The sequence below is a fragment of the Streptomyces sp. NPDC048277 genome, from assembly GCF_040652235.1.
Taxonomy (GTDB): domain Bacteria; phylum Actinomycetota; class Actinomycetes; order Streptomycetales; family Streptomycetaceae; genus Streptomyces.
In genome coordinates this window covers 584,433-629,675 of record NZ_JBEZLQ010000001.1, presented here as the reverse complement: position 1 = coordinate 629,675, position 45,243 = coordinate 584,433, and the positions used below count along the sequence as shown (strand labels likewise).

Sequence of the window (45,243 nt, the reverse complement as noted above, 5' to 3'; positions counted from 1 at the left end):
CCCCTGTGCCCCCTGCGCGCCTTGAGCACCCTGAGCACCTTGAGCACCCTGCGCTCCCTGCGCGCCTTGGGCACCTTGCGCTCCCTGAGCACCTTGGGCACCCTGTGCCCCCTGCGCGCCTTGAGCACCCTGAGCACCTTGAGCACCCTGCGCTCCCTGCGCGCCTTGGGCACCTTGCGCTCCCTGAGCACCTTGCGCCCCTTGGGCGCCCTGAGCGCCCTGAGCGCCCTGAGCGCCCTGAGCACCTTGGGCTCCCTGCGCTCCCTGCGCACCTTGCGCTCCCTGCGCACCTTGCGCGCCCTGAGCTCCCTGCGCACCCTGTGGACCCTGTGGGCCCCTGTCGCCCTGGGGACCCCTGTCGCCCTGCGGGCCCCTGTCGCCCTGGGGGCCCTTTTCACCGACGTGACGCACCGGCGCCATGCCACGGGCCCCGGCCCTTCGGATCGCGTCGGCGATGGCCGCCTCGGGCACGTGCTGCCGGCCCAACTGCTGTACGGAGATGCGCTCGCCGGGCTTGGACATCATGTCGGCGGCGGCCACGGCGCTCGGGGCAACACTGAGTGCCACCGCAGCGGCGCCCGCCGACACCAGGGTGGCGGACTTCAGGCGCGTGACTCGGCTCGTTCTACGGCTCAAGAGAATCTTCCTCACACTGGGAGGGGCCCAGACAGCAGGCACGCGACACGGTGCGCTCGGCCCACTGCCGGATGACCCCTTCGAGCACAGACGAGGAATTCATCACTCCCGAAAAAGTAGTATTAACACACTGCACTCGGAAATCACTCAGCCGGTCGTCGCCGATTCCCCCTCGTGGCGCCTCAACAGGCGAGGGCCCGCCGTCACCTGCTCCCGTCGGGGCGGACGGGAGCTGCGACGGCGGGCCCACAAGCCCCGCACCCCATTGTGCGCGGCCTCGCCGGTTCACACCGCGGCCGGTCGTGACGATCGCTGGTCAGGGCACTCCCCCACTGCCTTAAGGGCGTGGGAGGTACCCCCAGGACCGGCCGCGGAGTCTTTCCGAAGGGGCTCAGCCCAGGCGCTCCACCAGCGCCTGGTACTCGTCCCACAGCTCCTTCGGCGTGTGCTCGCCGAAGGTGTTGAGGTGACCGGGGATCAGCGAGGCCTCCTCGCGCCAGATCTCCTTGTCGACCGTCAGCAGGAAGTCGAGGTCGCTGTCGGCCAGGTCGAGCCCGTTGGTGTCGAGGGCCTCGCGCGTCGGGAGGACACCGATCGGCGTCTCCACGCCCGCCGCCCTGCCGTCCAGCCGGTCCACGATCCACTTCAGGACCCGGGAGTTCTCGCCGAAGCCCGGCCAGACGAACTTGCCCTCGTCGTTCTTGCGGAACCAGTTGACGTAGTAGATCTTCGGCAGCTTGGCCTGGTCCTTGTCCTTGGCCACGTCGATCCAGTGGGCCATGTAGTCGCCCATGTTGTAGCCGCAGAACGGCAGCATCGCGAACGGGTCGCGGCGCAGCTCGCCGACCTTGCCCTCGGCGGCGGCCGTCTTCTCGGAGGCCACGTTGGCGCCCAGGAAGACACCGTGGTTCCAGTCGAAGGACTCGGTCACCAGCGGTACGGCGGTGGCCCGGCGGCCGCCGAAGAGGATCGCCGAGATCGGCACGCCCTTCGGGTCCTCCCACTCCGGCGCGATGATCGGGCACTGCGCGGCGGGGACGGTGAAGCGGGCGTTGGGGTGGGCGGCCGGAGTCTCGGACGCCGGCGTCCAGTCGTTGCCCTTCCAGTCGGTGAGGTGGGCGGGAGTCTCCTCCGTCATGCCCTCCCACCAGATGTCGTCGTCGTCCGTGAGCGCGACGTTGGTGAAGACGGCGTTGCCCCACAGCGTCTTCATCGCGTTGGCGTTGGTGTGCTCACCGGTGCCGGGCGCGACGCCGAAGAAGCCGGCCTCGGGGTTGATCGCGTAGAGGCGGCCGTCCTCGCCGAACCGCATCCAGGCGATGTCGTCGCCGATCGTCTCGACGGTCCAGCCGGAGACGGTGGGCTCCAGCATGGCGAGGTTGGTCTTGCCGCAGGCGCTCGGGAAGGCCGCGGCGACGTACTTGGACTCGCCCTGCGGAGGCGTGAGTTTGAGGATCAGCATGTGCTCGGCGAGCCAGCCCTCGTCGCGCGCCATGACGGACGCTATGCGCAGCGCGTAGCACTTCTTGCCGAGCAGGGCGTTGCCGCCGTAGCCGGAGCCGTAGGACCAGATCTCACGCGACTCGGGGAAGTGCGAGATGTACTTGGTCCGGTTGCACGGCCAGGGGACGTCCGCCTCGCCCTCGGAGAGCGGGGCACCGAGGGTGTGCACCGCCTTCACGAAGAAGCCGTCGGAGCCGAGTTCGTCGAGGACGGCCTGGCCCATGCGCGTCATCGTGCGCATGGAGACGGCGACGTACGCGGAGTCGGTGATCTCCACGCCGAGCGCGGAGAGCGGCGAGCCCAGCGGGCCCATGCAGAACGGGACGACGTACATCGTCCGGCCCTTCATCGAGCCGCGGAACAGGCCCTTCTCGCCGGAGAAGATCTCCCGCATCTCGGCGGGGGCCTTCCAGTGGTTGGTCGGGCCGGCGTCCTTCTCCTGCTCGGAGCAGATGAAGGTGCGGTCCTCGACCCGGGCGACGTCGGTCGGGTCGGAGGCCGCGTAGTAGGAGTGGGGGCGCTTGATCGGGTCGAGCTTCTTGAAGGTGCCCTTCGCCACGAGCTCCCCGCACAGTCGCTCGTACTCGGCCTCGGATCCGTCACACCAGACCACGCTGTCCGGTTGCGTCAGTTCGGCGATCTCGTTGACCCACGAGATCAGTTCCTGATGGTGGGTGGGGATGACGGTGGGAGCCGCGATGTCGCGCGCCACGATTGCTCCTAAATGAGGGATTTTTGATCTTTTTGGCCCGCTGAGGACCTTGTCGCCCCGTGGGGGCTGCGACCCGGATGCTTCGTAGCCGCTCATCCGGTGCCGACCGCACTCATTTGATCCTCCGACTCGATCTCCCATCTGTCCAGAGGGAGTCACAGATGAGCGACGTGAGGAAGGCCACGGTTTCCGTGTTTTCCTGCGTTTCTTTGCGTCCATGTTGAGTTCAACTGGAGATCTTTTTGCATACCGGCGGACATGCATCGCACACCGCCGCCCATACCTCGGGCAGGCGTGAGACGATGGCCACTGTCGCGCGGTCATCGCGTGGTACTGACGCGTAACCTACGGTTGCGTAGGTACCATGCGGTGCATGACTGCGTCCGCCCCCGACGCGCCCACGGACCCGCCGGCCGCCGGCCGTGGCTCCGCGGCGCTCTCCTCCCTGTCGCACCAGGTCAAGCCCAAGTTGCGCGGCTGGCTGCATCTGGGCATGTTTCCGGCCGTACTCATAGCGGGCCTCGTCCTCACCGCGCTCGCCGACTCACCGCGCGGCCGCATCGCCTGCGGGATCTACGTCCTGACGGCATGTCTGCTGTTCGGCGTGAGCGCGCTGTACCACCGGGGCAACTGGAGCCCGCGCATGGACGGCATCCTGCGCAGACTCGACCACGCCAACATCTTCCTGATCATCGCGGGCACGTACACGCCGCTGACCCTGCTGCTCCTGCCCGGCGGGAAGGGGCAGTGGCTGCTGTGGGGCATCTGGGGCGCCGCCGCCGCTGGCATCGTCTTCCGGGTGTTCTGGGTCGGCGCCCCGCGCTGGCTGTACACGCCCTGCTACATAGCGATGGGCTGGGCGGCGGTCTTCTTCCTGCCCGACTTCATGCGCACCGGCGGTATCGCGGTGCTGGTCCTGGTGATCGTCGGCGGCCTGCTCTACAGCGCGGGCGGTGTGGTCTACGGCTTCAAGCGCCCGAACCCGTCGCCGCGCTACTTCGGCTTCCACGAGGTCTTCCACTCGTTCACGCTGGCCGCGTTCGTCGTCCACTACGTCGGCATCTCCCTGGTGGCGTACCAGCACGCGTAGTCCCACCGCCCCTCCCCCGAGTGGCCACGGCTCCCGAGCCGTGGCCACTTTTTCATGCTCTGACATCAGCTCTCTATTGACACTCCCTAGATTTTGAGAGCTACTCTCATTTCATGGCTACTGTCACTCAGCTTGAAGAGACACCTCCGAACCCCCGCCGCTGGTGGGCGCTGGGCGCCCTGGTCGCGAGCATGCTGGTGCTCGGCTTCGACATGACGATCCTCAACGTGGCGCTGCCGACCATGGCCGAGCAGCTCGGCGCCACCACCGGCCAGCAGCAGTGGATGGCGGACGCGTACGTCGTCGTCTTCGCGTCCCTGATGCTCCCCGCGGGCCTTCTCGGCGACCGCTTCGGCCGCCGCCGGATGCTCATCACCGGCCTCGCGATCTTCCTGGCCGGATCCGTGATCGGCGCCCTCGCCGGGGACGTGAACTGGGTGATCGCAGCCCGTGCCGTGATGGGCGTGGGCGCCGCGCTGGTGATGCCGCTGGCGCTGTCCGTGCTGCCCTCGCTGTTCGGACCGGCCGAGCGCACCCGTGCCGTCGGCATCATCTCCGCCGCCTCGGCGCTCGGCCTGCCGCTCGGCCCGATCATCGGCGGCTGGCTGCTCAACCACTTCTGGTGGGGCTCGGTCTTCCTGATCAACGTCCCGATGGTCGCGATCGGCGTCACCGCCTGCGTCTTCCTGCTCCCCGAGACCAGCGACCCCGCCTCCCCGAAGGTCGACATCCTCTCCACCGCGCTCACCGCGACCGGCCTCGGCGCCCTGATCTACGCGATCATCGAGGCCCCCGACCGCGGCTGGGGCGACCCGCTGGTCCTGGCCCTGTTCGCCGTGGCCGTGGTGCTGGTCGCGGGCCTGGTGCTGCGCGAACGCCAGGTCGACCGCCCCATGCTCGACATGGAACTCCTCACCCACCGCGGCTTCCTGCTCAACACCCTCGCGGCCACGCTCGTGATGTTCGTGCTGTCGGGCCTGATGTTCGTGCTGCCCCCCTACCTCCAGGCGGTCCTCGGCAACGACGCCTTCGGCACCGGCCTGCGCCTGCTGCCCATGATGGGCGGCCTGATGATCGCCGCACGGACCGCCCAGCCGATCGTGGCACGCTTCGGCTCACGGGCCGTGGTCGCCGCGGGCCTGGTCGTCCTCGCCTTCGCCGCGCTCCTCGGCAGCCGTACGACCGTCCACGACGGCTACGGCTTCACCGCCCTGTGGCTGTCCGTCGCCGGCCTCGGCTTCGGCTTCTCGGTGGTTCCCGCCATGGACGGCGCCCTCGCCGCGCTGCCCGCCGACCGGGCCGGCAGCGGCTCCGGGCTGCTGATGACCCTGCGCCAGGTCGGCGGCGCGATCGGCATCGCCCTGCTCGGCAGCCTGCTGGCGAGCACCTTCCGCGACCGCCTCGACGTGACCGGCCTGCCCGCCCCGCTCGGCCACACCGCCGGTGAGTCCGTCGTCGCCGCCCACCTGGTGGCCGCGAAGACCGGCTCCACCCACCTGATCGCCTCCGCGAACGCCTCGTACGTCCACGGCATGGGCCTGGTCCTGATGGTGTGCGGGATCGCCGCGCTCGTCACCGCGCTGCTGGCCGCCGCGTTCCTGCCCAACACGCCGACCGTCCGCCGTACCGAAGGAGACGACTCCCCGGCCGTGGCCCCCGCCACCGCCGATGCCGGACAATGACCAGCATGACGGCACCGCACACCTCCCCCCAGCCCGGCCTCCGCGAACGGAAGAAGATCAAGACCCGCGAGGCGATCCGCGAGGCCACGTACGCGCTGGTCGAGGAGCAGGGCTGGGACGCCACGACGATCGAGCAGATCGCCGAGCGGGCCGAGGTGTCGCCGTCGACCGTCTTCCGGTACTTCCCGACCAAGGAGGACATCGTCCTCACGGACGAGTACGACCCGATCATCATGGAGGAGCTCCGGGCACGGCCCGCCGACGAGCCGTGGACGGAGTCCCTCCGCTATGTGATGCACCGGGCGGTCACGCTGGGCATCAAGGACGCGCACTCCGTCTCCCGGCTGCGTACCCGGCTGATGGTCGAGGTCCCCTCGGTCCGCTCGCGGATGATGGAGAGCATGTCGGCCACCGGCCGCATGCTGTGCGAGGCCATCAGCGAGCGCACCGGCCTCGACCCGGACAGCCTGGAGGTCCGCGTCTACGCGATGTCCATCTGCGGCGGGCTGCTGGAGACCTCGATGTACTGGGCGGAGAACGGCCACGAGGGCGACTTCGAAGCCCTCGTCGACCGCGCCCTCAACGTCATCGAGCACGGCCTGCCCCCGCAAAACCACTGAGGCCACGGCCGTCTCCCGTGCCATCCTGACCAGGTGAACACTCCCGAGATCCACGTCGAAGTCGCCCCCGAGCTGGCCCTGTTCGTCCCGCACGCCCGCCGTGCGGGCGTGCATCCGCTCGCGGTCGACGGCGTCTCGACGCTCGGCCATGTGATCGAGTCCCTGGGCGTCCCCCTCACCGAGGTCGGCGCCCTGGTGGTGGACGGCCGCGAGGTCCCCGTCGCCCACATCCCGGCGGACGGCGAGCGGGTGGCCGTCCGCCCGGTCACCCGCCCCCAGCGGATCCCCGGCGCCCCGCTCCGCTTCCTCCTAGACGTCCACCTCGGCACCCTGGCCCGCCGCCTCCGCCTCCTCGGCGTGGACACGGCGTACGAGTCGACGGACATCGGCGACCCGGCCCTCGCGACCCGCTCGGCGACGGAGAAGCGCGTGATGCTGAGCCGCGACCGGGGCCTGCTCCGCCGCCGCGAACTCTGGGCCGGCGCCTACGTCTACAGCACCCGCCCCGACGACCAGCTCCACGACATCCTCGACCGCTTCGCCCCCGACCTCCGCCCCTGGACCCGCTGCACGGCCTGCAACGGCCTGCTGAAGGAGGCGACGAAGGACGAGGTGGCGGCCCAGCTGAAGGGCGGCACGGAACGCTCGTACGACGTCTTCGCCCAGTGCGAGACCTGCGGCCGCGCCTACTGGAAGGGCGCACACCACGACCAGCTGGAACAGATCGTGAAACGCGCCCCGACCATGCAGCGCCCCTGACCATTCAACGCCCCTGACAGGAGCGCCCCGTCAGGGGCGCGGGGAACTGCGCGACCAGCCCCCACACACCCGCACCCGACTAACGACGCACATCCCCCTTCCCACAGGCAACCCCGTCCCGATTCCGATCAAGCCCCAGCGGATCATCGCGACCGTTGACCTTCAACCGCCCGTACTGATTGGTCTTCAACCACGCACACCGAGCAGCCGCGGTCTTCTTCACCCCCGGCGGAAACACCGTCGGCACACACACGTTGACCGACCCGTAGTGCCGGTCGCACCCGGAGATGGTCGTACTGACCGGCTGCGAGGCCCGCTTCTTCCCCGCCCCCGTCGTCTTCCCGGTGAGGGAGTCCGCGAAGGCGTGCACATGCGGGTCGGCCTCGGCGCTCAGCGCGTCCGGCCCCTGCAGATGCACCCACTTGGCCACCGACGGCACCCCGTTCGCGTCGACCGCGAAGAGCATGTACCAGCCGGGCGGGGCCACGTTCGGGTTGCTCGTCACGTTCAGGTCGACGTTGTCGCCGTCGACGGAGAGCGGCAGGTCGACGAAGCGCTGGTTCGGGTCGGAGGAGTGCGTGACCGCGGCCGGGCGGATCAACTCGGCCTTGACGATGGCGTGGTCGACGGTGATCCGCTGGGTGTCGCCGTAGTGCCACTCCGTGTTGATCATCGAAGTGATCGTCGGACGCTCGCCCTTGAGGAGATAGGGCGGGGTGTAGATCGACACGTTGTGGTTCCAGGTGCCGTTGCCCGGGTTGTCACCGGTGGCCATCACCCGGCCGTCGGGCAGCAGGAACGCGGACGAATGGTAGCCACGGGCCTGGGGATCGGCGGCCACCGGGTCGAACGTGTTGCTGCCGGGGTCGTAGATCGAGGCCTCGTAGACCGGGTTGGCCCGGTTGTGCAGTCCGCCGCCGGTCTCCAGCACCGTGCCGTCGGGCAGCAGTACGGCGGAGACGTACATCTTGCCCTGCGCGCCGGTCTCCGGGACCTGGCCGTTGCCCAGGTCGACCGTCCCCTGCGGGAGCTGCGGCCCGGCGACGTACGACGGGTTGGCCTGCTTGAGGTCGATGATGTCGGTGAGGCGGTTGGCGTCCGGGTTGGTGTCGATGTTGCCGCCGCCGATGGTGAGGACCTTCTGGTCCTGCGCCGGAGGCAGCAGCACGCTCGCCGACTGGTCGCGCTGGTCCTTGTTCTGCAGGCCCGGGACCTGGGTGATGGTGTTGGCGCCGTAGTCGTAGATCGCCGAGCCGGTCCCCGGGATGTTGTTGCCGAAGACATGGCTGCCGGAGTAGAAGAGGCGGCCGTCCTGCATCAGGATCATCGACGGGTACAGGCCCCAGTACGACCAGGTCTGGTTGACCTGCCACAGTGCCAGCCACTTCTGCTCGGCGTCCGACCAGTACTCGGCGGTCACCGAGCCGGTCGAGTCCTCGCGCAGGCCGCCGAAGGAGATGACGTCACCGTTGCCGAGCTCGGTCGCCGACGGGTACCAGTGGCCGTCGTTCAGGTCGTTCGTCTTGCTGTAGGTCTCGGTGACCGGGTCGAAGATGTACGAGTCCTTGTAGCCCTCGTAGCCGTGCGAGCCGTCCGCCGCCGGGAACGCCTTGTTGCCGCTCAGCACCAGGACCCGCCCGTCCTGCAGCTGGATGTGGCCCGAGCAGAACATGTCCTTCGGCGTCGGGATGACCTTGTACGTCCCGTCGGCCGGGTTGTAGACGGCCGAGGTGAACGTGCCCGCGGCGAAGTTCTCCTCGCTGTTGCCGGAGCCCGCGATCAGCAGCACCTTGCCGTTGTTGAGGACGACCGAGTGCATCGAGCGGACCGGGTTCTGCGTGGGCAGCACGTCCCAGCGGCCGTTGACGCACTCGTCCGCCGTCCCCGTGCAGGTGGCGGGCGGGACCGGGTCGGTCACCTGCTCCATGGTGTAGTCGTCGGTGGTCGCCGAGCCGGTGCCGTAGACGGAGACGCCCCAGGTGATGCGGTCGGTGCCGTCGGGGACCTGGGGCGTGCGGACCGTGGCCTGGGTCCAGTCCCCCGCCATCTCCAGGGTCTTGAGGTCGGTCCAGTACTGCCAGCCGGCGGTGGCGTCGTGCCGGAACAGGGTGATGTTCGCGTCCGGCGTGGTCGTCTTGTACCAGAGCCCGAGGTCGTACTGCTTGCCCACGGTCACGGTCGGCGCGCAGTCGGAGTTCTCCAGGATCATGGCCTTGCGGTCGCCGTCGACCCGCCGGGTCAGCGTGACCTTCATGGCCGCGGACCCGGAGTGCGCGTCCGACGTGGTCTCGAAGGTGAAGTCGTTGTCGCCCCAGCCGGACTTCTCCCAGCAGTACGGCATGTCGCCCGTGCCGGCGGTCTCGAAGCCCGGGTTGGTGATGAGGTTGGCGGCCTGGGCCGGCTGCGGTACGGCCAGCAGCAGTCCGGCGGTCAGGGTGCCCACCCCGAAAAGGGCCGTGCGTCTTCTATGCGGTCTCACGCGGCTCTCCTTGCTGTGCGTGCTTGCTGCCCCCGCGGCCGCGGTCGCGCCGCGGGAGATACACCAGCGCCTCGGTCCCGGCGAAGCGCAGGACGAACGTCGTCACCAGGGCGAGCGCGGTCGCGGACAGCGCCCCCATCCCGAACCGGTCGACGAACAGGGCGATCAGCGGGATGCGCAGCACCAGGTCGGCGTTGGCGAGCAACGCGAACCGGCCGCCCCGGTCCCACCAGCGGCGATGGGCCCGCCGGTCGCGGAACAGCAGATGTTCGATGAGGACGAAGTTCCAGGCGACGCCGAGCTGGTTGGCGAGGATCTCGGCGAGGACGATGGGGGTCCCCCCGTGCGAGCTCATTCGAGCATGGGGGAGCAGGCCGAGGCCGGTCAGCGCCCACAGCCCGACCAGGTTCGGCACGAAGCCGCTCAGTCCGATCAGCCCGAAGCCGACCATGCGGGCGACCGGCGAGGCGGTGCGCAGCCCGGCCAGGTGACGCAGGAAGCGAACGCCCTCCTGCGCGGTCGACTTGGACTCACCGGCGAACCGGTCCTGGAAGACGAAGGGGACCTCGGCGACCTGCCGGGGCCTGCTCCGCACCGCCAGTTCGAGGAGGATCTTGTAGCCCAGCGGCTTGAGCACGTCCGCCGTGACCGCGCTGCGCCGGATCGCGAAGAAGCCGCTCATCGGGTCGCTGATGCCGTGCAGTCGGCGCGGGAACAGGGACTTGGTCAGCCAGGTCGCCCCGCGCGAGACGGCGACCCGGTAACTGCCGGCGAGCCCCGCCCGGCTGCCACCCTTGATGTACCGGGAGGCGACCACGAGTCCGGCGTGGCTGCGCTCCCCGGTGGCCACCAACTCCGGGACGAGGGACGGCGGATGCTGGCAGTCCCCGTCCATGACGACGATCCAGTCCGAGGTGGCCGCCCGCAGCCCCTCGACCACGGCCCCGCCCAGCCCGCCCACCGGTTCCTCGCGGTGCAGCACGCTCACCGGGAACGGGCAGTCCCGCGCGGCCTGCTGGATGACCTCGGGGGTGTCGTCGGTGGAGTCGTCGACGAAGAGGACCTCGCAGGGCAGCCGCGCGGGCACCGACTCGGTGATCTGGCGCAGCAACTGCCGTACGTTTCCCGACTCGTTGAAGGTCGGTACGACGATGGTGACGGCGCCCGGCTCGGGGACCTCGACGGCCTTCAGCCCCGGTGCCGGGACGGTGTACTCGTGGCTGCTCAACGGGTACCCCCTGCGATCTGCCGGATCTCGATGCGGTCGGCTCCGGTGCCGAAGGTGGCGACCGGGGTGGAGTGCTGGAGCGCGGCCTTGACGTTGGGCAGGTCGTGGGCGTCGCGCCGTACCGTCGGGGAGGCGACCACGTAGTCGAGGTCCCGCCAGCCGTGCGGCAGGGTCTTGGTGACGGCCGGGTCGAGGTCGGCCTTGTAGAACCAGATGACGCCGAGGCCGGGCCGGTAGCCGTCGTGCACGAGGTCCAGCCAGAGCGCGTCGTCGACGAGGACGCGGGTCCGGGCCGGGTCGGCGACCTGGGTGCCGAGCCAGTGCGAGGCCTTCCGGTAGGGCGCGTTGGCGTCGGCCGTGACGGCGGTGCGGTCACCGTCGTACCACTTCGGCACGGTGTAGGCCCCGGCGGCGAGGGCGAGTACGGCGGCCAGCGCGTACCGGCCGCCGGTCACCGCGCGCCGCTCGCCCTCGGCGCGCCACCTGCGCAGGACCGCGTGCGTGACGGAGGCGGCGGCCCCGGCCAGCACCAGGGCGAGGAACGGGAGCGCGCCGATGATGTACATCGCGGGCAGATAGCCGCCCGGGCGCAGGGCGACGGCGGCCAGGATCGCCACGGCCAGCGCGGGTCCGGCGAGGGCGCGGGCGGTGACCGACCAGCGGTGGACCACGAGCAGGAGCAGGGCCCCGGCGAGGCCGCCGACGGGGAGCACGCGGTCGTAGTAGAGCCAGGAGTGCAGGACACCGTAGGAGCCGGCGGAGGGATCCAGGATGAAGCCCGAACCCGGCCTGGACATCTGGTACTTGATGCCGTCCCAGAGGGAGACGTGACCGGCGCCCGGCAGCAGCTCGCCCTTGAGGAGGGCGAAGAGGGGGTACGACAGTCCGGCGAGCGTGCAGGCGGTGATGGCGCCGGTGAGGGCGAACTTGCGGGTGTCCGCGTGGCCGTGGCGCCACATGGTGACGAGCAGGGCGGGCAGGACGACGAGCATCGTCTCCTTGGTGAGCACCCCCGCGGCGGCGGCGAGGCCGGCGCCGAAGTGGTGCCAGAGGTGGCGGCTGGGCGAGGCGGCGAGGCAGAAGGCCAGCAGCAGCCACATCACGGCGATGTTGTCGAGGAAGATCTCGCGCTGCAGGACGACGGAGAGCGGCGAGAGCCCGAAGAGGGCCATGCCGAGGCCGGCCGCCCAGCGGGGCAGCGAGAGCCGGCGGCCGAGGACGTAGACGAGGACCGCGCTGGCCGCGCTCACCACCAGCATCGCCACGCGCATCGAGCCGACGGTCATCAGGGAGGGGTCGAGGGCGGAGGGGATCCAGGTGAGCAGGGCTATCTGGATCCAGCCGAGCGGCGGGTGGTCGTACCAGTAGGTGTAGTGGGCGAGGCCCCGGCCCTCCTGGACGGCCCAGGCCTGGGCGAGATAGGTGCCCTCGTCGTCGCTGAGGGTGGGGTAGTCGGCGATGTTCCAGGCCTGGACGGCGAGGATCACGAGCAGCAGGACACCGCAGAGGAGCAGGTCGGGACGGGAGGAGCGGAGCCGGAGCGGCCGCGGTGTCCGGCCGGCCGGACCTGTCGCGGGCACAGGCCGGCGCTGCGCGGGGACCCTCGGAGTGGTCACCGCGGGGAGAGTGGAGGTCACGCGGGAACGTCCTCTCGGATCGGCTCGGCCGCGGTGAGGTGCGCGCCGACGTGGGTGGTCAACTCCCAGTCCTTCTGGCCGCGTTGCTCGCGCCACACGGCGCGGATCGCGGCCCCGGCGAGGAGGACCTGGTAGAAGGGGCCGCCGACGACGAGCTTCACGTAGTGGACGAGGCGGACGCGCAGCCCGTACTGCTTGCCGAAGTCGTGCAGGCCGACCACCTCGAAGACGAAGGTGACGGCGGCGGTGACGAGCGGCAGGAAGGTGAGGAAGGCGATGCCGACGGGGACGTCGAGAAAGAGGGCGACCGCCGCGTTGAGCGGGATGATCAGGCCGGAGAAGGCCTGCAGGAACGGCGTCATCAGGGTGTAGCGGGCGAGCAACCGCTGTCCGAAGCCCGGGAGTTGCTGCCAGTCCTTCTTCCGGTACACCTGGAGAAAGCCCTGGTTCCAGCGGGTGCGCTGCTTGAGCAGGGACATCAGGGAGTCCGGGGTCTCCTCCCGGGTCACCATGTCGGAGTCGTAGGCGACGACGACCTTCTTGCCGACGCTGGACAGGCGTACGCCCAGGTCGCAGTCCTCGGCGAGGCAGTTGGGGTCCCAGCCGTCGGCCGCGCGGAGCACCTTCGTGCGTACGAAGACGGTGTTGCCGCCGAGCGGGATGAACCCTTTCTGCGCGTGCAGATGCAGCCGGGACCGGAACCAGAAGAAGTACTCCAGGCAGTTGCGCAGGCTGTACCAGCTGGAGTGGAAGTTGATGAGCTGGACGCCCCCCTGGACGACATCGGCCTCGGTGGTGCGGAAGGCGTGGTCGACGTGCGCGAGCAGCTCCGGGTGGACCTGGTCCTCGGCGTCGAAGACCCCGACGACGTCGCCGCGGCAGTGCGGCAGCGCCGTGTTCATGGCCTTCGGCTTGTTCTTCTTCTCGTGGGTGTCGACGACGACCCGGACGCGCCGGTCACGCCCGGCGGCCTGTTCGGCGACCGCCGTGGTCTCGGGGTCGTCGTGGCCCACGATGACGATGATCTCGAAGTCGGTGTGTGTGGACTCCAGCAGCCGCTGGATGGTGTGGTCGAGCACGGCCTGTTCGTGCCGCGCGGGCAACAGCAGCGAGAACGACAGGTGTTCACCGCCGTCGGGGCTGCCGAACCGGGTGGAGGCGAGCACTTCGGGCGTACGCCACGCGTGCATCTGCCACCACAAGGTGAAGGCCGCCATCCAGAACAGGGCGAGCGAAACGGCCGCGATGAGGACAGACGTGAGCAAGGAAGATCCCCCCAGATCCCAAAACCCCCTGTACGCAACGGCGAAGCACAGCCGTCGCGCCTTGTGGAGAACCTAGGGGGGATCTGTGAAGCGCAACCCCCGTTCCGATAAACAGCATGTTTCGGAACGGTGGGGTTGTAAGCGGTATCTATCCGAACAGGCGCGCAATTCCGGCCAGTTGTACTTACCGGCGAGCGGACCCTGCGGCAGCTTCGGCCAACTTCAGCCCCCGAGTGCGGACTTCAGCCGTTCGGGGTCGGTGGTCGGTGCGTCGCAGGTGAAGTTGCGGCAGACGTACGCGGCCGCCTCCCCGCCGACGAGCGGCCGCCCGGCGAGCAGCGGGAACTCGTCGCTCTCCACCATCCCCAGGGCCACCACCGCACCGGGGGCGGTACCGAGAAGTGCCGTGCGGTGCAGGGCCGTTGTCCGCTCGTCGGCCGGTTCCGGCCCTACGATCGCCACCTCGCGCGGCCCGTCGAGCAGCGCCTCGGCGACGGCGAGCCCCCACCCGACGAAGCGCGGCACTCGCGGCCCGAGCGTCCTGACGATCCCCAACGCCCCTTCCGCGGCCGTGCGGTGGGGTTCGGAGCCGGTGTGGGCCGCATAGCCCAGCAGGGCGCCCGCGGCGGCGGTCCACCCGGAGGGCGTGGCGTTGTCGGTGGGGTCCTGGGGCCGGCGGATGAGCTGTTCGGCGTCGGAGGCGGTGTCGTAGAGGGCACCGGTCTCCGGGTCGCCGAAGCGGGCCAGGACATGGTCGAGGAGGAGTCCGGCGAACTCCAGCCAGACGCCCTCGCCGGTCACGGACGCGAGCGCGAGGAAGCCCTCGGCGACATCGCCGTAGTCCTCCAGCACGCCCGCGTTGGCGCCGACCCGGCCGTCCCTGCTGGTGCGGGCGAGCCGGGCGTGGTCGTCGAGATGCAGCCGTACGAGGAGATCGGCGGCGCCGACGGCGGCCTCGACCAGGTCGGGGCGGTCGAAGTAGGCGCCGGTCTCGGCGAGCGCGGCGACGGCGAGGCCGTTCCAGGCGGCGACGACCTTGTCGTCCCGGCCGGGGGCGGGGCGGGCCTCGCGGGCGGCGAGCAACCGCCGCCTGACGGACTCGATCCGCTCGGCGTCGAACACGCCCTCCTGCTGCGGAAGTTGGAGGACGGACTGACCGTGCTCGAAGGTGCCCTCCTCGGTGACCCCGAAGTACTGGGCAGCGAGGTCCGCGTCCTCGCCCAGGACTTCGCCGAGCTGCGCGGGCGTCCAGACGTAGTACGCGCCCTCGACATGCTTCCCGGTCCCGGTCCCGTCGTCGCTGTCGGCGTCCAGAGCGGAGGCGAACCCGCCCTCGGCGGTGCGCAGTTCACGGACCATGAAGTCGGCGGTCTCCAGCGCGACCCGGCGCGCGAGCTCGGACCCGGTGGCCCGCCACAGGTGGGCGTACACCCGGCAGAGCAGGGCGTTGTCGTAGAGCATCTTCTCGAAGTGGGGTACCACCCAGTCGCGGTCGACGGAGTAGCGGGCGAAGCCGCCGCCGAGCTGGTCGTAGAGGCCGCCGCGGGCCATGCGCTCACAGGTGTCCGTGGCCATCTGCAGCGCGCCCTCGGAACCGGTCCGGGCGTGGTGGCGCAGCAGGAACTCGACGACCATGGACGGCGGGAACTTGGGGGCGCCGCCGAATCCGCCGCGCTGCGGGTCGTACTCACGGGTGAGCCCGAGCAGCGCCTGGGCCACCTCCTGCTCGCCGGGCGGCCGGCCGCCCTGGTGGCTGATCTCCCGCTCGGCGAGGTCACGGACGATCTTCCCCGCGACCTCGGCGACCTCGTCCCGCCGGTCGCTCCAGGCGGCCCGCACGCCCTCCAGGACCTGCCGGAAGGAGGGCATGCCGTGGCGGGGAGCGGGCGGGAAGTAGGTACCGAAGTAGAAGGGTTCGGCGTCGGGCGTCAGGAACACCGTCATCGGCCAGCCGCCCTGCCCGGTGGCGGCCTGCACGGCCTCCATATAGACGGCGTCGACGTCCGGCCGCTCCTCGCGGTCGACCTTGATGTTGACGAAGTGGGCGTTCATGTAGGCGGCAACTGCTTCGTCCTCGAAGCTTTCCGCAGCTAGGACATGGCACCAATGGCAGCTGGAATAGCCGACGCTCAGGTGTACGGGAACATCTCGCTGTCGTGCTTCCGCGAATGCCGCTTCCGACCAGGGCCACCAGTCGACGGGGTTGTCGGCGTGCTGGAGGAGGTACGGGGACGTCTCATGGGCCAGTCGGTTCGGCATGTACCCATCCTGCCCGAGAGCCCGGCCGGACTGGGGGACGGAGCGGCCCTCAACGCCAGACGGGCTCCACCCGCGAGTAGTCCCAGGAAGGGTTGCCCTTCACGCCCGGCCGGACCACGCAGCGTGTGACGACGGACGTGATGATCTTCCGCTTCTCCTCAAGTTGCAACTCACCGGCACGCCAGCGATCGTGCACGCTCTCCGGCAGCCGCACCTGCCCGGGCGCTTCCGAGAACACGAGCCTCTCAAGGACTTCGTCAGCCAGCGGGCCGCTGATGCTGCACCGCCCGCAGTCCCGGCAGGTGTAGACGTACGGGCTCCTCCGGCTCCTGGCCTTCTGGCCGCACAACGGGCCGTTGCACACCGTGCCGTCGCGGCGCCTCGCACCGCACCGCAGGAACCCACTGGCAAGGTAGCGGGGAGCCGCCCGCTGCCCGTTGAGCCTCGGCGCCCCGCTACCTCTGTGCATGTACAGGCTGCCTGCGGAGAAGGTCGCACACACCGCCTGCCACCGGTGCGGGGGCACGATGGCTTCCCAGCGACCGAGCGCTGGCAGCCCTGTTTCCGGGGCCAGCAGCAGTTCACCCCTGTTGGCCCGGTAACCACATACTCGGGGCGCCGTCATGATCTGTGTGACCGTCGCGGCGTTGGGGCGGCCACCCCGGGTTCCGGTCACGCCAAGGTCACACCACTCATGCGCGATGGCCCGGACCGTTTTCCCGCCCACACGGTCGACAATGGCCTTCTCGACCAGTGGTGCTTCGACAGGGTGCAGGGTGATCCTGTCCTCCTGCCATCCGAAGGGACGCGGTCCGCTGTGCGGCACGCCTTCGACGGCACGCCCTGCGGGTCGGCATAGATGCGTCCTGGCCGGCTGGTCAGTGCGGCCAAGAAGCGCGTCAGATCCTCAGCTCGCCGATACAGCCGGTCGTCCGCAACACACACGACGCCTCGAATCTCCTGGCCGTCGGCTGTGCACCCGCGTGCCAGATCCCCGATCAGGCGGTCGAATCCAGGTCTCGTCACTCCGTGTCGGGTGGCACTGCACCCGTTGTCGGCGTAAGTGGCGACGACTCGGCATCCATGCTGCTGTGCGGTCCGCTCATTGATCCGCAACTGGTGGCGCACCCCGTGCCCGTCCCGCTGACGGAAGTCCTCGGACGTACGGGCATACGACGCAACCGGGATCAGCCCGGTCTGCTGAAACACGACAAGGTCGTTCACTGGCCCCCCATTCGACATCCAGCTCGACAGTCATAAAAACGATCGAGCGGCCTCCAGGTCACCGTGAGCCCCACACATCACCGGCCGACCGGTCCGCCGTTCTGCTCGTCCACGGCGTCCGGCGCCGCGTAGAAGCGCAGGTTGACCCGGCGTGCCCCCTCTGGAACGTCGTCGTCGGGGTGGCCGTAGCGGTCGAGGAGTTCCTGGTAGGCGCGGACGAAGTCGTGGAGGTCGCTCTTCGTCATCCAGGCGCCGGTGCGCTGGACCTGGGCCCAGCCCTGCGGGCCGCGGTACTCCTGGTGGGCGCGGCGGAAGAGTCTGGTGTCGACCTCGATCTTCAGGAGGGCGAGGTGCTCGGCGGCCGCGTACTCCTCCTGCGTCATCGTCGCCGGGTCGGGCGTGGTGTGGCTGAAGGGCAGGCTCCGCCACCAGCGCTCGCGCCCTCCCGACTTCTCCGGGATCTCCTCGATGAGCTTCTGCTCGGCGAGTTTGCGCAGGTGGTAGCTGGTGGTGCCGGAGCTCTCGCCGAGTTCGCGGGCGAGCACGGTGGAGTTGGCCTCGCCGTGCCGGCCCAGGTAGTCGAGGATCCGGCGGCGCAGCGGGTTGCCGAGGGACTTGTAGAGGGCGGTGCGTTCGAGGCTGGTCATCTCGGACATGCCGTCGGTCATGCGGTCACCGTAACCCTGAGAACCCTGAGAAGTCCCTGATGTCTGCCGAATTTTCTTTGCAGAATTTTCTCTGCGGTCTAGCGTGGGGGCATGACGGAAGACCGGAAAGATCCGCGGAGCAGGAACAACACGAGGGGGCTCAGGTGTTGGAGGAGTTAACGACGGAGAAGGCGCGGCGGATGAAGCGGACGAAGCAGCTGAAGAGGTGGGCACTGATCCTTCTGGGATCGTCCGCCGTGCTGCTCGTACCGTGGATGGTGGTGCTGGCGGTGACGCTGCCCGCCAAGACCGAGGTGCACAACTGGTCGCTGGCCTGGATAGGGCTGGACGTCCTGATGGCGGCGGGCTGCGCGGCGACGGCGGTGCTGGGGCTGCGGGGCGATGTCCGGGCCCGGCTCACGGCTTCGGCGACGGCATCGGTGGCGGTGCTGGACGCGTGGTTCGACATAACGACGTCACCGATGGGCACGGCGCTGCTGGAAGCGCTGGGCAGCGCGGTGGCGGAGGCGGGACTGGCAGCGGCGTGCGTGTATCTGGCGCTGTCCAAGGGACGTCAGAGCGAGCCCGCGGTGCGCTAGACCGCACCCGCGGACGCTCGTCGGGTGATCCGCCCTCTCGCAACTTCGGCTCCTCCGAAGGACACTCGTACGCAAAGGAGTTGCCGCTGGAGGGGGACGGGACATGCGGGACGCCCATCGGGCGGAAGCCGATCGGCTGCTGGTGCGGGCCGTGGAGGAGGAGGTCCGCCGTTCGGGCGGCCGCGTCGACGGACAGCTGCTGCTGTCACGCGCACGCTCCGGCATGGACGCCATGGCACAGTCGGCCACCGAGGAGTACGAGTCGTACACCCACGCTCTCGACGAGACGGAGGCGGTCCGGCCGAGCTTCGGCCGGCGGTACGCCAGAGAGGGCGCCGGAACTCCCCTGCTGGTCGCGGCCGTCGCGGCGGTCGCCGCCACCGTCGCCGACCTCTCCCTGGGCACCGGCGCCGCCACGGCACTCGGCGCGGGCGTGGCCGCAGGTGTCGTCGGCGCGGCCGCCACGGTGGTGAAGGTCGCCGGTTCGCACCTCCCCGCCGCCCACCACCACGCGGGCGCGGCGGGTCAGCCCGGCGGTCCCGAGCAGCTGCGTCTGCAGTGGCTGACCGCGCTGGAGGTGCGGGGCATCCGTCCGTTCCTCGATCAGCAGCGGGTGCTCAGTGCCTCCACGGGGCCGAAGAAGCAGGGTCCGGGCCTGCGCGGCGCGGACAAGAGCGCGGCGGCCCGCAGGCGTACGGTGCTGCAGCAGTCGTTCGGTCACCTGCCCACCCCGGACGGTCCGTTCGCCGGCCGGCAGCAGGAGTTGGCGCGGATCCGGCAGTGGGCGCAGGCGGCCCGGGCGACCACGGAGACCCGTCCGACGGTGGTCGTCCTGCACGGGGAGCCAGGCTCCGGCCGTACGGCCCTCGCGGTCCGTGCCACGCACGAGCTGAAGGACCTCTTCCGGGGTGCGGTCGTGGTGGATCTGCGCGGCGGCAGCCGGGGCGATCCGCCGCTGCCCACCCGGGACGCCCTGCTGCATCTGCTGAACCGGCTGGGCGCGCCGCGCGAGCAGTTGCTGTTCCGTGAGCGTTCCTCGCCCGACCAGCAGGTCAAGCGTTTGAGCGAGCTGTACCACCAGCACCTCAACGGGCTCGCCGTGACGATCGTCCTTGACGACGCCTCGGATGCGGAGCAGGTGCGCACCCTGGTGCCGGAGCGTTCGGACAGTCTGGTCCTGGTCACGGCCCGGGACCAGCTCGACCTGCCCGAGGATCTGCCGGCCTGGGTGCACCGGCTCCCGGTCACGGCGTTGGACGCGGCGGGCGCGGAGGAGTTGCTGGACGCGGCGGCGCAGGACGCGACGGGGCCGTACGACGCCCAGTCGGCCGACCGGATCAGGGAGTTGTGCGGCGGGCTGCCGCTGGCACTGCGGGTCGCGGGATCGTCGCTGGGGTCGCGTTCCCCGCTGCAGCTGGCCACCGATCTGGGCGCGTACGGCCCGGTCGAACCGGTGGAGCGGGTGCTGTGGCTGCGCTACACCGATCAATCGGAGACCGGGCGCCGGTTGTTGAGGAGGCTGGCGCTGGCGGGCCGGGCCTCGCTGGGTGCGGCGGCCGCGGCGGCCCTGCTGGGTGCGGACGAGGCGGAGGCGACCCGCCATCTGGTCGCGCTCGCGCGGGCCGGCCTCATCGACCATGTCCGCGGCAGCCGTTACCGCCTGCACGACCTGGTCCGCTCGTTCGCCCAGGCCCGGCTCCTGGACGAGGAGGAGCCTGCCGACCGTACGGCGGCGCAGGAACGGCTGATCGTGAACTACGCGGAGCTCGCCGACTCCGTGCTGCGCCTGGTCGACGGCAACATGTCGACCCGCTCGGACCGGTTCAGCCCGCATGGCTTCACCTCGCTCGACGAGGCGCTGCGCTGGCTGGACGACGAGTCGAGCTTCATCACGGCGGCGCTCCGGCACTCGGAGGGCGTCGACCAGACGGCGGTGCAGAATCTGCTGGGCGCCCTGTGCGACTACTGCCTGCTGCGCGGCGACCTCTACCGGCTCGGTGAGATCAGCGAGTTGGCCCAGGCTGTCGACCAGGGGCTCCTTGTCCGCTCGGTGCAGTGGCGTACGGGTATCGCGGCCCGTCAGCTGGGCGAGCTGGACAAGGCGCGCACCACGCTCGCCTCGGTCGTCGACCTCTACATGGAGGCGCATCACGACGCCGGCGCGGCCCGTGCCCTGTGTTCCCTCGGGATCACCCTGCACCACCAGGGCAACCTCACCGAGGCGGCGGCCAGGCTCCAGGAGGCCCTCGACCTCCAGGCGGCCCCCGAGCTGGCCACCGACCGGGCGTGGACGATGCACGCGCTGGCGGCGGTGCAGCGGGACCGGGCCCGGCTGTCCGAGGCGCTGGACCTGCTGACCCGCTCGCTCGTCCTGCACCGCGAGGGCGGTTCGGTGCACGGCGAGGCCTGGGCGCACTTCCAGCTGGGGCAGCTGGCGCTGCGCATGGGTGACGTACCGCGTGCGGAGCGGGAGCTGGGGGCCGCGCTGGAACGTTACGGCCGTACCCGCGACGCCCGTGGCGAGGCCTGGGCGCTGACCCAGCTGGCGCGGGCCCGGCTGGTGGACGGCGACGCGTCCCCGGCGGTCGACGGTCTGCGCCGGGCGGCGGCCCGGCACCGCGACAACGAGGACGCGCGCGGCGAGGCCTGGACGGTCTACTACCTGGGCCAGGCCCTGGAGGAGACCGGCGACCTGGACCGGGCGGTCCGCGAGCTGGAGCGTTCGCGGACGATGTTCTCCCGGATGCGGGACGTCTACGGTCTGGCCTGCGCCCGCCACCATTCGGCCCGGACCACCCGCGACCAGCGGGCGGCCCAGACCGGCTCACTGCGCAACTCGGGCTTCGCCCGTCAGCTCCTCGTCGACGCCCGCGCCGACTTCCAGCGCATCGGCGTCGTCCACGGCGAGGCCTGGACCTGTCTGGAGCTGGCCGTCGTGGACGCCGGCAACACCCGCACCCAGCAGGCCCTGGCGCTGTGCGACGAGGCGATCACCCTGTTCACGTCGTACGGCGACCGCCGCGGCGAGGACTGGGCCCGGTTCCTGCGCTGCACCCTGCTCCCCTACGCCGCACCCGGCGGCGTGGAGGTGGGCACCGCGGTCGCCCAGGAGGACCTGGCCCAGCTCTCCCGCACGGCCCATCCGCTGCGGGACGAGAAGCTGACCGAGTATGTCACGGCGTACGGCCTGCTTCTGGACCGCGGTGTGAACCTGGAGTCCGGCTGGCAGGCCTGGCGCCTGGGGATGGTGCCCAGCCGGCACGCCCGTGAGGTGATGGGGGTGCCGGTGCAGGGCGGGGCGTGACGCCGGTCAGCCCTTGGGGCCGGCCGTGGGAGTCCCCGAGTCCGCCTTGGCGTCCGGGGACTCCTTGAAGTCGACCTTCTGCATGTGCTTCGTCATGGACTTCATCAGGCCCCAGACCGCCAGGGCCATCACCGCGAAGACGATGAAGCCGAGGACGCCGGGGGTGACCTTGTTCTCGTCGACCTCCTTGGCGAGGGGGACGAGGTTCGTCAGTGCCAGGCTTGCGCTTGCGCTCATGTCAGGCATTGTCGCGGATGCCCGCAAAGAGGTCGTCCTCGGGGAGGGAGGTATCGACGAGAGACTTCGCGAGCTCGTACTCCTCGGTCGGCCAGACCTCCTTCTGGAGGTCCATCGGGACCCTGAACCAGCCGCCGTCGGGGTCGATCTGCGTGGCGTGCGCGATCAGCGCCTTGTCGCGGATCTCGAAGAAGTCCGCGCACGGGATGTGCGTGGTCAGGGTGCGCTCGGCGCGCTCGAACTCGCTCCACCGCTTCAGCCAGTCCCCGTACGGCGACTCCAGGCCGCGCTCCAGCATCGCGTTGTGCAGCGCCTCGGTGCGCGGGCGGTTGAAGCCCTGGTTGTAGTAGAGCTTCTGCGGCTGGTAGACGGGGCCGTACTCGCCCTCGGGGTACTTCTCGCCGTCGGCCGCGCCCTCGAAGGCCACCATCGAGATCTTGTGGGTCATGATGTGGTCGGGGTGCGGGTAGCCGCCGTTCTCGTCGTAGGTGGTGATCACCTGCGGGCGGAACGCGCGGATCTTGCGGACGAGCTCGCCCGCGGCCTTGTCCACGTCCTCCAGGGCGAAGCAGCCCTCGGGCAGCGGCGGCAGCGGGTCGCCCTCGGGCAGTCCGGAGTCGACGAAGCCGAGCCACTCCTGCTTGACGCCGAGGATCTCCCGGGCCTCGTCCATCTCCTTCTTGCGTACCTCGTGGATGTGCTCCTCGATGTACTTGTCGCCCTGCAGCTTGGGGTTGAGGATGGAGCCGCGCTCCCCGCCCGTGCAGGTCACGACCAGCACGTCCACCCCCTCGGACACGTACTTCGCCATGGTCGCCGCGCCCTTGCTCGACTCGTCGTCGGGGTGGGCGTGGACGGCCATCAGTCGCAGCTGGTCAGTCAAGACTCAATCCTCAGTAAGTCGGCGCCCCGGTGTCATGGGGTGCGATCGGCGGCTTCTATAGTGACCGAATCGAGGGGCGAATAATTCCGGGGTCCGGTTCCTGACGGGTCCGGGGGTGGTTCCTGCCGGGAGGACGATCATGAGTACCGCGAGCACGCGGCTGCCCGAGGGCCGCTACGGCCAGTCCTCGGACGAGCGCGCCGACCGCAAGCTCAAGACCGCCGGCGTGACCCTGGGTGCCCTGCTGCTCGTCCTGGTCGGTTACCTGGCCTACCACTACGTGGTGCAGAACAAGATCAGCGCCCAGGTCGTCGCCTTCGACGCCTCCGCCGACGCTGTCAAGGTACATCTCGAGGTCCACAAGGACTCCGGTGCCTCCGGCTACTGCACCCTGCGCTCCCAGGCGGCGGACGGCTCCGAGGTGGGCCGGGCGGACTTCCGCTTCACCGGTTCCGCGACCGAGATCGACCGGGTGGTCACGCTCCGTACGACGGCCCGGGGCACCACGGCGGAGCTGCTCGGCTGCCACGCCGACTGACGTCAGCCGCAATACGTAGGCGCTGACCTGCGTTGACGTAATTCTGATGGCTTATGTCCTCCCCCTTCCGCCGTTGAATTGTTAGGCTCGTGGTTTCGCCCTTCCGTGAAGGAACATGCTTCTGGGTAGGGCGATGCTTTGTATTCCCAGTACCGACGAGGAGCACCTGTGACCCAGACCAGCGAGAACGTCACCTGGCTGACCCAGGAGGCGTACAACCAGCTCAGGGCCGAGCTGGAGTACCTGTCTGGTCCTGCGCGCACGGATATCGCCGCCAAGATCGCGGCTGCGCGCGAGGAGGGCGACCTGCGCGAGAACGGCGGGTACCACGCGGCCAAGGAGGAGCAGGGCAAGCAGGAGCTCCGTGTGCGCCAGCTGACCCAGCTTCTCGAGAACGCGAAGGTCGGCGAGGCGCCGGCTTCGGCGGACGGCGCCGTCGCGCCCGGCATGGTGGTGACCATCGCCTTCGACGGTGACGAGGACGACACCATGACGTTCCTCCTCGCCTCGCGCGAATACGCCAGCGCCGACGTGGAGACCTACTCCCCGCAGTCCCCCCTGGGTACCGGTGTCATCGGTCACAAGGTGGGCGAGGACGCGGAGTACGAGCTGCCGAACGGCAAGAAGGCCTCGGTGAAGATCCTCAAGGCCGAGCCGTACTCGGGCTGACACGAGCCGGGTCCGGCCAGGGCCGACATCAGGGACACGAGCCCCCGGCGTCCATGCGACGCCGGGGGCCTTGCCGTGCCCTGCGTCACGCGGTGGCGGAGCGGTACTTGCGGACCGCCAGAGTCCGGAATATGGCGATGATCAGGACCGAGTAGATCAGCGAGGCCCACACCGAGTGCTGCATCGGCCAGGCGCCGGAGTGGGACTGGCCGGGGTTGCCGAAGAGCACCCGGCAGGCCTGCACGGTGGCGCTGAAGGGGTTCCACTCGGCGATATGGCGCAGCCACGGGGTCATGTGGCCGGTGTCCACGAACGCGTTCGAGATGAAGGTGACCGGGAACAGCCAGATCAGTCCGCTGGAGGTGGCCGCCTCGGGGGTCCGGACGGACATACCGATCAGGGCGCCGATCCAGGTGAACGCGTAGCCGAGCAGGAGCAGCAGGCCGAAGGCGGCGAGCACCTTGCCGAGGTTGGTGTCCCCGTCGGATCCGACGCGCCAGCCGACGATCAGGGCGACCACGGCGAGGACCACCAGGGTCAGGGCGGTCTGCACCGAATCCGCGAGGGTGCGTCCGGTCAGCACCGCGCCGCGTGCCATCGGCAGGGAGCGGAAGCGGTCGATGAGGCCCTTGTGCATGTCGTCGGCGATGCCGGCACCTGAGCTGGCCGTCGCGAACGTGACGGTCTGCGCGAAGATGCCTGCCATCAGGAAGTTCTTGTAGTCGACGGCGCTGGTGCTGCCGCCGATCTGCATCGAGCCGCCGAAGACGTAGGTGAACAGCACCACGAACATGATGGGCTGGATAAGCCCATAGATAATCATTTCGGGAATCCGGGACATCCGGATCAGGTTCCTCTTCGCGACGACCATGGAGTCGCGGAAGGACTGGGTGATGGCGTTGGCGGGGGGTGCGACCCGCACGGCGTCGCTGACGGCGCTCACTTCACGGCCTCCTTGCGGCTGTCCTTGCGGGTGTTCTTCCGGTCGCCCTGCCCGCCGTTGTCCTCGGGCTTCTCCTCGGCCACGTGTCCGGTCAGGGACAGGAAGACGTCGTCGAGGGTGGGGCGGCGCAGGGCGATGTCGTCGATCTCGATACCCCGGGTGTCCAGCTCGCGGATGATCTCGGCGAGCAGCTTGGCGCCGCCGGTGACGGGCACGGTGAGCTTGCGGGTGTGCTCCTCGACGGTGGTGTCGCCCTTGCCGAAGCCGCGCAGCACCTCCGCCGCGGTCCCGATGTGCTCGCGCTCGTGCACCACGACCTCGACACGCTCGCCGCCGGTGCGGGCCTTGAGCTGGTCGGAGGTGCCCTTGGCTATGACCCGGCCCTGGTCGACGACCGCGATGTCGTGGGCGAGGTGGTCGGCCTCCTCCAGGTACTGGGTGGTGAGCAGCAGGGTCGTACCGCCGGAGACGAGCTGCTTGATGACCTCCCACAGCTGCTGGCGGTTGCGGGGGTCGAGGCCGGTCGTCGGTTCGTCCATGAACATCACGGGCGGCGAGACGACCAGGGCGGCCGCGAGGTCGAGGCGGCGGCGCATGCCTCCGGAGTAGGTCTTGGTGGGGCGGTCGGCGGCGTCGGTGAGGTGGAACTGCTCCAGCAGCTCGACCGCGCGGGCCTTGGCCTGCTTCGCCCTCATCTGGTAGAGCTGGCCGACCATCTGCAGGTTCTCGCGGCCGGTCAGGTACTCGTCGACCGCGGCGAACTGTCCGGACAGGCCGATGGAGCGGCGCACCGCGTCCGGCTGCCTGAGCACGTCTATGCCCGCGACGACCGCCTTGCCGCTGTCGGGGCGGAGCAGGGTCGTCAGACAGCGGACGGTCGTCGTCTTGCCCGCGCCGTTCGGTCCGAGCAGTCCGAGGACCGTGCCTTCGGGGACATCGAGGTCGACGCCGTCCAGTGCCCTTACGTCGCCGAAGGTCTTTACCAGGCCTTCGGCATAGATGGCGCCCGGCATATGAGTCTCCACGTCGTCGGGGATTCTTCGGAAAGAGGCTAGGTATGCGCCCTTCGGGGCGCCTATGGTTTCTCGCCGGCGCAAGGGCGGGCGGGCGCGGCCATGGCCACGAGACACACCATAACGCGATGTATCGCGTTCGTCGACAGGTTTTCCCGAACGAGTGAGTGAACGGATTCCGACCTGGTCGTTTCCCGCCGAGAGCGGCGGCCGGGCTCAGTCGATGACCGTGTAGCCGGCCTCGCGCAGGGCCTGGCCGACCTCGGTGCAGTGCACGGGTCCCTTGGTCTCGAGGTGCAGCTCGACCTCCGCCTCCGCGAGCCCGAGCCGGGGGTCGGTCCGTACGTGGCTCACGTCGAGGACGTTGGCGTCGACCACCGACAACACCCCGAGGAGCGTGGCGAGGGCGCCCGGCCGGTCGGTCAGCCGCAGCCGTACCGCCAGGTAGCGGCCCTGCGCGGCCATGCCGTGCCGCAGCACCCGCTGCATCAGCACCGGATCGACGTTGCCGCCGGACAGCACGGCGACGACGGGTCCGGCGAAGGCGCCGGGCTCGGCCAGCAGCGCCGCGACCGGGCTGGCGCCGGCCGGTTCCACGACCAGCTTGGCCCGCTCCAGGCACAGCAGCAGCGCGGCGGAGAGCTGGTCCTCACCGACCGTGCGGACCTCGTCGACCAGTTCCTCGACGATCGCGAACGGCACGTCGCCCGGCCGTCCGACCCTGATGCCGTCGGCCATCGTCACCGGGTTCTGCACCGTGACCGGGTGCCCGGCCGCCAGCGAGGGCGGATACGCGGCCGCACCCGCCGCCTGGACACCGACGATCCGCACGTCCGGCCTGAGCGACTTCACCGCGACCGCGATCCCGGCCGCGAGCCCACCGCCGCCGATACCGACGACGATCGTGCCGACCTCCGGGCACTGGTCCAGGATCTCCAGGCCGACCGTGCCCTGACCTGCGATGACGTCGGGGTGGTCGAAGGGGTGGATGAACACCGCCCCGGTCTCGGCCGCGTACTCCTCGGCGGCGGCCAGCGTCTCGTCGACCACCTGGCCGTGCAGCCGCACCTCCGCGCCGTACTCACGGGTGGCGCTGATCTTGGGCAGCGGGGCGCCCTTGGGCATGAACACCGTCGCGTGGACGCCGAGCAGCGACGAGGCGAGCGCCACGCCCTGCGCGTGGTTGCCCGCGCTGGCGGCCACGACCCCGGCGGCGCGCTCCTCGGGCAGCAGCCCGGCGATCCGGACGTAGGCGCCGCGCAGCTTGAAGGAACCGGTCCGCTGGAGGTTCTCGCACTTGAGGTGCACCGGCGCCCCGACCTGCGCGGACAGATGCCTGCTGCCCTCCATCGCGGTCACCCGCGCCACGCCCGTGAGCATCTTCTGGGCACCGCGGACATCGTCGAGGGTGACGCGGCGCAAGGAGTCAGCCGTGCTGTAGCTCATGACTCAAGTCTCGCAGTTCACAGGCCGAAGGCGCGGGTGTGACCAAGCTCCGAGACCGGTTTGCGCAGCGCCGGTACGGCTCGCCCCCTGTCCGCGTACTCTGTCCCCCACCACAGCACTCTTCATGAAGTGAGCCCCCGGCCATGCCCACAACACCTGAAATGTCGATGGACATGACGACCGTCGGTGACAGCGGTCTCCTCGACACGCTTCAGCACGAGGTGGCGGTGTTCGCGCGCCGTGCCGAACAGACCCGGCTCGGCGGCGTCGGGCAGGTGCGCAACTCCATGGACCGCGCCGCGTATCTGCTGCTCAACCGCCTCGACAAGGAAGGCCCCATGGGGGTCAAGGCGCTCGCCGCGAGCATGGGGATCGACTCCTCGACGGTCACCCGGCAGGTGGCTCCGCTGGTCGACACCGGGCTCGTCAAGCGCACCTCGCACCCCGAGGACGGGCGGGCCGTGGTGCTTCAGCTGTCCCCGCGCGGGCTGTCGCGGCTGGAGGAAGTGCGTTCGTCGCGGCGTCAGTTGATGGCGGAGTTGACGCAGGACTGGGAGCCGGAGGAACGCGACACGTTCTGCGCCCTGCTCACGCGCTTCAACAGCGCCCTCTCCGCGCGCATGGCCGTACCCCCGGGCACGGACACCGCACCGGCCTCCTGACCATCCGCCGGCCTCCGGATCCTCCGCCGGGCACGGCAGACCTGACGGCTTGCTGATCATCCGCCGGGCACGGACATCCGTCGGGCAGGGGCATCCGTCGGGCGCGGACATCAGTCGGCTGCCCACGCACTCGCCGGGCACATGGGCTCGTCGGCCTCCCGAAACGTCGGCCGGGGCACGGACATCCGTCGGCCTCCCGGCACATCCGGTACGCGCGCGTTCCGTCCGGCTCTTGACCGTGGGGCCGTCCCGGGCCTCATATGAGACCGGGCCTCCGTCGTACGCGTGTCCGGGTACGGGACGCGGCGGAGCCCCGTAGAGGGGGAGGCACAGTGCGCGATCGGCAGGCGTCCCAAGGCGCCCGCCGGGCCCGGGAGTTCGAGGCGTTCGTCGCGGGCGCGGCCGGACGGCTGCTGCATGCCGCCACCCTGCTCACCGCCGAGGCCCCGGACGCCAACCCACGCGCGCGACGCCTCCTGACACTCGCACTCGCGCACACGTACGCGTGCTGGGACCAGCTGCGCGGCGAGGACCCGTACGACCGGGCCCGCCAGCACCTCGCCCTCCGCTTCGCGAACTCCGCCTGGCACCAGTACGGCGGCCCGCTCAGCCGCACCCGCCCGCACCCGAAGAGCACCCTCGCCGCCCTGACGCCCCAGGAGCGCCTGATCCTGGTGCTACGGCTGTACGAGGGGGTCGCCGAGGAGCAGACCGCGGCACTGCTCGGGCTGCCCACGGACCGGGTGCACGCCATCTGCGACCGGGCGACGGCCACCCTGTTGCACCCGCCCCGGAAGGCGGCGCCCCGGGTGATGGGAGCGAAGGTGGCACCGTCGTGAACCGCGCCGAACGCGAGGCCGCCGCCCGGCGGATCATGGAACAGGCGCCGTCCCCGGTGCCGCCCGACCTCTACGGCGAGGTGGTGCGCCGGGGCGGCCGCATGCTGCGGCGCAGACGCAGGGTCCGCCGGCTGCTGTGGCTGCTGCTGTGCGCGGCCGTGGTGGCGTTCACGGTCTGGGCGATGCTGGTCCGCCCGTGGGTGGAGCCGCCGTCCACGACGACTCCGCCCATCGTCGGCTGGTGAACCGGCCGGTGAACCGGGCCGTCTAGCCGAGCGCCTGCTGCAGGTCTTCCAGCAGGTCGTCGACGTTCTCGATGCCCACGGACAGGCGCACCAGGTCGGCGGGCACCTCCAGGGCGGAACCGGCCGCGGAGGCGTGCGTCATCCGGCCGGGGTGCTCGATCAGGGACTCCACCCCGCCCAGGGACTCGCCGAGGGTGAAGACCTTGGCACGGTTGCAGACCTCGACGGCCGCCTCCTCGCCGCCGGTGACCTGGAAGGACACCATGCCGCCGAAGGCCTTCATCTGCTTGGCGGCGGTCTCGTGCCCCGGGTGCTCGGGCAGGCCCGGGTAGAGGACACGCGTCACGCGCGCGTGCCGGCTCAGCATGTCGGCGATCTTCGTGGCGTTCTCGCTGTGCCGGTCCATGCGCACCGCGAGCGTCTTCGTGCCGCGCAGCACCAGCCACGAGTCGAAGGGACCGGCGACCGCGCCCATCGCGTTCTGGTGGTACGCAAGCTCCTCGCCGAGCGTCTGGTCCGACACGATCAGCGCGCCGCCGACCACGTCCGAGTGACCGCCCATGTACTTCGTCAGCGAGTGCACGACGACGTCCGCGCCGAGCGAGAGCGGCTGCTGGAGGTACGGCGTGGCGAAGGTGTTGTCGACGACGAGCCTGGCGCCCGCGTCGTGGGCGACCTGGGCGACGGCGGCGATGTCGGTGATGCCGAGCAGCGGGTTGGAGGGGGTCTCCACCCAGACCGCCTTGGTCTTCGGGGTGATCGCGGCGCGCACGGCGGCCGGGTCGCTGGTGTCGGCGACGGACCACTCCACGCCCCACCGTGAGACGACCTTCGCGAACAGCCGGAACGTGCCGCCGTAGGCGTCGTTCGGGATGACCACGTGGTCGCCGGGGCTGAGCAGCGTGCGCAGCAGGGTGTCCTCGGCCGCCAGTCCGGACGCGAACGCGAGCCCGCGGCGCCCGCCCTCCAGGGCGGCGAGGTTCTCTTCCAGGGCGGTCCTGGTGGGGTTGGCGCTACGGCTGTACTCGTAGCCGCCGCGCAGGCCGCCGACGCCGTCCTGCTTGTAGGTCGAGACCTGGTAGATCGGCGGTACGACCGCACCGGTGAGGGGGTCCGCCGTGTTGCCCGCGTGGATGGCGAGCGTCTCGAAGTGCTGACTGATGTGCGTGTCGCTCATGAACCCTGAGCCTAATGCTCCCGCACCCGAGAAAGCCGCGCCCGGGGTACCGCGCCCCGCAAGGGGCGCGGGGAACCGCGCGACAAGCCCCCACCGGCCGGCACCTGCGCGACCACCCGCCCCGTTCCTCTGCAACCGGCGAGTTGTCCACAGGCACCGGCACCGGTTGGCCAATTGTCCGCGCCGTCTGGTTCGCTTGACGCATGGCGATTCTCTGGGCCCTGATGGCGCTGCTCCTGCTGAGCTTCGTGCTGCTCCCCGTCCTGCGGCGGCGGCGCGGCATGATCGAGCGCGTCCACCCGGGCCACCCGGACGCCGCGGACCCGGCGGACTACGGATTCGTGCGCGAGGAGGAGCTGGACGTCCGCATGCCCGGCCCCGACCAGGACCTGCTCGACGTCCTCGACATCGTGCAGCGCACCCAGGACTACCGCGCGGCCGCGCAGTTGCTCGCGGGCACGGAGGTCGCGGGCGAGCTGCGCTGGCAGCGTGTGCAGGCCTTCGCCGGCGCGGCGGCGCTGGAGCTCCAGCAGCGGCCCGGCGGGGTCAGCGAGACGCCGGGCGGGCAGTGGCTGCGGGTGTGGCGCGCCGAGCAGCCCAAGGACGCGGGCGGTGCGGCCGTGCACGCGGAGTTCCTGGTCCAGCAGGCGTGGCGGACGTCGACGCCGGGCACCGACGACTTCCGGATCATCATGGAGGAGGCCAGGGACGCCTGCGGACAGGCGGCGTTGCTCTCCCCCGGCGACCCGGTGCCGTACGTCATCGAGCTCTCGGTGGCGCGCGGGCTGAACTACCCGCAGCCGGAGTTCGAGAAGCTGTGGCTGAAGATCCTGGACCGCGCGCCGACGCACATGGGGGCGCATCTGGCGGCGCTGCACTACTGGTGCGAGAAGTGGCACGGCTCGCGCGAGCTGGCGTACTCCTTCGCCGAGGCCGCCGCCGCGCGCGCCCCGCAGGGCTCGCTGCTGGCCGCGATGCCGCTGTTCGCGGTCTACGAGCACCTTCCCGAGGTCAACCTGGTGGCGAGCTTCTACCAGAGCGAGGTCGTCACCAAGGCGGTCCACGGCGCGCTGCACGCCGTGCACTCGGCCCGCCAGGACGACCCGATGCTCGCGCACGTCCGGCACCTGCTGGTCTTCTTCCTGGTGCGCTCCGAGCGCTGGGCGGAGGCCATGGGCGAGCTGATACGCGTGGACGGGCATGTGGGGGCCCTGCCGTGGACGCTGTCCGCGGACCCGGCCGCCGAGTTCGCCCTCTACCGCGCGCTGGCGGTGGCGGGGTACGAGGCGAACGGCGGGAGTCCGGCGACGCTGCGGAGCTGAGGGCGCCGGCAGAAGGACTCGGCCGTACAGCCCCGCGCATCGATACAGTCCCGCGCCCCTCACCGGGCGCTCGAATTGGCGCCCTGACCTGCGTTACGGCATACTCCGGCATCCCCCCACACCAGCACCACCCGAACCATGAGCAACATCCGTACGGAGCGCAGGCATCCGCCTCCGTGCGTTCCCGTTCGTTCGCGTTCATTCCTGTTCGTTCACCGTGTCGTTGTCGGTTCCCTGTTCTGGGGTCCTGTGGGGGGATCTGCCCGATGGGCGCAACTCTGCGGGCGCTGCGCGCCCTTGTTCTGCTCTGCGGTTTCTATCTGCTGAGCCTCGTCCTGCTGGCGGTGGCCGTCGCGGTCGACGTGGCGGCGGTGACATGGACGCCCGGCGCCGTCGCGGGGAAGATCGTGATCGTCTCCGTGCTGCTGGCGATCCCGGTCGTCAGGGGCATGTTCATGCTCCGCACGCCCAAGGGCGAGGGCCCGGCCGGTATCCCGGCCACGGAGGCCGACGAGCCCCGGCTGTGGGCACTGGTGAGGGAACTCGCGGCGGCGACGGGCACGCACGCGCCGGACACCATCGTGCTCACCGGTGACGTCAACGCGGCGGTCAGCGAGGAGCCCCGGCTGCTCGGCCTGCGCCCCGGACCGCGCCGCCTCTACCTCGGCGTACCGCTGCTGACCGGGCTGACCCAGGCCCAGCTGAAGGCCGTACTCGCCCATGAGTACGGCCACTTCACCGACGGCGACACCCGGTTGTCGGCGCTCGTCGTACGCGGCCGGGTGCAGATCGCGCGGACCGTCGGGCACTTCCACGCGAAGGCCGACGGCAGGGAGGCCGCCGAGCGGGCCCGGCAGGAGAAGGCCGCCGCCAAGCGGACCGCGAAGGGCAAGAGGGCCAGGGAGATCGACACCGGTGGCGCCGGGATCACGTACCGGCTGATGGCGGCGGTCTACACGGCGTACGCGAAGCTCTACATGCGGGCCACCCTGTCGACGGCCCGCGCGCAGGAGTACACCGCCGACCTGGCCGCCGCGCGGATCGCCGGGCGGGAGGCGACCGCATCGGCACTGCGCGAGATCCCGATCCTGGCCACGGCGCACGACTTCTACCTGGAGTCGTACGCGACGCTGGGCATCCCGGCCCGTCAACTGCCGCCGCATGGACAGTTCTTCGGCGGCTTCGGCCGGATGCTGACGGCGCGCGAGACGGAGCTGGCGAGGATGCGGGAGAAGCTGCCGACGGAGCCGAGGTCGCCGTACGACTCGCATCCGCCGATCGCCAACCGGGTGCTGCGGATCCAGGAGTTGCCCGCCGACGGGCGCGGCGAGGAGGGCAGCGGCCCGGCGCTCGCGATGCTCACCGACCCGGCCCGGACGCTGGCCGCGCTGGAGGACGCGGTACTGACCGACGAGGTACGGCAGTTCGAGCGCGCGCCGGAGTGGGAGCAGTTGCTGGGCTCCTCGATGGCCGCGGGGCTGGCCTCGCTGGACACCCCGCTGCACCGTGCGCTGGCGTCCCACACCGCGGACCGGCCGACGCTGCCCGCGCTGCTCGCGGTGATCGACGACGGCCAACTGTGGGAGCTGGCCCGGCGGCTGCCGCTGTCCGAGCAGGCGGCGGCCGCGCAGGGCCGGGCGTTCCGGGAGTCCGTACGGCCGGTGCTGCGGGACTCGCTGCAGAGCATGGTGCTGGCGGAGTTCAGCGCGCGCTCGCTGCTGCACTGGGAGTTCTCCTGGTCGCGACCGGCGGCGGTGCGGCTGCCCGGTTCGGCGTCCGACCTCGACGGCGAGGCGGGCACGGAGGCAGCGCTGGACGCCGCGGTGGACGCGGCGCTGGCCGACCGTCCCGACACCGCCCCACTGCGCGCACTCCTGCCACCGGCCCCACAGCCGGCCTGATCCGGAGGCCGACGTCGCCGCAATCTGGTCGGAACACGACGGCCAGGCCGCTGACGAAGGCCTCGGCGGGAGCCCCGGCAGAACTGGAATTCGGACGGCATCCGGCACGTTGAAGGGGTGCCGCCACAGGGAGGACGCCCCCCAGAACCACCAAACCACCGGCCCCGCGGGATCCACGCGACCGCCGGGCCCCACGGAACCAACGACCCCGTACCCCAGACCGACAGGGAGACCGCATGTTCTTCGGCCGCACGCCGCAGCTCCCCACCCCCGAACAGGCGCTCAAGGGCCGGGCCGAGCCCGCGTTCGCGGTCCCCGACCGTCACACCGTCCTGGGCAACCCTCTCCTCGGCCCCTACCCCGAGGGCCTGGAGGTGGCCGACTTCGGCCTCGGCTGCTTCTGGGGCGCCGAGCGCACGTTCTGGCGGCTCCCGGCGGGCGTGTGGACGACGCTCGTCGGCTATCAGGGCGGCCACACCGAGAACCCGGTCTACGAGGAGGTCTGCTCGGGCCTGACCGGCCACACGGAGGTCGTGCGCGTGGTCTACGACCCGAAGCTGATCTCCTACGACCACCTCCTGAAGACCTTCTGGGAGTCCCACAACCCCACGCAGGGCTTCCGCCAGGGCAACGACGTCGGCACGCAGTACCGCTCGGCGGTCTACCCCCACACCCCGGAGCAGGCGGCGACGGCCGAGGCGAGCCGAGAGACCTACCAGAAGGTCCTCACCGCCTCCGGCTACGGCACGATCACCACGGAGATCCTCCCGGCCCAGGGCCGCCCCTTCTACCCGGCGGAGGCTTACCACCAGCAGTACCTTTCGAGCAGCAAAAACCCGGGCGGGTACTGCGGGTTGGGTGGGACGGGGGTCAAGCTAAGTACCCCGTTCGAGACCAACTGGGGCGCCTCGTGCCCGACAGGGCTCGCTCCTGCTCCCACGGATGACTGACCGCTTGCCGATGGCCGTGTTCGGTGATCGTCGCGCTGGTGAGTTCAGCTTCAGGGAACACCTGGAGCTGATCAGGACACGGCCTGGCATGTACGGCCTGGACGGCTCCTACGGCAACTACGTCACTTACCTCTACGGCTATGACGCGGGGACCCAGGGCAGCGCGCTGCTCGGGTTCCGGGAGTGGCTACTCCTCAAGCTGGGGCGACACAGCAGCTTGGTGTGGTCGAGCCTCATCACAGAGCTCGCAGTACCGGGAGCCTCGAAATCCTTCGGCTATCGAGGTCTGGACGAGGAACAGAACCAGACAGCGGTACAGGCCCTGTTCAAATTCCTCGGAGACTTTCTGCAGGACCGTGACGCAGAGCGCGACGGACTGCGAGTCATCTTTCGCGACTACTCGTTGCGCTTCGCAGAGTGATCCACGAACCGGCTACGCACTTGTGGCGCCATCGGCTCGGCCTGCCGATGAACCGACGAACACCGCCAGGTAGCGGAACTCTCCACCTGCTCCGCTCTGCTCGGAGTACGTCTCCCACTTGAGGGGGTACGTACCTCGCAGACTGCAGGTGTTCGGCTCGTAAGTCCCCTCGGCCCAGAGCAGCGTCCCCGCGAGTCCCCGTCCGTCGTGAATCCGGAAGTCATGATCCCGAGTACGTCGGTGGCCAGGGCCCGGCGGAGCCCACAGGGACGTCGCGTTGGACAGCATGAGAGCAAGACCGTTCTGACCGGGCCGACGGCAGAAGCGCTCCAGCCTCGCTATGTCCCGAACGAAGTGCAGGCGGGCAAGGTCGTTGGCGCCGTGTGCCTTCAGGGCATAGTCCTCGACCGGAGTGCCGGCCTTGCCGGTCCAACCTCGGGTGACGTACTTGAATTCGATCGCGGTGCGGCCCTCAGGCCCGAGGCACTGGAGGTCCAGATACTCGGTCTTACCCGCCCCTCGCTGCGGCACCTCAAGCCGCGAGTGCACGTCCGGCGCCAGCTCCCAGAGGACCCGGGCAAAACTGTGCTGAAGGTCGGCTTCGGAGTGGAAGACCGGCCTGTGCCGGGACAGCTCCGTCATGACGTCGTCCAGTGAGGCCCGTCCGGCAATGCTTCTCGTAGGATCTATCGGCGCCATGGTCACTGCGCCATTGAAGTGGTCCCCGCCTGAACTCTCAAGCTCTGCAGGCCCCCTGCACGGCACCAGTCGCGTTCGAAAATGAATGGCTGGCAGGGATCCAGGAGCCGCACCCTGTACGTCATGGACGAACCGCAACACAGGATCCGCGCGCTGCACACGGCATCCACGATCACCGTTTACCAGGCATACGCCCCGGAAATCGGCCTGCCCGCCGTCCAGGAGGGCCGTTTCCCCGCCGCGTGGAAGCGCGACAGGATGACGTGGGTCATCAAGCAGCGTTCACAGCCGACAAGAACCTGTGCCCACGGGCTGGGCCGAGGTGTCGAGGCGAGGATCATGGTCCCGTGATGAAGTGGACGAAGGACAGGCCCCCGGAAGGGCCGTCCGAGCATGAGCCTGAACTCTCGCCCTACCAGAGGGCGATGCGGAACCGGCTTCTCGCGGCCCCCGTGGTGGCCGCGCCCGAACCCTGGCGGCCCGTCTTCGAGTACGAGTACGGCGTCCCCGTCGGCGGACTGCTCGGGATCGGCTTCGCGACGGACCCCGACAACGGCCGCGATCTGGTGATGGTCGTCTCCTCCGCCGGCCACGGCCTCTTCGACGCCGTGACCGGCGAGAAGATCGCCAGGGACCGCGACCCCGCTCCCGAGGACAGCACCCCCGACGCAGTCGCCGACCTGTCCTGCCCCGGGCTCGGGCCGATCACCGGAAGCCGCGTACGCATCGCCGGGCTCTTCGGCGGAGGGCTGCACACCACCACCAAAGACGGCTGGACCTTGGAAGTCGTCTCCCCGACCTGGCCGAACGAACGGGTCCTGCTGTCCGGCGATGGCGGGCTCCCCCACGCGGGTCCGCACGGAGAGGAGTGGTGGCACATCTTCCACTCGAACTACTCCACATTCCGCGCAGCCGGCTTCTCCCCCTCCGGCCGGACGATCGCCGTGGCGACGAGCAGCGACCTCTCGCTGTGGACCCGCGAAGCGGACACCGGCACCGGCCGCTTCAGCAGTACCGAGACCTGACCTCAAAGGCGACCGCAGCGCCGTGCCCGTCAGCCGTCGAAGCGGATCCACTTGAGCGGCGTGTCACCCAGTGGGGCAAGAGCGGCGCGATGGGTTGCACCGGCCCAGACACTGAAACCGGCGTCACCACGCTCGTCCGAGACATGCAGAACGAGACCTGGAGCCACGTAGAAGCGCGTGGGGAACGCAGCGCAGAAGGGCCGCAGGGGCACGGGGAGAAGTCCTTCGGTGAGCCGGTCGAGCTGCTGTTCCGTGACCTGGTCGCACAGAGCCACGTAATCCGCACCCATGGAAGCCTCATAGAGCGAGAACTGTATGAGGAAGCCGCTGAGAGGTTCCTGCTCGGCGATCGGGGGTTCGTCGTACTCACGGAACCAGACGGTCGGATCAGCTTCGGGGCCATCGAGCGTCCACAGCAGCGACCAGAAGAAGCCTCCCTGGTTCTCTTCGCCGAAGAGGAGCATCTCGCCCGTAGGGTCGGTCTGAAACTTGGAGAGGGGAAGGACGCGGTTCTGCACTCCCAGACAGCGAGGGCGGTGCTGTGCCAGCCGGTAGAAATGACGCAGTCCGTCAGGCAGATCTGAAGGAGGTGCTGGTACTGGCAGTGGTTCGGCAGTCTCGGACGCAGCGGGATACCAACCGGTGATGAACTGTTCGAGCGCGCCGGCTCGGTCACCGTTCAGCTGTCCGAGCCATTCCAGGTTCGGGAGATCTGCCGGCGGGAGACAAGGGCGGACGCGGTCCAAGTCGGGCCTGCTCAACGGTGAAGCGAACCGAAGGGCACAGTCGGTGAGAACGTGCTCGTCGGAGCCTGGACGGAACACCGTGCCTGCCCGGGCCACGGATCCGGTACCTAGATACAGCAGGCCCTCCGAGTTCCGGACCGTCAGATGAACCGGCAACTTCTTGTCATCTATGCCCCGTTCCCAGGGCTCATCCATCAGCCGTTTCCTGACGGGCGTTGGTGCAGGGCCTACCAGACGGACCTCGTCGGCGTTCCACACGCAACTCCTGCCGAGAGTGTCTCCGGCTTCTACCATGATCAGCGTTCCGGCATCGCCGATGATGACGGTGGCGCTCCCGAAGATGAACCACTCCCGGGCCGCCGTGCTACCGCAAAGCGCGTACGCCCGCTCATCGTCCACGAGCGACATGGGAGATATCCCATGAGAGTGATCAACCATGTGCACATCTTCCTCGACGATCCGAAGCCGGCTGCCCACGTGCCGGACGTAGCCTGACAGCAGCAAACCAAGAAGTTTGTGAACGCCGCTTGACGTGAGTCATCATGCCGCGCTCACAGACCTTTCGACGCTTCACGACGATGGGTTGCCGCGCCCGCGCCCTGGAAATTCACCGTCCAGCGGACGCTGCGTCACATCCCCGGACTCGCTGATGGCTTCGAGCAACGCGGTCACGGTCTCGTTGTGCGGAGTGGGGATGCCTAGGCGGGCACCTACGCGCACCACTGCGCCGTTGCGCGCGTCGTATTCCATGGGCCGGCCCGCCAGGCGGTCCCACAGCATGCTGCTGCCGGACTCGGCCGGCATGGTCCGCAGCCTGGCGATGACCCGGTCGGCCATGTCCTCGGGGAGGTTCGCGCCCGACGCGGCGGCGACCTGTCGCGCTTCTTCCACCAACGCGTGGCCCAGGCGGGCGATGCGGGGATTGGCGAAGACTGGCATACGGCGCATCGTCAAGGCGGTAACGGCGCCGTTGGCCGCGTTCAGGCACAGCTTCGCCCACGCCGCGGTCACGAAGTCCTCCGTCAAAGTCACGGTGATGCCGCTGTCCTCGCACAGAACCGCAAACTTCGCGCCGTCGTCGCTCTCGGGTACCACGATCCTCGGGCGGTCGAACAGCCGAATGCGGCCGCGCTCTGGTGATTCGGCCGATATCTCCACCACCGTCGGAAGAACCCGAGCCGCGCCCGTCAGCGGTGCGACCCGCTCAACGTGCTCGATACCGTTCTGCAGCACCACGACAGGGGTGCCCGTATCGCACATTCGTTCCAGCCAGGGCGCAGCCCCAGTCGTCTGATGAGCCTTGGTCGCCAGCACCACCCACTCGACCGCAGACACCTGAGCAGGGTCGAGGATCTCCGAAATCACCGTGCTGTCGACCGCACCGTCGGACCGCGTGATCCGCAGTCCGCCCAGCGGCGAGCGCACACAGGCAGTCACATCCGCACGCCCCGTCGAGGCCAGGCCCGCGGCCACCACAGCGCCCACCGCACCCATGCCCACCACCGCAACACGTGTCATGGCCACCGAGCCTACCCGCGGGTACGGGGTCGGGGCGGGCGCGTGCTGGTGTCCAACGGAGCAATGCTCAGGACTTGTGGATCGGGTTCCCGGGGGGTGCGCGAAGGGCGTACCTTCCCGGTGATCTACAAGACACCGAGTAGAGGTCCGCGTTGCAGCGCGGGTCGGGAAGGTACGCCCTGTGCTCAGCGTAGTGAACGCCGACGGATCGACCGAGTCCGGCTCCCTGATCGACGACATCGTCCGCGAGGGCGCCCGGCGGATGCTGGCCGCGGCCCTGGAGGCGGAGGTTGACCAGTACATAGCCGAGCTGGTGGGCGAGCGGGATGCGGCCGGCCGCCGGCTGGTGGTCCGTAACGGCCGCCACCGGCCGAGGAGCGTGGTCACCGCCGCCGGTGCGGTCGAGGTCAGCGCGCCGCGGGTGAACGACCGGCGGGTCGATGCCGCCACCGGTGAGCGCAAGCGGTACTCCTCCAAGATCCTGCCGCCGTGGTGCCGCAAGTCCCCGAAGATCTCCGAGGTGCTGCCGCTGCTGTACCTGCACGGCCTGTCGTCGGGGGACTTCGTGCCCGCGCTGGAGCAGTTCCTCGGCTCCGCGGCCGGGCTGTCGCCCGCGACGGTCACGAGGCTGACCAAGCAGTGGGGCGATGACCACACCGCCTTCCAGGCCCGGGACCTGTCGGCAAGCGACTACGTGTACGTGTGGGCGGACGGCGTGCACCCCAAGGTCCGCCTCGGTCAGGCGCACAGCTGCGTGCTGGTGCTGCTCGGCGTCCGGCTGGACGGCACCAAGGAACTGATCGCGCTGGCCGAGGGGCTGCGCGAGTCGAGCGAGTCATGGGCCGATCTGCTGCGCGACTGCCGCCGACGCGGCATACGTGATCCCGAACTCGTGGTCGGTGACAGCGCGATGGGCCTGTGGCGGGCGCTCGCCGAGGTCTTCCCCGCCGCCCGGCAGCAGAGGTGCTGGGTCCACAAGGCGAAAAATGTGACAAACGCGCTGCCGAAGTCCGCCCAGCCGGGCGCCACCAAGGCGATGCAGGAGATCTACAACGCCGAGGACCGCGCCCACGCCGAGAAGGCGATCGCCGCGTTCGCCAAGACGTACGGGGCGAAGTTCCCCAAGGCCGTCGCGAAGATCACCGATGACGCCGAGGAGCTGCTGGCGTTCTACGGCTTCCCGGCCGAGCACTGGATCCACCTGCGTACGACAAATCCCACCGAATCTACCTTCTCGACCGTGAAGCTCCGGACCAAGGTCACCCGCGGCGCGGGTAGCCCCGCCGCCGCCCTGGCGATGGTGTTCAAGCTGGTCGAGTCCGCTCAGGAACGCTGGCGGGCCATCACCGGAGCCCACCTCGTCGCCCTCGTCCGCGCCGGCGCCCGCTTCGAACGCGGCCACCTCGTGGAGCGGCCCGAGGTGGCAGTCGCATGACACGGCCCCACCACGACGCTGCCGACCGATGGCTCCCAGGTGGTGGGCCTGGGTCACCAGGGGATCGGTCCGGTGTCGCGACGGTAGGAGCCCGTCTCGGCGCGATCACCGAGGGTGGCCAATTCGCAGATGACCCGGGCACCTTCGGCTGCGGTCCGCTCGACTCCGGGGATCCCCTTGGTGAAGTCGGTGCGGCAGGGGCCCGGATCGGCGGCGTTGACGAGGATCCCATCGGGACGCAGTGCCTTCGCGTACTGCAGCGTCACTTGGTTGAGGGCGGTTTTGGAAGCCGGGTAGCCCAAGAGCCCGGGCATGTTGGCGAAGTAGTGACCGGGATCGCTCATGCGGGCCAGCGATCCGACGCTGGAGGACACGTTCACGATGCGACCGGATGGCGAGCGCCGAAGCAGCGGGATCATTGCCTCGGTCACCGCGATCACGCCGAACACATTGGTGGTGAAGACCGCACGGACCGCGTCCAGGTCGACGTGGCCGGCAACCTGGAGACCCGGGTCGCCGGCGATGCCGGCGTTGTTCACCAGGACGTCCAGCCGCCCGTACTCGTGGTCCACCCATGCGGCTGCAGCGGCGATCGATGCGGCGTCGTCAACGTCGAGTCCTACGGCCACGACGTCACCGCCACGAGCACGCATCGAACGGACGGTCTCATCCACGCTCTCTGGGTTGCGGACCCCCAGGAGTACCCGCATCCCTCGATCGGCGAGGCCGTTGACGACCTCGAGCCCGATGCCGCGCCCTCCACCGGTGACCAGGGCAAGCGTCTTGTCGTCGTTCATGCCCGCAACCTCCTACTTGGATGTTTCTTCCAATTAGTAGCCTAGCCCGAAGTGGAGTAGAGTTCCAGTTATGCCCATGCCTCAGCGTGCCGACGGACGGCGGAGACGGGAGTCGCTGCTCGATGCGGCACTCGACTCGTTCGCTGAGCATGGCCTTCTTGGTGTGGGCATCGAGCAGATCCGCAGACGAGCGGGCGCAAGCCCTTCGAGCGTCTATCACCACTTCCGCGATATCGGCGATCTGACCGCCGCGCTCTTGCTCAGGACCTTCGAGCGAGTCACAGACCACATGTACCAACGTGTCACTGCCGCGAGCACGGCCGAGGACACGGTGCGGGGCCTGGTCGATGCCTATCTCGAATGGGCTCTCGAGCATCCCAACGAGGCGCGGTTCATGTACCAGGCGATGCCCCTGGAGTTCAGCGGGGAAAGGTATCGCGAACTACTCGAGGCCAAGGCCCTACTCCAGCGACCGATCTTCGCGCGCCTGCAGGCGCTCTCCCAGGCCGGCCAGCTACCTCCGTGGCCGCCGGAGCACCTCCACTCGATGCTGCTGGGAGCAGCCCACGACGCCTGTCGACACTACCTGTCAGGCACCGAGACGGACCCGGCCTGGATGCGCACGACACTTCCCGGTGCCGCCTGGCGATCACTACAATCGGGCGAGCGGCACGGCGGCACGGAAACCGTGGCAACTACGAATCGGGACGAGACGGTCACGCCGCCTGACACACCGATCCACAGGTCTTGACTATTCCTCGTCCAACGGGTTTTGCAGACAAGGTGGTTCGCTCCCTTGCGGGTCGCCCACCTGCCCGGCATCGGCATCGCCCGACAGTACGGCGAGACATACGACGACTACCTGGAGATCCTTGACCTGCTGGGCACGTTCGAAGAGCCGCGGAAAGGTCTGTGAACACGGCTTGACATGAGTCATCAAGCCACATTCACAGACCCTTCCGCGGCAGTGGTGGCACGCAAGGGATCGCTCGCTGGGTTGCGGGGAGGCTCTGCACAGTTGTCCTGTCTTAAATGATCTGGTTCCGAGTCGAGCCGCTGGCCTGCAGCGACCAGTTCAGTTGAGACGTGGGAAAGCCGGGAAGCTCAAGTGATGTGGTCCCGGGCGAGCGCATGCCGGAGGCTGTCTCAGTTGATGTGGTGCGACTTCGCTGTGTCGTCGGCCGCAACCGGACCGCTGACATGGCTAGGACTGACGGCGCGCGAAGAGGACTGCACCTGGAACGTTCTCGTCGGGGTCGATCAGCATGTGGGCCTCGACGGTGAACCCGGCATCACGTAGCCAGACCGCCACCTGGTCAGGCCGGCGGCGGTGAACGTGGACGTTCATCGGGTGACCGCCGTAGCCCTGCGTCTTCAGCCTCGACCCGTCGCCCACGTGAAAGCCGAGCAGCAGTGGCCCGCCGGGACGCAACACGCGCCGGAAGTGGCCGAAGACCGTGGGCACTGCTTCGTCGGGGACGTGAATCAACGACCAGAATGCGAGCAGGCCGACCACTGAAGCATCGGCGAGGTCGAGGTCCGTCATCGAACCCACTTCGAACCGCAGGCGGGGGTGGTCACGTCGAGCCACGTCGATCATTCCGGATGATAGGTCGATGCCGAAAGCGTCCAAACCCAGCTTGTGCAGGTGAGCGGTGACGTGCCCAGGTCCGCAGCCCACGTCCGCCACCGGCCCACCGCCATCGGCGTGCACCAATTCGGCGAACAGCGCCAGAGCCGCCCGAAGATACGGCGCCCCAGCCAGAGCCCCGCGCAATTGGTCGGCATAGCTGACCGCGACCGTGTCGTAGGAGGTCCGGGTGTCTGCCAACCAGCGGTCCGCGTTCATGGCTCGACAGAGTAGTGCAGTGATCAGGCTCGAGAACCAGACCAAGCGAGATCAACGACGTGTCAAACCAGGCCACTTGAGATGGGACGGGATCCTTCGAGAGGGGACAGCAGTCAGTCGAACGCCACGACCAAGCGGACTTCATCGTCACCGAATCGGCCGGCCAGAGCCTTCATCACAGCGAAGACGTGCGGCCACTGAGTCTCTGAACCCAAGACAGCGCCCGCGGTCAGTTGTTCGTAGACACAGACCAGATCGTCGGTAGACCACTCAACACGTTCTGAAGGGTTGCGACAGTCCAGAGGCGGCACGCCCACCAGGGACACGAACTCCGATGGCCACTGATGGGATACCGGCTGGCGGTGCAGTATCGACGGCAGCGACTTCTTGTACCAGGTCACGCGGCCGACGAAATGCTCAGGCCCGGTCGCGGGATCGAGGGAAGCGAGCTCGCCCCAGCTGACCCAGCTCGCAGCGTCCATCTCACCCCGCTCGATCCAGGAGCCCAACTGCAAGCGCATACCGCTCGACAGATCCGCGGGAAGACCACGACCGGGTGCAAGCGGCGGGAAGCCCGCGTAGTTGCGTACTCCGAAGAGAAGACCAAAGGCCGTGTAGTCGGTCTCGTCATACAGCGGCCACAGATCCATGGCAGCCACCCATGACTCGCCGTCGTAGTCGTCGGTGCCGGCATAGGTATGACGAAACTCGATCCCGCCGTATATGTCCGTGCCCATGACGGCGCACCCTAACGGCCTTGGCCTGCACGACGCACATCACTATTGAAGGTCGGCGACAGAGCGGGTCCGCGTCCCGCTTGATGCGCAGCCTGCCGCAGCCCCGGCCCTCATGTCGATCCAGTCAAAGGTCTGTGAACGAGGCTCGACATGGATCAAACCGTCGTTTTTATGGATGATGTACCGCTGCGGCTGGGGTGCCAAGCAGGGGCAGGAGACCGTCCTCGCTGTCGAGATCAGCCGGGACGGCTTCGAGTGGGCGCTGCGCCACGCGTGCCTGTCGAGTTACGTCCGCGGGGTGCACCCCGACCGTGCCGCCTGGCAACGTCAGTTGAAGCGTGCGCCTGCTCGCGTGCAGTGGGACCCCGAGCGGGACCTGTACCTCCAGCCCCTGCCGTACCGGTCCTTGCAACTGGGTCTCTCGGGTGAGGCCGTACGGCGCTACGCGGACGAGTGGACGGTCGCCATCCGCGACGTGACCCCGCTCGCCCACGAGATCCATGCCCTCGTCAGCAGTGGTGACCTGACCTCTGCGACCCGGCTGCTGCCGCAGGAACGCCCTTATCCCGCTGGCGACGAATCACTTGCCCACCTCGTGGGGTGACGGGGCGGTCCGCCGAACGACGGACCGCGGCCGATGGGTCACACGGCAGCACAGGCTCGGCGGCACCGGAGTCTCCTGCCCCATCCGCGTCGTCGCTTCTGCCGAAGACTGAGCGCTGGGGCTGGATTGGAAACACAGCCGCGCACCATCTCGTAGTACCGGCACTCGGTCCTGGCCCTTCGCCCGAAGGGGGCCGTGCCGGCGGCGCTACGCTGCCGTGTCATGCAGGAGACGCGTCTCGACACCGCTCGGATCCGGGCGGCTCGCCGCGTGATCGACCCGGTGTTTCTCGACACTCCGCTGTACCGCTGCGAGGCGCTGGAGCCCGGCCTCGGGTGCGCGGTGAGCATCAAGCTCGAAACGGCGAACCCGGTCCGCAGCTTCAAGGCCCGCGGCACCGAGGTCGTCGCGAGCCTGCTCGCCGAGCAAGGATCGCCGGCCGTGGTGTGCGCCAGTGCGGGCAACCTCGGCCAGGCCCTCGCCTGGTCCGGTCGCGGCCGGCGGCTCGACGTCACCGTAGTGGCATCCCGCTCCGCGACTGTGGCCAAGCTCGATCGCATCCGCGCGCTGGGCGCCAGGCTGGAGCTGGTGGACGGCGACCACGAGATGGCGCGCGAGCGTGCGGCAGCCATCGCGCGGTACGACGGCATCCGGCTGGTCGAGGACAGCCTGGACATCGAGACCTGCGAGGGCGCGGCGACCATAGGCCTGGAACTGGTGGACGCCGCGCCGTCGGTCCACGCCGTCCTGATCGCTCTCGGCGGCGGGGCGCTGGCCACCGGCGTCGGACACGTGCTGAAAGCCTTGGCACCCGAAGTCGAGGTGATCTGTGTCCAGCCGCTGGGCGCACCGGCGCTGACACACTCGTGGCGCCGACGGCGCGTCGTCACCACCGACTCGACCGACACCATCGCCGACGGTGTCGCCGGCCGGTACCCCATCC

The 45,243-nt window shown here is 69.5% G+C and carries 41 protein-coding genes and 2 pseudogenes (1 of these 43 cut by a window edge); 21 read left to right on the top strand and 22 right to left on the bottom strand.

Features of this window, described 5'->3' with window-relative positions:
- The coding region (locus tag AB0D85_RS02985) for a hypothetical protein (protein WP_362312754.1) at positions 1-317 on the bottom strand (317 nt) is incomplete at its 3' end.
- A gap of 710 nt (positions 318-1,027) precedes the next feature.
- Positions 1,028-2,851 (bottom strand): phosphoenolpyruvate carboxykinase (GTP), encoded by a 1,824-nt coding sequence (locus tag AB0D85_RS02980; protein ID WP_362312752.1) that lies wholly within the window; start codon positions 2,849-2,851, stop codon positions 1,028-1,030.
- A gap of 373 nt (positions 2,852-3,224) precedes the next feature.
- On the opposite strand from AB0D85_RS02980, the gene AB0D85_RS02975 reads away from it, so the two are divergent.
- The 4 genes from AB0D85_RS02975 (at position 3,225) to AB0D85_RS02960 (ending at position 7,002) form a co-directional block, all read left to right on the top strand.
- Positions 3,225-3,941: a hemolysin III family protein gene (locus tag AB0D85_RS02975; RefSeq protein ID WP_362312750.1), complete on the top strand. Its 717-nt coding sequence runs from the start codon at positions 3,225-3,227 to the stop codon at positions 3,939-3,941.
- A gap of 113 nt (positions 3,942-4,054) precedes the next feature.
- The gene (locus AB0D85_RS02970) at positions 4,055-5,623 is read left to right on the top strand and encodes an MFS transporter (protein ID WP_362312748.1); all 1,569 of its coding nucleotides are present in this window, start codon (positions 4,055-4,057) and stop codon (positions 5,621-5,623) included.
- Positions 5,620-6,243, top strand: coding sequence for a TetR/AcrR family transcriptional regulator (locus AB0D85_RS02965; RefSeq protein WP_362312746.1), 624 nt, complete (start codon positions 5,620-5,622; stop codon positions 6,241-6,243). The genes AB0D85_RS02970 and AB0D85_RS02965 overlap by 4 nt, the downstream gene beginning before the upstream one ends.
- Before the next feature lie 33 nt (positions 6,244-6,276).
- Positions 6,277-7,002, top strand: a complete 726-nt coding sequence (locus AB0D85_RS02960; RefSeq protein ID WP_362312745.1) for a Mut7-C RNAse domain-containing protein — start codon at positions 6,277-6,279, stop codon at positions 7,000-7,002.
- A 79-nt stretch (positions 7,003-7,081) separates the two neighbouring features.
- Here the strand turns inward: AB0D85_RS02960 and AB0D85_RS02955 are convergent, their stop codons facing one another.
- From AB0D85_RS02955 to AB0D85_RS02920, 8 genes and pseudogenes are all read right to left on the bottom strand, one after another.
- Positions 7,082-9,481 (bottom strand): galactose oxidase-like domain-containing protein, encoded by a 2,400-nt coding sequence (locus AB0D85_RS02955; protein WP_362312743.1) that lies wholly within the window; start codon positions 9,479-9,481, stop codon positions 7,082-7,084.
- Positions 9,468-10,709 carry a glycosyltransferase family 2 protein gene (locus tag AB0D85_RS02950; RefSeq protein ID WP_362312741.1) on the bottom strand — a complete coding sequence of 414 codons (1,242 nt, stop codon included), beginning with the start codon at positions 10,707-10,709 and terminating at the stop codon, positions 9,468-9,470. The genes AB0D85_RS02955 and AB0D85_RS02950 overlap by 14 nt, the downstream gene beginning before the upstream one ends.
- The gene (locus tag AB0D85_RS02945; protein ID WP_362312739.1) at positions 10,706-12,346 is read right to left on the bottom strand and encodes a phospholipid carrier-dependent glycosyltransferase; all 1,641 of its coding nucleotides are present in this window, start codon (positions 12,344-12,346) and stop codon (positions 10,706-10,708) included. The genes AB0D85_RS02950 and AB0D85_RS02945 overlap by 4 nt, the downstream gene beginning before the upstream one ends.
- Positions 12,343-13,611: a glycosyltransferase gene (locus AB0D85_RS02940; RefSeq protein WP_362312737.1), complete on the bottom strand. Its 1,269-nt coding sequence runs from the start codon at positions 13,609-13,611 to the stop codon at positions 12,343-12,345. Before AB0D85_RS02940 ends, AB0D85_RS02945 begins: the two co-directional genes overlap by 4 nt.
- Positions 13,612-13,833: 222 nt before the next feature.
- Complete coding sequence (locus AB0D85_RS02935) at positions 13,834-15,870, bottom strand: thioredoxin domain-containing protein (protein ID WP_362312735.1); 2,037 nt, start codon at positions 15,868-15,870, stop codon at positions 13,834-13,836.
- 49 nt (positions 15,871-15,919) lie between these two features.
- Positions 15,920-16,696 carry a recombinase family protein gene (locus tag AB0D85_RS02930; protein WP_362312733.1) on the bottom strand — a complete coding sequence of 259 codons (777 nt, stop codon included), beginning with the start codon at positions 16,694-16,696 and terminating at the stop codon, positions 15,920-15,922.
- A 56-nt stretch (positions 16,697-16,752) separates the two neighbouring features.
- Positions 16,753-17,112 (bottom strand): annotated as a pseudogene (locus AB0D85_RS02925) (recombinase family protein); the annotation flags it as partial.
- A 59-nt stretch (positions 17,113-17,171) separates the two neighbouring features.
- Positions 17,172-17,762, bottom strand: coding sequence for a helix-turn-helix domain-containing protein (locus tag AB0D85_RS02920; RefSeq protein WP_362312732.1), 591 nt, complete (start codon positions 17,760-17,762; stop codon positions 17,172-17,174).
- Positions 17,763-17,941: 179 nt separating this feature from the next.
- Here AB0D85_RS02920 and AB0D85_RS02915 point away from each other — a divergent pair, with 179 nt between their 5' ends.
- Positions 17,942-18,340: a hypothetical protein gene (locus tag AB0D85_RS02915; RefSeq protein ID WP_362312730.1), complete on the top strand. Its 399-nt coding sequence runs from the start codon at positions 17,942-17,944 to the stop codon at positions 18,338-18,340.
- Between the two features lie 103 nt (positions 18,341-18,443).
- Entirely contained in the window at positions 18,444-21,644 is a 3,201-nt protein-coding gene (locus tag AB0D85_RS02910) for a tetratricopeptide repeat protein (protein WP_362312728.1), read from the top strand.
- Positions 21,645-21,650: 6 nt separating this feature from the next.
- On the opposite strand, the gene AB0D85_RS02905 is transcribed toward AB0D85_RS02910, so the two are convergent.
- Positions 21,651-21,890, bottom strand: coding sequence for a hypothetical protein (locus tag AB0D85_RS02905; RefSeq protein ID WP_362312726.1), 240 nt, complete (start codon positions 21,888-21,890; stop codon positions 21,651-21,653).
- Entirely contained in the window at positions 21,883-22,764 is an 882-nt protein-coding gene (gene mca / locus AB0D85_RS02900) for a mycothiol conjugate amidase Mca (RefSeq protein WP_362312724.1), read from the bottom strand. Before mca ends, AB0D85_RS02905 begins: the two co-directional genes overlap by 8 nt.
- A 139-nt stretch (positions 22,765-22,903) precedes the next feature.
- Between mca and AB0D85_RS02895 the strand changes: the two genes are divergently transcribed.
- Positions 22,904-23,302 (top strand): DUF4307 domain-containing protein, encoded by a 399-nt coding sequence (locus tag AB0D85_RS02895; protein WP_362312722.1) that lies wholly within the window; start codon positions 22,904-22,906, stop codon positions 23,300-23,302.
- A 168-nt stretch (positions 23,303-23,470) separates the two neighbouring features.
- Positions 23,471-23,971, top strand: a complete 501-nt coding sequence (gene greA, locus AB0D85_RS02890) for a transcription elongation factor GreA (protein WP_362312720.1) — start codon at positions 23,471-23,473, stop codon at positions 23,969-23,971.
- Positions 23,972-24,056: 85 nt separating this feature from the next.
- On the opposite strand, the gene AB0D85_RS02885 is transcribed toward greA, so the two are convergent.
- The 3 genes from AB0D85_RS02885 to ilvA form a co-directional block, all read right to left on the bottom strand.
- Positions 24,057-24,914: an ABC transporter permease gene (locus AB0D85_RS02885; protein ID WP_362312718.1), complete on the bottom strand. Its 858-nt coding sequence runs from the start codon at positions 24,912-24,914 to the stop codon at positions 24,057-24,059.
- Complete coding sequence (locus AB0D85_RS02880) at positions 24,911-25,927, bottom strand: ATP-binding cassette domain-containing protein (protein ID WP_362312717.1); 1,017 nt, start codon at positions 25,925-25,927, stop codon at positions 24,911-24,913. The genes AB0D85_RS02885 and AB0D85_RS02880 overlap by 4 nt, the downstream gene beginning before the upstream one ends.
- Before the next feature lie 216 nt (positions 25,928-26,143).
- Positions 26,144-27,373 carry a threonine ammonia-lyase gene (gene ilvA / locus AB0D85_RS02875; protein ID WP_362312716.1) on the bottom strand — a complete coding sequence of 410 codons (1,230 nt, stop codon included), beginning with the start codon at positions 27,371-27,373 and terminating at the stop codon, positions 26,144-26,146.
- A 167-nt stretch (positions 27,374-27,540) separates the two neighbouring features.
- On the opposite strand from ilvA, the gene AB0D85_RS02870 reads away from it, so the two are divergent.
- From AB0D85_RS02870 to AB0D85_RS02860, 3 genes are all read left to right on the top strand, one after another.
- Positions 27,541-28,035 (top strand): MarR family transcriptional regulator, encoded by a 495-nt coding sequence (locus AB0D85_RS02870; protein WP_362313473.1) that lies wholly within the window; start codon positions 27,541-27,543, stop codon positions 28,033-28,035.
- Between the two features lie 332 nt (positions 28,036-28,367).
- Positions 28,368-28,874, top strand: a complete 507-nt coding sequence (locus AB0D85_RS02865) for a sigma factor-like helix-turn-helix DNA-binding protein (RefSeq protein ID WP_362312715.1) — start codon at positions 28,368-28,370, stop codon at positions 28,872-28,874.
- On the top strand, positions 28,871-29,119 hold the full coding sequence (locus AB0D85_RS02860) for a hypothetical protein (protein ID WP_362312713.1): 249 nt from the start codon (positions 28,871-28,873) through the stop codon (positions 29,117-29,119). Before AB0D85_RS02865 ends, AB0D85_RS02860 begins: the two co-directional genes overlap by 4 nt.
- A 22-nt stretch (positions 29,120-29,141) precedes the next feature.
- Here AB0D85_RS02860 and AB0D85_RS02855 read toward each other — a convergent pair whose 3' ends face one another.
- Positions 29,142-30,296, bottom strand: coding sequence for a cystathionine gamma-synthase (locus tag AB0D85_RS02855; protein ID WP_362312711.1), 1,155 nt, complete (start codon positions 30,294-30,296; stop codon positions 29,142-29,144).
- Positions 30,297-30,499: 203 nt separating this feature from the next.
- Between AB0D85_RS02855 and AB0D85_RS02850 the strand changes: the two genes are divergently transcribed.
- The 4 genes from AB0D85_RS02850 to AB0D85_RS02835 all read left to right on the top strand — a co-directional run bounded on the left by AB0D85_RS02850 (position 30,500) and on the right by AB0D85_RS02835 (position 34,890).
- Complete coding sequence (locus AB0D85_RS02850; RefSeq protein WP_362312710.1) at positions 30,500-31,618, top strand: hypothetical protein; 1,119 nt, start codon at positions 30,500-30,502, stop codon at positions 31,616-31,618.
- Positions 31,619-31,884: 266 nt separating this feature from the next.
- Positions 31,885-33,519, top strand: coding sequence for a M48 family metallopeptidase (locus AB0D85_RS02845; RefSeq protein ID WP_362312708.1), 1,635 nt, complete (start codon positions 31,885-31,887; stop codon positions 33,517-33,519).
- A 236-nt stretch (positions 33,520-33,755) separates the two neighbouring features.
- Entirely contained in the window at positions 33,756-34,469 is a 714-nt protein-coding gene (msrA, locus tag AB0D85_RS02840; protein ID WP_362312706.1) for a peptide-methionine (S)-S-oxide reductase MsrA, read from the top strand.
- Positions 34,462-34,890: a hypothetical protein gene (locus AB0D85_RS02835; protein WP_362312704.1), complete on the top strand. Its 429-nt coding sequence runs from the start codon at positions 34,462-34,464 to the stop codon at positions 34,888-34,890. The genes msrA and AB0D85_RS02835 overlap by 8 nt, the downstream gene beginning before the upstream one ends.
- A 12-nt stretch (positions 34,891-34,902) precedes the next feature.
- Here the strand turns inward: AB0D85_RS02835 and AB0D85_RS02830 are convergent, their stop codons facing one another.
- Positions 34,903-35,532, bottom strand: a complete 630-nt coding sequence (locus AB0D85_RS02830; protein ID WP_362312703.1) for a hypothetical protein — start codon at positions 35,530-35,532, stop codon at positions 34,903-34,905.
- Between the two features lie 180 nt (positions 35,533-35,712).
- On the opposite strand from AB0D85_RS02830, the pseudogene AB0D85_RS02825 reads away from it, so the two are divergent.
- Both AB0D85_RS02825 and AB0D85_RS02820 read left to right on the top strand, forming a co-directional pair.
- Positions 35,713-35,859: pseudogene (locus tag AB0D85_RS02825) on the top strand (DUF4291 family protein); the annotation flags it as partial.
- A 155-nt stretch (positions 35,860-36,014) separates the two neighbouring features.
- Entirely contained in the window at positions 36,015-36,614 is a 600-nt protein-coding gene (locus tag AB0D85_RS02820; RefSeq protein WP_362312701.1) for a hypothetical protein, read from the top strand.
- A gap of 29 nt (positions 36,615-36,643) precedes the next feature.
- Here the strand turns inward: AB0D85_RS02820 and AB0D85_RS02815 are convergent, their stop codons facing one another.
- Both AB0D85_RS02815 and AB0D85_RS02810 read right to left on the bottom strand, forming a co-directional pair.
- Positions 36,644-37,768 carry a hypothetical protein gene (locus tag AB0D85_RS02815; protein ID WP_362312699.1) on the bottom strand — a complete coding sequence of 375 codons (1,125 nt, stop codon included), beginning with the start codon at positions 37,766-37,768 and terminating at the stop codon, positions 36,644-36,646.
- A 162-nt stretch (positions 37,769-37,930) separates the two neighbouring features.
- Positions 37,931-38,878, bottom strand: a complete 948-nt coding sequence (locus tag AB0D85_RS02810) for a 2-dehydropantoate 2-reductase (protein WP_362312697.1) — start codon at positions 38,876-38,878, stop codon at positions 37,931-37,933.
- 181 nt (positions 38,879-39,059) lie between these two features.
- Here AB0D85_RS02810 and AB0D85_RS02805 point away from each other — a divergent pair, with 181 nt between their 5' ends.
- The gene (locus AB0D85_RS02805) at positions 39,060-40,313 is read left to right on the top strand and encodes an IS256 family transposase (RefSeq protein WP_362312695.1); all 1,254 of its coding nucleotides are present in this window, start codon (positions 39,060-39,062) and stop codon (positions 40,311-40,313) included.
- 53 nt (positions 40,314-40,366) lie between these two features.
- Here the strand turns inward: AB0D85_RS02805 and AB0D85_RS02800 are convergent, their stop codons facing one another.
- The gene (locus tag AB0D85_RS02800) at positions 40,367-41,110 is read right to left on the bottom strand and encodes an SDR family NAD(P)-dependent oxidoreductase (RefSeq protein WP_362312694.1); all 744 of its coding nucleotides are present in this window, start codon (positions 41,108-41,110) and stop codon (positions 40,367-40,369) included.
- 76 nt (positions 41,111-41,186) lie between these two features.
- Between AB0D85_RS02800 and AB0D85_RS02795 the strand changes: the two genes are divergently transcribed.
- Positions 41,187-41,861, top strand: a complete 675-nt coding sequence (locus AB0D85_RS02795) for a TetR/AcrR family transcriptional regulator (protein ID WP_362312692.1) — start codon at positions 41,187-41,189, stop codon at positions 41,859-41,861.
- A 453-nt stretch (positions 41,862-42,314) separates the two neighbouring features.
- Here AB0D85_RS02795 and AB0D85_RS02790 read toward each other — a convergent pair whose 3' ends face one another.
- Together AB0D85_RS02790 and AB0D85_RS02785 are read right to left on the bottom strand one after the other, a co-directional pair.
- On the bottom strand, positions 42,315-42,959 hold the full coding sequence (locus AB0D85_RS02790; RefSeq protein WP_362312690.1) for a class I SAM-dependent methyltransferase: 645 nt from the start codon (positions 42,957-42,959) through the stop codon (positions 42,315-42,317).
- Between the two features lie 113 nt (positions 42,960-43,072).
- A complete protein-coding gene (locus tag AB0D85_RS02785) occupies positions 43,073-43,696 on the bottom strand; it encodes a hypothetical protein (protein ID WP_362312688.1) in 624 nt (207 codons plus the stop codon).
- Positions 43,697-43,808: 112 nt separating this feature from the next.
- On the opposite strand from AB0D85_RS02785, the gene AB0D85_RS02780 reads away from it, so the two are divergent.
- Positions 43,809-44,300 carry a DUF4291 domain-containing protein gene (locus tag AB0D85_RS02780; protein WP_362312686.1) on the top strand — a complete coding sequence of 164 codons (492 nt, stop codon included), beginning with the start codon at positions 43,809-43,811 and terminating at the stop codon, positions 44,298-44,300.
- Positions 44,301-44,522: 222 nt separating this feature from the next.
- Positions 44,523-45,243, top strand: the 5' portion of a protein-coding gene (locus AB0D85_RS02775) for a pyridoxal-phosphate dependent enzyme (protein WP_362312684.1). 248 nt of this gene lie beyond the right edge of the window; only the first 721 of its 969 coding nucleotides appear in the window; it begins with the start codon at positions 44,523-44,525; the stop codon falls past the right edge of the window.

Coding starts and splice junctions, on each gene's coding strand:
- AB0D85_RS02800 (WP_362312694.1), bottom strand. CDS start 41,110: ATGAACGACGACAAGACGCTTGCCCTGGTCACCGGTGGAGGGCGCGGC.
- AB0D85_RS02915 (WP_362312730.1), top strand. CDS start 17,942: ATGAAGCGGACGAAGCAGCTGAAGAGGTGGGCACTGATCCTTCTGGGA.
- AB0D85_RS02970 (WP_362312748.1), top strand. CDS start 4,055: ATGGCTACTGTCACTCAGCTTGAAGAGACACCTCCGAACCCCCGCCGC.
- AB0D85_RS02910 (WP_362312728.1), top strand. CDS start 18,444: ATGCGGGACGCCCATCGGGCGGAAGCCGATCGGCTGCTGGTGCGGGCC.
- AB0D85_RS02830 (WP_362312703.1), bottom strand. CDS start 35,532: ATGACGGAGCTGTCCCGGCACAGGCCGGTCTTCCACTCCGAAGCCGAC.
- AB0D85_RS02845 (WP_362312708.1), top strand. CDS start 31,885: ATGGGCGCAACTCTGCGGGCGCTGCGCGCCCTTGTTCTGCTCTGCGGT.
- AB0D85_RS02880 (WP_362312717.1), bottom strand. CDS start 25,927: ATGCCGGGCGCCATCTATGCCGAAGGCCTGGTAAAGACCTTCGGCGAC.
- AB0D85_RS02820 (WP_362312701.1), top strand. CDS start 36,015: ATGCGGAACCGGCTTCTCGCGGCCCCCGTGGTGGCCGCGCCCGAACCC.
- AB0D85_RS02815 (WP_362312699.1), bottom strand. CDS start 37,768: ATGTCGCTCGTGGACGATGAGCGGGCGTACGCGCTTTGCGGTAGCACG.
- AB0D85_RS02795 (WP_362312692.1), top strand. CDS start 41,187: ATGCCTCAGCGTGCCGACGGACGGCGGAGACGGGAGTCGCTGCTCGAT.
- AB0D85_RS02810 (WP_362312697.1), bottom strand. CDS start 38,878: ATGACACGTGTTGCGGTGGTGGGCATGGGTGCGGTGGGCGCTGTGGTG.
- AB0D85_RS02920 (WP_362312732.1), bottom strand. CDS start 17,762: ATGACCGACGGCATGTCCGAGATGACCAGCCTCGAACGCACCGCCCTC.
- AB0D85_RS02965 (WP_362312746.1), top strand. CDS start 5,620: ATGACCAGCATGACGGCACCGCACACCTCCCCCCAGCCCGGCCTCCGC.
- AB0D85_RS02850 (WP_362312710.1), top strand. CDS start 30,500: ATGGCGATTCTCTGGGCCCTGATGGCGCTGCTCCTGCTGAGCTTCGTG.
- AB0D85_RS02835 (WP_362312704.1), top strand. CDS start 34,462: ATGACTGACCGCTTGCCGATGGCCGTGTTCGGTGATCGTCGCGCTGGT.
- AB0D85_RS02975 (WP_362312750.1), top strand. CDS start 3,225: ATGACTGCGTCCGCCCCCGACGCGCCCACGGACCCGCCGGCCGCCGGC.
- AB0D85_RS02935 (WP_362312735.1), bottom strand. CDS start 15,870: ATGCCGAACCGACTGGCCCATGAGACGTCCCCGTACCTCCTCCAGCAC.
- AB0D85_RS02780 (WP_362312686.1), top strand. CDS start 43,809: ATGTCGATCCAGTCAAAGGTCTGTGAACGAGGCTCGACATGGATCAAA.
- msrA (WP_362312706.1), top strand. CDS start 33,756: ATGTTCTTCGGCCGCACGCCGCAGCTCCCCACCCCCGAACAGGCGCTC.
- AB0D85_RS02790 (WP_362312690.1), bottom strand. CDS start 42,959: ATGAACGCGGACCGCTGGTTGGCAGACACCCGGACCTCCTACGACACG.
- AB0D85_RS02855 (WP_362312711.1), bottom strand. CDS start 30,296: ATGAGCGACACGCACATCAGTCAGCACTTCGAGACGCTCGCCATCCAC.
- AB0D85_RS02870 (WP_362313473.1), top strand. CDS start 27,541: ATGGACATGACGACCGTCGGTGACAGCGGTCTCCTCGACACGCTTCAG.
- ilvA (WP_362312716.1), bottom strand. CDS start 27,373: ATGAGCTACAGCACGGCTGACTCCTTGCGCCGCGTCACCCTCGACGAT.
- AB0D85_RS02785 (WP_362312688.1), bottom strand. CDS start 43,696: ATGGGCACGGACATATACGGCGGGATCGAGTTTCGTCATACCTATGCC.
- AB0D85_RS02895 (WP_362312722.1), top strand. CDS start 22,904: ATGAGTACCGCGAGCACGCGGCTGCCCGAGGGCCGCTACGGCCAGTCC.
- AB0D85_RS02905 (WP_362312726.1), bottom strand. CDS start 21,890: ATGCCTGACATGAGCGCAAGCGCAAGCCTGGCACTGACGAACCTCGTC.